This window comes from Chondromyces apiculatus DSM 436 (assembly GCF_000601485.1).
Classification (GTDB): Bacteria; Myxococcota_A; Polyangia; order Polyangiales; family Polyangiaceae; genus Chondromyces; species Chondromyces apiculatus.
Window position 1 is genome coordinate 57,506 of the sequence record NZ_ASRX01000003.1, and the last position, 57,267, is coordinate 114,772.

Below are 57,267 nucleotides of genomic sequence, written 5' to 3' on the forward strand. Positions count from 1 at the left end.
GCTCGCTGCAGGTGGTGCTGGAGGAGATCGGGGAGGCGACGCTGGCGCCGCGATAGACATGGAAGGACGTTGCCTTGGCGCGACGCTGGCGCAGCCGTGAATGCGGAAGCACGTCGTGACGCAGCGATGCTGGCGCGTCCGTGACCGCGGAGGGGCTCAGCCCGCGGTGCTGGGGGTGTCGTCGAACACGCCGAGGTACACTTCGTCGAGAGAGAGGGAGCAGCCTGGGGAGGCGAGGTCGATGCTACCTTGCTCGGCTGCGTCGAAGATCCAGCGGCCGTCCTCGGTGCGGCGGAAGAACTCGACCCGGCGTCTGCTCTGGGAGACGAGCACGTATTCGTGCAGGGAGGGGATGCGTCGGTAGTGAGCGAACTTGTCGCCCCGGTCGTAGGCCTCGCTGCTCGGGGAGAGCACTTCGACCAGCACGAGGGGATTCACGAGGGTGTTCGCATCGGCGGGCTCGCGCTCGATCTTGCCGCAGAAGACGCTGATGTCGGGGTAGGTGGCGAGGCCGGTGGCCTGGACACGGATGCGCATGTCGGAGTTGAAGACGCGGCAAGGGCGTCCGCGAAGGGCGCTGCGAAGCTCGGCGCTGACGTTGTCGGCGATGAGGCTGTGCGCGGGCGTGCCGCCAGACATCGCATAGACCTCACCGTCCAGGTGCTCGTGCTTGATGTCGCTATCGCGCTCCAGGGCGAGGTAGTCGGCGAAAGAGAGGGAGCGGTTCTGCACCGGTTCCGTCATGGCCAGGTCTCGACGCGGAGACTAGCACGGTGCCGCCAGAAGCTCCCGCGGCGCGCTCCTCACGCACCTCACACACGCGCGCACTGCAGGACGCATGAAGGTGCAATGCGCGCTCGGTCGTTTGCGGAAGCGCGGGTCGCGGGGCGCGTGCGCAGCAGCGTTGCCGGGCGGCGGATCAGCCGGCGGGGGTGGGCTTGCGGGTGTAGCGGTGCTTCACGCCGACGGGGAAGTAGGTGGGGTCGCCGGTGGGGAGGAGGAGGACGCGGGGGAGGTGGCGGCCTTCGGGGACGTAGGTTTTGTACTCGCTGTTGAGGCGGAGCAGCTCGGCCTGGATGGCCTGGGCGAGGGTGTTCTGGAGGAGGTCGGAGGGCTCCTCGCCTGGGGCCAGCTCGATGCGGATGACGAGGATGGGGTTGTGGTCGTCTTCCTCGCGGACCTCCATCACGAACTTGCCGGTGACGTGGGCGCTCACGGTGGGCTGTTCGAGGCCGACGGAGACGTTCTCGGGGTACACGTTGGCGCCGAAGTAGGAGACGGTGAAGTCGGAGCGGCCGAAGACGTAGACGAAGGGCATGTCGCGCATGCCGCGGCCGTCGCTGAGGGTGACCAGGGGGTGGAAGCTCCGGCGGGCGAGGAAGGAGAGCATGGTGTCGTGGGGGATGACGCCGCCTTGGTCGAGGATGGCGTAGCGGACGAGGGGGGTGCCGCCGTCGCCGGTGAAGACGAGCATGCCGTCGATGGCCTCGAAGTAGCGGGCGCAAGGGTCGTACTGGAGCAAGGTGGGGAGGCGCTCCTGGCCGAACAGCTCGCGGGCGACGTCGGGGTAGCGGGCGAGGTGGCGGCGGATGGCGATGCTGAGCGGGGTCTCGACGGCGAGGACGCCAGCGTCGGCGGTGCCGTACATGGAGGCGGAGTCGCGGTAAGGGTCCTTCGAGCCCGCGCGCTCCAGGACGAGGGTGCGCCACTCCTCGCTGAAGACCTCGCCGGCGAAGACGAGCTTGATGTTCAGGGGGGACCAGTCGATGCCGCGGACGAGGCCCGCGTCGATGACGTCCTTGAGGAACGGGGGGTAGCCGAGGAGGACCACCTGGTCGAAGGCGGGGCCGAGCTCCTCGATGGCGCGGAAGATCTCGTCCTTGTTGTTGCCAGGGGTGATGACGGTGATGGGGTAGCCGCGGGCGGCGAGGTGGCGGCAGGCGGCAGTGGTGTACATGCCGCCGACCCAGGTGCCCATGGCGAAGCAGATGACGGCGAGGGTGCGGCGGCGGTCGGCCTCGAAGCTGTCGTGGAAGATCTGCTCGAACCTGCGGGTGACGGGGAGCTCGTCGGTGACGAAGCGGGGCCAGAAGGTGGGGCGGCCCGTGGAGCCGGAGGAGACGGCGACCATGTCGCAGTCTTCGAGGCGGCCGCCGCGGCAGAGATCGGCGATGGGGTTGGCGAGGACGTAGGTCTGCTTGGTGAGGACGGGCAGGACGCGGAAGGCCTCGTGGCTCTGCACGGCGGCGGCGTCGAGGCCGCGCTCGGCGAGGAAGCGGCCGTAGGCCGGGACGGAGGCGGCGACCTCCTGAAAGAGGGCGAGGGCGAGGGTCGCAGGGTCGACGTCGTGGTGGCGGGAGAGGGTCTCGTCGAGGGAGGTGGCGAAGTGATGGTTGATGGCGGCAAGGAAGCGCTGACGCTGGGCTTTGTTCACGAGGTGGCTCCTGCATGGCGCGTGGCGAGGGCAATCTCGTCGGCGCGTCGCTCTCGTCCGGGCACAGGGTCGGACGGGGGGTGGGCAAGGAGGTTGGTGGTGAGGATGTCGAGGGTGTGGGCGAGGGGGCGGTGCTTGAAGCCAAGGGCGGAGACGGCGCGGTCAGGGTCGATGCAGGACATCCAGCGGCTGCTGAAGGGCGAGACGAGCCTGGGATCGAGGCCGGCCGCGGTGAGGGCGGAGGCGGGTACGGGGACGAGGGGAGGGGGGGGCGCGCCGATGGAGGCAGCGAGGAGGGTGAGGTACTCGGGGAGGGTGGGCATCTCCTGCTGGCAGAGGTTGTAGACCTGGCCGGTGGTGATGCCGGGGCTCCGGAGGACGGTGAGGACGGTGTCGGCGATGTCGACCACGTAGACGTGGCGCACGTGGGGAGACGCGCCCTCGAAGGTGGGCAGGAGGAGGGGGCCGCCGTCGAGGATGCGCGCGAGGTAGGCCTCGACGCGGCGCTGGGGGTCGCGGGGGCCCTCGACCATGGGGATGCGCAGGCGGGTGACGGGGAAGCGCTCGGCCTCCCAGGCGGCGGCGAGGGTGTCCTCGCAGGCGCGCTTGTGGACGCCGTAGTCGTAGCTCGCCTTGTGGACGAGGGCCTCGGCGGAGGCACCGGAGGGCGCGCCAGAGGAGGCGCTGGAGGCGGGTCCGGCGCTGGGAGCAGGGAGGGCGTCTGCAGCGGCGGGCGCGGTGGTGTGCTCGGCAGGATCGGGGAGCAGGGGGCCGTCGTAGTCGGCCTCGGTGGCAGGGACAGGGCAGTCCTGGCGCACGAGGTAGACCTGGCCGGTGCTGATCATGACGTAGTGGCCGACGCGGTTGCGGAGGGCCTGGATGGCGCCGCGGGCGTCGGACTCGGTGTAGGCGAGCAGGTCGACGGCGGCGTCGAACTCACGGCCGCCGAGGCGGTGGGCGAGGCCGTCGCCGTGGCGGTCGCCGTGGAGGCGGTGGACGCGGGGGCCGAAGGGATCGGGGGAGATGCCGCGGTTGAAGAGGGTGACGTCGTGGCCCGCCGCGAGGAGGCGCTGGACGATGAAGAAGCCGATGAAGTGGGTGCCGCCGAGGACGAGGACACGCATCGGGGAGACCTTAGCGCGCGTTCGGGAAGGCGGGTACGGGGGGCGCCCGAATCCACGGAGGACCCGACACCGACTCCGGGAGGATCACGGATTGTCGCCGTGAGCGTAGGGCTGGAAGGCGCCCATCACGGGTGGCCGGGGCGCGCCGCGGGGCCACTGGGAGATAAATTTGTACGTGTCGTCTTCCGACCAGGTGAAGGCCGCTTCGACGTCCGTCCCGGGGACGAAGCGGAAGAGGAGGTTGGTGACGCCGGGAGCGACCGTCCTGTAGACCTCGGCGCCACCCTTGCGGAGGATGATGTCGCTGGGTTTGCTGTCGCTCTCGCCGGATGGCGTGCAGCGGACGCGGAGCCACTCGCGGACCATCCTGGTCTCGCAGTGGCGGGCGGTGGAGCCGGTGACGGTCACCTCGGGGGCGTCCTTGAACTCGTCCGCAGCAGGCATGGGGGTGCGGGCGTCCGGGGACGACGCCGCGGAGCCGCTCGCGGAAGCCGCGGCGCTCGCAGGCGCAGAGGGCGGGGAGGGCGCGGCGCTGTCGGCGGCGGGTGCAGCCGTCGGGGGGCTCGCAGGGGTGGCCGCGGTGGGAGGCGCGGTGCCGTCGGCGGGTCTGGTGACGGCGCCAGGGTCGTCGCCGGAGGTGGACTTGCCGCAGGCGGTGAGGCTCCACGAGAGGATCGCAAGGAGGCAGAGGTGACGGTTCAAGCGTAAGGCCCTCCAGCGTGGAGGGTCGCAGGTCGATGGAAGGGGTTCAACGGCGTTCGGGTCGGCTGCATGCCGGAGCCGGCAGGCCCCTGCTCCAGGGTGCGCGGTACCTATGGTAGGGGTTGGCGGTGCCGTTCACGCATATTCTCGGTCAGGACATGGCGATCTCCACGCTCACCCGGGCGCTCACGTCGGGGCGCGTGCACCATGCGTACCGGTTCGAGGGGCCGCCGGGGGTGGGCAAGGAGATGACGGCGACGGCGCTCGCACAGGCGCTGGTCTGCGTGGGGGACGATCCGCTGGGGTGCGGGGCGTGCAGCGCTTGCCAGAGGGCGGCTGGGCGATCGCCGGGGAGGCCGGCGTCGCCGCTGCACCCGGACGTGGCGATCGTGGCGCGGAACTTCTATCCGGCGGCGACGATCGGGCGGAAGACGGACGAGTCGTCGGAGATCTCGGTGGACCAGGTGCGCACCATCGTGCTGCAGCACGCGAGCTATCCGGCGCACGAGGGGCGAGCGCGGGTGTTCCTCGTGCGGGACGCCGACGAGCTGAGCACGGGGGCGGCGAACGCGCTGCTGAAGACGCTGGAAGAGCCGCGGCAAGGGACGTACTTCGTGCTGCTGACGTCGCGCCCGGACGCGCTGCTGAACACGATCCGCTCGCGGACGATGCCGGTGCGGTTCGGGCCGCTGCCGGAGGCGGTGGTGCGGGATGCGCTGGAGGCGGCGGAGATCCCGGCAGAGCGGCAGGAGCTGGCGCTGGAGATGGCCGGGGGGAGCGTGTCGGCCGCGCTGGAGCTGTGCGACGAGGAGGCGACGGAGGCGCGGGAGGCCTTCGTGCGCCGGGTGTTCGAGGCGGTGGACGCGCGGGATCTGGGGATGGCGGTGACGCTGGCGGAGTCGCTGGAGAAGGACAAGGACCGGCTGAAGGCGGACCTGCGCGCGCTCGGGGCAGCCCTGGCGCGGCGGGCGCGCGGAGAGGTGGACGAGGCGCCCGCGTCGGCCGAGGTGCTGGCGCGGCGGTACGAGGCGGTGGGGAGGGCCGTGGTGAGGCTGGAGAGGAACGCATCGCCACAACTCGCGATGGTGTCGCTGGTGGCCGACCTGCGCGAGGCGGGGCGGTACTGCGTACCCTGAATCAGGGGCCTGCGGCCCCTACGCTCCCGATGGTCGCTACCCCCGTTTGCTTGCAGATCGTCACACCAAGGACCAGGCGCGAATCAGGAGAGGGGAAATGCGAGGGGTGATGATGCGGGTGTGGATGGTGCTCGCGGCGGGGGTGCTCGCGGGGTGCACGCCGGGGGGCGGCAAGGGGGGCGTGGGCGATGGGGGGGTGAGCGATGGGGGGGTGAGCGATGCGGCGCCGGGCGGGGCGGGGTTGCCGCGGGAGGCAGGCGCGGGGAGCGCTACGCCCGGGGGGAGCGCGCAGGCGCAGGCGCAAGCCAAGGCAGAGGCGGAGGGGGCCGGGCAGATCGAGCTGCTGAAGATGACGCTGACATCGGAGGTGAAGGACAAGGAGCCCGCGGACAAGCTCGATGCGGCGAAGGAGGGGGAGCGGGTGTACGCGCACCTGGCGCTGCGCAACCGGACGGGGGAGGAGCGCGAGGTGCGGGTGACGTTCGACGTTGGGGGGAAGACGCGGACGGAGCTGACGCTGAAGGTGGGGGCGGCGTGGCAGTGGCGGACGTGGGGCTACGCGACGATGAAGGAAGGGGACGCGGGGAAAGAGCTGACGGTGGTGGTGAGCGAGGTGGATGGGGCGGAGCTGCGCCAGATGACGCTGCCGATCCGGAAGGGGTCGAAGTAGGGGCGGTCAGGGAGACGGGGGGAGCGACCCGAGGCACGCGGGGTAGCGGGAGAGGGCCTCGCGCCAAGGTTTCTCGACGAGGGGGTAGCTGTCGAGGTGGAAGGCGCGGAGCTGGGTCGAGGGGTAGATGCGCTCAGAATCTTGTGGGTTGAAGGTTCTGTCCTGGTCCACCAGATCGAGGTCGGCCTTCTCGTAGATGTATTCGACAAACTGCGAGCAGGTTCCTGCCATGAGAACCTGCTCGCCATGAAGGTCGTCCATCTGCCGTTTTGATCGCCACTTTACGCGCCTCAGCCTGTCCCACTCGGGCGTGGATGGCTCCGCGGCGGGCCGCAGGCGAGTCACATCGACGTAGAGGCGCTCGATCAGGAACACGAGGTCCCTCAGTACCGACATAGATGCCCGCGTGAAGTGGGTATTCGGGATCGTCAGGATCCCAGTCGAAGACCACGTCGCCCGGATACAAGAGCCCGCCAACTTCCTCATCCACGGAGATGCAGACCATCAGAGACGGCCTCGCATGGTCAAAAGCAGCGTCATGTAGCGCGCCTGCACGTCCGGAGTTGCCGCGAACGCGCTGAGCAGCGCGCGCGTAGCGTCCTTCTTCAGGCGCTCCGTGAGCACACGACCAGCGTGCACAGCCGCAGCGTCTTCAAGACCTCGGGGCGCGGCAAAGCTCCGTGCAAGGAGGGCGGCAGTGCGATCGAGGAGCGTCCCCGGAGTCACCAGACCAGCAAGACGGACCAGCATCGCCACGAGGTCGGGCCGTTCGGCGCGTCGCCCCGACGTGACCTCACGTTCGATCCGCTTGAGAACCACGTCGGTGAGACGCGTGGCAGCATCCGGGGGTAGCACCACCTTGGGTGCACGAAGCCAGTCGACGAGACCGAGAGCGCTGGCCCAGGCAATGACGGGGATGCTGTTCTGAATACGGTCTGTGAGCCCATCCAGAGACTGCATGCCGAGCAGCCATGGGACCGAAGGCAGGGCGAGAGTCGCGTTGCCCTGCGTCGCTTCAACCGACTCCCAGCGCTCGATCCACCGCAGCAGGGCGTGACCCAGGGCGGTACGATGGCTGTCCTGAGCAAGGGGAACCAGACGCACCCGTTGTGCCGCCACGGAGGCGACGGTCGGGTCACTCTCTGCGTCCTCCAGGATGGCTGCGACGAGACGCTCCGTGGCTGGCAGAGAAAGGCTGACTGCGGCCTCGACCACGGCTGCCAGCGCAGGTCGATGCTCACGACGCCACCTCTCCCCTTCGGACTTGATCCAGACATCGAGCGCGGTCCGCTCCGCGGCACTGGCGGTAGCAAGCCTCACCAGCTCGTCCACGAGTTCGCTGAGGTCAACCTCACGCCGTGCACCAGCCACCCTGTCCAGCAGAGCCCGGATCTCGCTGCGGGGTACGGGGTTCCGGCTGACGAGCGCAATGGGGCTGGAGGCCGGGATGACCTCGGCGGCTTCAACCGCGATCGCGTTCTCGGTGGCAGTACTGGTCACTACCTGAAGCACGGTGCGATTGCCTTTCTTGCTTCTTCGCTCGCTCCGCTCACGGCGTGTTCCACGCGCTGGCGTGTTGCCAGGCCAGTCGAGCGCAACTTGCGAAGACTCCTCGTCGTCCGTGCTGGGTTCAGGGCGAGGAGAGATCAACGCGCACCTCTGCTGGAGGAAAGATCGGCACGATCAGGAGGTAGAGGTTTCGTGCCGGCACTACCCGACGCGGCTGCATGAGGCTGGAAGGACATGGCTGAAAGCTGCTCGAGCGTGCCCGCAGCGACTTCGAGGCGCTTGATCAAACGTCTCAGTCCTTCGATGCCACACTGGAACACCGGGACGTCTTCTTCATCGAGCTCGATGCGGATGATGGCAACCGGCGTTGTCGCGATCTCGGCGCCTCCTGTCCCCAGGGCAATGCATCGCAGGTCGCAGTTGACTGTGACGTCACGCAACATCGGCATGGCGCGCGCGATATCCTGGAGACGCTCGAACCGCTGCACCATGGTTGCAGCAGCGGGCTCGAACACGTCGAACAGCGTGTCCAGCGACTCCGATGATTGCACTTGCGAAAGTACGTCCTTGAGAGCTTGACGGCCTTCAGCTCCGCTCTGACCCAGGTAGCCGAGCAGCGGGATTGCAGAGGCAACGATGTGCGCGTCCACGCCTGCGGCAGCCGCGATCTCTGCGGCTTCATCTTCTGCGATTCCGGCTGGCGAGCTGGGAACGAACGCCCGCAGCGCAGCGCTGAGTGCTTTGCGCGGATCGTCGCTCAACGCGAGCAAATCCAGGGTCTGGCTCTGGAGTTACCTGGATGGTGCCGTGTTGCGCTGCACTTTACCCGCAGGGGCCATGCATCCAGCGTAGCGCGCGATTTTCGGGCGTGGCCAGCGGAACGTGGGCTGAAGGATGCCAGAACGGACATGGGTGGTAGGCACAATGCGGAGCTGCGATGTGTCTGCTTTCCGTATTACCGGCGCAGGATCGCGAGCAGGTCAGAGAATTCGTCGGTCCAGATGGCGACGCCGGGGCGGGGCTTGAGGGTGATGGCTTCGGGGTCGGCTGGCAGCTCTTCGAGGTCGTCGCGGTGGCGCGCGACCATGGCCCACTGCGAGGGGGTCTTGCCGGCGAGTTCTTCCTCGGTGGAGGGGAAGTCCTGGAAGGCGCAGGCGGTGAGGCCGGCGTCGGGGACGAGGGCGGCGAGGACGGCGAAGAGGTCGAGGAAGCGGTTGGAGAGGTGGAAGGCGATGACGCCGTGGGGGGCGAGCTTTCGTTGGTAGAGGGCGAGGGCTTCGCGGGTGAGGAGGTGGACAGGGATGGCGTCGGAGCTGAAGGCGTCGAGGACGAGGAGGTCGAAGTGGCCGTCAGGGGCCTCGGCGAGGCGGAGGCGGGCGTCGCCGAGGACGGTGTGGAGGCCGTGGCCGCCAGGGAAGGCGTCGCTCAGGAAGGTGAAGTAGCGGTCGTCGCGGGCGATGCGGACCATGGCAGGGTCGAGCTCGTAGAAGGTCCACTGCTGGCCAGGGCGGGCGTAGGCGGCGAGGGCGCCAGAGCCGAGGCCGACGACGCCGATGGTGGCGTCGAGGGCGGCGGCGCGATCGAGGTGGGTGAAGGCGCGGCCGATGGGGCTTGAGCGGGTGTAATACGCGAGCGGCTCGGTGCGGCGGGCAGGGTTCTGGATGCCGTGCATGGTGCGGCCATGCACGAGGCGGTGGAAGCCGCGGGTGTCCTGGGTGACGCGGACGATGCCGAAGAAGGTGCGCTCTCGGTAGAGGTCGGTGCCGTGGCCGCCAGGGTGGAAGGCGCTGGCGAGGGCGATGCCGGCGAGGGAGAGGGCGAAGCGGCGCGGCTGGTGGAGGGTGCGGTACACGAGGAGGAGGGGGAGGCAGTAGACGATGGCGACGGTGACGCGATCGTGAGGTCTGCCGAGGTAACGGACGCCGAGGATGAGGGCGACGGTGAGGAGGAAGGCGCGCGCGGCGAAGCGGAGGTCGGGGCGCCAGTCGTGGAGGGCGGAGGGTTTTGGGGACGCGGCGGCGGAGATATCTGGGGGGGCGGAGGGGCGGGGTGAGGTCTCGGGCGAGAGGGTCGATGAGGCTGTCTCGGCGGGCGCGCGCGGAGGGGCGGGGCGGCAGAGGCAGGCGAGGAGGATGGCGAGCGGGTACTCGACGAGGCTCGTGAAGAAGAGGGGGGCGAAGACGGCGTTGAAGAGGCCACCGAGGGCGCCGCCGACGCTGAGGCACAGGTAGAAGGCGGTGAGGTGGCGGCGCTCGGGGCGGTCGCGCGCAAGCTCGCCGTGGCAGACCATCGCGCCCGCGAAGAACGTGATGAGGTGCATCGGAAGCAGGAGCGCGGCGGGGTTGGAGGCCTCGGCGAGGAGCGTGAGGAGGGAGGCCGCGGCGCCGAGGGGGAGAAGGCGGACCATCCAGGCGTGAGGGAGGAGGGGGCGGCGCGCGAAGACGAGGATGAACGAGACGAGGTAGAGCGCGAGGGGGAGGACCCAGAGGAGCGGGACGGGCGCGATGTCTGCGGTGAGGTAGGCGGTGACGCCGAGCAGGTGGCTCGAAGGGACGAAGGCGAGCGCGATCCAGCGGAGGTAGCGGCGGGAGGTGATCAGGGTGGGCGCAGGAGAGAGCGGCGCGGTCAGAGAAGAAGCGGCAGGGGCTGCGGGCGGTGCATCGGCAGGGGCGTCGGTGGGGGCTGCGGGGGCCAGCGCTTCCGGAGCAGGGACGAGGGACGCGGCGCTGCGTCGGCGGGCAGCGAGGAGGGCGCAGGCGGCGAGGAGGGCGACGAAGAGGGCGTAACCCCAGGCCCAGCCGCGGGACTGGGCGGCGAGGCCGAGGCGGGGTTCGAGGAGGAGGGGGTAGCCGAGGAGGGCAGCGAGGCTGCCGAGGTTGCTGGCGCTGTAGAGAAAGTAGGGGTCGCGGGCGGCGGGGTCGTCGGTGCCGGAGAACCAGCGCTGGAGGAGGGGACTGGTGGCGCCGACGATGAAGAAGGGGAGGCCAGCGGTGGTGGCGAGGAGGAGGAGCACGCCGAGGGTGGGGTCGCCTTCGGGGGCTCGATCGAGGGGGAGGGAGAAGGGGAGGCCGAGGCGGGAGCCAGGGGCGACGAGGATGAAGGGGAGGAGCGCGAGGACGAGGTGCAGGGGGGCGTGGCGGCGGATGTCGAGGCGGGCCGTGGCGAGGTGGGCGTAGGCGTAGCCGGCGAGGAGGGCCGCCTGGAAGAAGAGCATGCAGGTGACCCACACCTGGGCCGCACCTCCAAGGAGCGGGAGGAGGGCCTTGCCCAGCATCGGCTGCACGCAGAAGAGCAGCGCGGCCCCGAGGGCGATGGCCGCGGTGAAGAGGATTCGCACGGCACCTCCGTGTGCTGGCCCGGGGCCGGCACGTCCGCGCGCCGGTCGACGGCCTCGGCGCTGGCGCGACGATACACGGGTTCGCAGGGGGGCGTGTCCGGGAGAGGGGCGTGGAGGGTGAAGGGGCGCGGAGCGAGGAGGGGCGGAGGGCGTGGTAGGGTGGGGGCATGGCGGATGTGGCTCCCTCCCCCACGCGGCGCGCCGGCACGAAGGACACGGAGAAGGTGCAGGGCAAGGCCGTGCCGCGCGCGCGACGCGTGCCGGCGAGTGATGGGGTGCGGGCGGAGTGGGGGCGGCGGATCGAGGCGGAGTACAGGTCGGCGGCGATCACGCAGCACCTGACGCTGTGGTTGATCCAGATCGGGGCGTCGCCGGATCTGATCGATGACGGGCTGCGGATCGTGAAGGACGAGCTGACGCACGCGCAGTTGAGCCACCGGACGTTCGTGGCGGCGGGGGGGCAGGTGCCGCCACCGCTGGCGCGGGAGACGCTGGGGCTGCGGGCGCCAGCAGGTGAGGCGCTGGAGCTGTCGGTGGCGCGGACGGGGGTGGAGGTGTTCTGCCTGGGGGAGACGGTGGCGGTGCCGCTGTTCAAGGTGCTGCGCGAGGGGTGCACGGTGCCGGTGGCGCGGCGGGCGCTCGACAGGGTGCTGCGGGACGAGGTGCGGCACCGGGACTTCGGCTGGGCGCTCTTGCGGTACATGCTGGAGTCGCCGAGCGGGGGCGCGGTGCGCGCGCTGGTGGTGCGAGAGCTGCCGCGGATGCTGGCGCGGGTGCGGCGGGGGTACATGCCGCCAGGCGCGGAGGCGAAGGCGACGCTGCCGGAGGAGGATCGGGCGTGGGGGCTGATGCCGTGGGCACGCTACGGGCAGATCCTGGAGCGGACGATCACGCGGGATTACGTGCCGCGCTTCGGGGAGCACGGGATCGATGCAGGGGCGGCGTGGGCGGAGGCGACGGGGCGCTGAAGCCGAGACGAAGAAGAGCGCGGGGCGGCGAGAGGGAGCGCGCGGGGCGCAGAGGTCAGTGGCCGTCGCCGCCGTGGCCGAGTCGATCGTAGGAGCCGGGCTCCAGGCGGTGGCCGGTCCACGCGAGTGACCGGCCCCCGGTCCCGAGCACGAGGGCGACGTTGCCGGCGCCTCCGTCGTAGAGGGCGAGGATGCCCTCGGAGGCGAGATCGAGCACGCCCTGGCCCCTGCCTTCGAGGGCGACGGGGACACGGCTGCGGCGCTGCATGGCGACGCGGCCGATCTCCAGGGTGGCGGGGGGTTCGAAGGGGATGTCCACGGTGACAGGCGTCATCCAGTAGAGGTCCTTGCTTGGGGGCGCGAAGGCGGCGACGGCATGCAGGGCGGTGCCCTCGGGGGCGATGAAGATGGCCGCAATGACGTCGCGGCGGTCGCGGGCGAGGATCACGCCGGCGAGCCAGCGCTCCTCGCGGTCGGCTTGCACGACGTCGCCGAGGCGCAGGGGGAGGCCCTCGAAGGGGTCAGGATTGAGCACAAGCTCGGGCTCCGGGGGGTCGTCGAGGCCGTACGGGTCCTCCGAGAGGCGGCGGCGCGCGGCGGCGTAGCCCGCAGAGGCTGCGACGGCTGCGGTGAGGGCCGCGATGAGGAGGAGGCTCACCCGGGGGCCTTGGCCTGGAGGAGGGCCGTGTGCAGGGCGAGGGCCCTGGCCGTCACGGCGGCGAGGGCGTCGGGGCCGTTGGGATCCGAGGAGGAGGCGCCTTCGGGGGGCAGGAGGGCGCCGATGACGGCCGCGCAAACGCCGAGGGCGCCGAGGTGAGGGGCGGTCTCCAGGGTGATGCCGCCGATGGCCACGATGGGGAGGCCAGGGCGCACGGCGGCGACGCGGGCGACGAGGTCGGTGAGCGCAGGAAGGCCAATGGCGGGGTCGGCTTGCTCCTTGTTCACGGTGGGGAAGATGGGGCCGATGGCGACGTAGTCGATGGGCTCGGCGAGTGCCGGGTCGAGCTGGGTGAGGTCGTGGGTGGAGAGGCCGATGCGGACGCGGGCGCCGGCGCGCTCGGCGAGGGCGCGGACGGCGGTGACGGGGAGATCGTCCTGGCCGACGTGGATGCCCTCGCAGCCGGCGAGGAGGGCGAGATCAGGGCGGTCGTTGGCGAAGAGGGGGACGTTGGCGGCCGCGGCGCGGGGGACGAGGGCGCGCAGGAGGTCGAGCATGCGGCGCGCGCTGCCGTGCTTGTCGCGGAGCTGGATGGCGGCCGGGCGCGCCAAGAGCACGGCGTCGGCGAAGAGGATGGGGTCGATGCCACGGCGCGCGAGCGCGTCCGTGTCGATGATGGCGTAGAGGCCTCGCATGACGGGAACCTGGCATTTCGAGGGCGCGCGCGCCTGAATGTGGAGGATGTGGAGGATGCGCGGCGGCCGTGGCAAGGCCGCGGGGGCGGAGGGGCACATCCCCAGGAGCTGCCGCCCCGGCCGCTGTCAAGGCGCAAAGCTACGGTTGACTCCCCCGGAAAGAAAGCGGAAGCGTGGGCAGAAGCGTTCGAAAACCTTCGGAAACCTCCGGAAACGTCGGCTGAAGAGCAAGGTATCCATGCACATGCGCTTCCTTCCGTGGTGTCTCGGGCTGGCAGGGATCGGCCTGTCGTCAGGGGCTGCTTTTGCGCAGACGGCGGCCGCGGCGTCGACGGGCAGCGCGACGGCTGGCGCGACGGGTGCGGGCAAGGCGGGGGCGGCGGCAAAGGAGAAGGCTCCCGAGCTGCCCGAGGCGCCCGCGCGGCTCTGGATCGTGGCGCCATCGGCGAGCGGTCCCTGGACGTTGCGGGTGGACAACGAGGGGGAGCGGCCGATGCGCATCGCCGCCGACGAGCGCGCGCTGGAGCTGGAGATCGAGCTGACGGACGTGGACGCGCGCGGCCGGGTGAAGAAGAAGAAGGTGCGCTGCGCGGCGCCAGCGGCGATGCGGCCAGCGTCGTTCCCGGAGCGGCAGGCGCTGCTGCTGCCGCCGGGGCACTCGTACATCGAGCACATCGATCCGTACCTCTACTGCTTCGGCAAGGACGCGGAGGCGCTGACGGGCGGGGCGGTGGTGCGCGGGTGGATGGGCTGGAGCGCGCCGAAGGCCGGGGCGCGCACCAGGCCGGAGCCGCCGTTCATGGTGGAGTCGACCGACGATCCGTACGGGTTCGCGCCGGCACGGGGGCTGCGCGCGCCGACGATGCTCCTCGGGTACAACGCGCCCCCGGCGCAGGAGAAAGAGCCTGCGGAGGGCGACGAGGCAGAGGGCGGGGCGGCGTCGGCGGCAGGTGGGGCTGCCGCGGCTGGCCAGGCCGGGGCGGGCGAGGGCAGGCCCGCGGACAAGCCCGCGACGGCCACCGAGCTTGCGGTGGCCATCCCTCCGGCCAATGCGGGGGATGTGGCGCCGAGCAAGCCCACGACGGCCGACAAGCCCGCGACGGCCGACAAGCCTGCGGCGCTGCAGAGGCCCGCGGCGGGCACGGACAAGGCGGGGGCCGGGAGCAAGGCGGCGATCACGGAGAAGCCGGCGGGCGCGGACAAGGCAGCCGCAGACAAGGCTGGCGCGGACAAGGCAGCCGCAGACAAGGCAGGGGCCGGGGGCAGCGCCGCCGAGGGTGGGGCGACGGGTGCTGGGAAGCCGGTCCCTCCGGCCAAGCCAGAGCCGCCGCCGATCGTGGACGCAAACGCGCCACGGCTGGAGCTCACGGCGGATGCGTGGGCGGATGCGAGCGCGCCGAACCGGGTGGCGATCTCGGTGACCGCGAAGAACGCTGGCAAGCGGGCGATGACCGTGGCGCTGCTCCCGCGCATGCTGGAGTTCCGGGTGGAGGGGCCCGATGGGCTGGCGATCTGCCCGGCGTCGCCGGCGACCGGCGGGGTGCCGCGGGACATGTTCCGGCAGCTCAAGGCGGGCGGGACGCAGACCTTCCGGGTGCTGCTCGGGGAGATGTGTCCGAAGGGCGCGTTCAACCGCCAGGGGATGTACAAGGTGACGGCGGTGCTCCACGCGCAGGAGGACGGGCGACGCGTGGACGTGACCGCGTACACGGGTGACGTGACGGCGACGAGCCCGACCCGGGTGCGGTTGCAGAGCGCGCCGGAGCCCTTTCACATGCGTACGCCCCGGGCCGTGCCCACGCCGCAGCCCGACGCCGAGCCGCCCCCGTGAGCCTCCGGCTGACCTTCCTGGGGACCTCGGCCGCCGCCCCCACGGCGCGCCGCAACCTGTCGGGGCTCTTCGTGCGGCGCGAGGGGGCCTCGATGCTGTTCGACTGCGGCGAAGGTACGCAGCGGCAGATGATCCGGTACGGGACGGGGTTCGCGCTGGATGCGGTGTTCTTCACGCACTTCCACGCCGATCACTACCTGGGGATCATCGGGTTCCTGCGGACGCTCTCCATGATGGGGCGCACGGAGCCGCTGCGGCTTTACGGGCCGCCGCCCGCGGCGTCGTTCCTGCCGCAGGTGATCCACCTCGGCGTGGAGGAGCTGGGGCTCGCGGTGGAGGTCGTCGAGATCAGCTCGGGCACGGCGTTCGCCGGCGATGGGTACCGGGTGGAGGCGTTCCCGACCGATCACCGGGTGCGCTCGATCGGCTATGCGCTGGTGGAGGATCCGCGGCCTGGGCACTTCGACGTGAACGCGGCGCGGGCGCAGGGGGTCCCCCAGGGGCCGCTCTTCGGCAAGCTGCAGCGCGGCGATGCGGTCACCCTGGCCGACGGGCGGGTGGTGCACCCGGCGCAGGTGGTCGGGCCGGCGCGGGCCGGGCGCAGGGTGGTGATCTCCGGCGATACGCGGCCGTGCGGGGCGACCATCGCCGCGGCGCAAGGGGCGGATCTGCTGGTGCACGAGGCGACGTTCGGGGACGCGGAGCAGGAGCGCGCGGAGTACACGAAGCACACGACGGCGCGGGAGGCGGCGCGGGTCGCGCGGGAGGCGGGCGTCGGGCGGCTGATGCTCACCCACCTGTCGACCCGCTACGATCACGAGCCGGAGGTGCTGCTGCGTCAGGCGCGCGAGGAGATCGACGCCTGCGAGGTGGCCGAGGACGGGCTCGTCGTCGACCTGCCCTTCAAGGAGTGACGCGCGGGGGGGTGGCGTCGGGGAGGCCCCCGGAGAGCTCCTCGGAGGCGGTGAGGAACGTGCCCCGATCCGCGTCGTAGACCTGGATCTCCGCGGAGAACAGGTCGTAGATCCAGCCGTGGAGCTGCAGCTCCCCGCGTTCGAGGGCCTTCGCCACCACGGGGTAGGTCGTCATGCGTTCGAGCTGCACGAGGACGTTCTCCTCGACCGCCCTGCGCCACCACACGTCAGGCGTCGCGGCGTGCTCGCGGGTGGCGTCGACCGCGTCGCGTGCCTCTTCCAGCCACCGCGCGAGCGAGGCACCTGCGCTCGCGTCGATGCTGTCCATCACCGCGCGCACGCCGCCGCAGCCGTAGTGGCCGCACACGATGGCGTGCGGTACGTGCAGGTGCCCCACGGCGTACTCCAGGGCGGCACCCACGCTGACGTGCGGGTGCTCGTGAGGGGGGATGAGGTTGGCGATGTTGCGCACCACGAAGAGCTGCCCGGGCATGCAGGTGGTGAGCAGCTCCGGGATCACCCGGGAGTCGGAGCAGCCGATGAAGATGGCATCGGGGCTCTGCTTCTCCTCGGCGAGTCGCTCCAGGAACGAGCGCTCATCGTGCACGTACCGGCGCAGGAACTGAGCGTGTCCCTCCAGCAGGGCGTCGACCATGTGCCGAGCAGACCCGAGGGTTGGAGGCAGCGTCAAGCGCCCAGGCAGCGGGAGGGAGGCCCGTCGGCAGCGCCTCTACCTGAACACGTGTGCAAGCCGAAGGGGTGGGCGCTAAGCTCGGGGTGTGCCCCGCCCGGTGTCGAACCCGCCCAATCCCTGGTCCTCGACCCACGTGACCTACCTGGAGGAGCCACCGCCCGCTGCCACGCTGCAGGTCTTCGAGGAGGAGGCACGCTCGCTGATCAGCGAGAACGACAGCCCCGATCTGCCCTTTCGCTACAGCGTGAACCCCTACCGCGGCTGCCTCCACGCCTGCGCGTACTGCTACGCGCGGCCGAGCCACCAGTACCTCGGCTGGGGCGCAGGGACCGACTTCGACCGGAAGATCGTGGTGAAGACGAACGCGGCCGCGGTGCTCCGGCGCGAGCTGGCCCGGCCGAGCTGGGGCGGTGACACCCTGGTCCTCTCGGGGAGCGTCGATTGCTACCAGCCACTGGAGGCGAGCTACCGCATCACCCGCGGGCTGCTGGAGGTTTGCCTGGAGCACCGGAACCCGGTCGGGATCATCACCAAGGGCGCGCTGGTGCGGCGTGACGTCGACGTGCTCGCCGAGCTGGCACGCAAGGCGCGCGCGAAGGTGGTGCTCAGCGTGACGTTCGCGGACGACGAGATGGCCCGCAAGATCGAGCCTTATGCGAGCCGTCCCTCGCTCCGCTTCGAGGCCATGCGCGCGCTGTCGGAGGCCGGGGTGTCCACGGGGATCTCCATCTCGCCGGTGATCCCCGGGCTGAACGATCCCGACATCCCGGAGCTGCTCGGCCGGGCCCGCGAGGCAGGCGCCACGTCGGCGTTCATGCAGGCGCTGCGGCTCCCGCGCGAGGTGCTCCCGGTGTTCGACGAGCGGCTCGAAGCGGCGCTGCCAGGGCAGGCCGAGAAGGTGCGGCGGGCCATCCGCGAGATGCGGGGGGGCAAGATGAACGAGTCCGCCTTCGGGGCGCGCATGACGGGGGAAGGGAGGCGCTGGGAGGCGATCCAGCAGCTCTTCACCATCCACTGCCGCAAGCTCGGGCTCGACGAGTCGCGCATGGCCGAGGAGGAGAAGACGACCTTCGTGCGACGCGGGCAGCAGGCGCTGCCGCTCGATCTGGGGCCGCGGGCGGGAAGCTCGGGTGGGCGGTCTGGGGCGCGCTCGGGTCAGTGAGGGCGCGCGCTTGGGGGCGCGCTTGGGGGCGCGCTTGGGGGCGCGCTCGGGGGCGCGCTCGGGGGCGCGCTCGGGTTAGTAAGGGCGCACGGCGCGGGTGAAGCCCTTGAGGGGCTGGATCTTCACCACGTCGCCGGGCTTGGTGGCGTTGATGACCTTGCCGCCGCCGAGGTAGAGCGCGACATGGCCAGGCTTCCAGACGATGTCGCCGGGCTCAAGGCGGTCCATGGCCACGGGCGGCAACCCCGAGACCTGCTGCGTCGAGGTGCGGGGGATGGTGCGGCCAGCGGCGCGCCAGGCGGCGAGGGTGAAGCCGGAGCAGTCGTAGCAGTTCGGGCCTGTACCGCCGCGGCAGTAAGGGACGCCGAGGCGAGCGCGCGCGAAGGCAAGGGCGTGGGCGGCCGGGTTGTTTCCCTGAGGTGAGGTGGGCATCGGTGACCAGGGAAGCGCGGGTGGTGCGCCCGGTCCGGAGGCGTCACCGGTCGAGGAGGGCACCGGCGAGAGGGCGTGCATGGCGAAGCCGGGCTCCGGGGACCACGGTTGTGCGGCACAGCCAGAGGAAGCCAGCGGGGCGAGCATCATCAGGACCCGGAGGCAGTACATGCGGGGAGGATGGCCAGAGGCGACGCCGACGGCCAAGAAATCCCGCGATGGGCACCGGTGCAGAGGGGCCGGGGCGCGAGGCGTGGCGAGAGGGGGACGGCGGGTGGGTGAAGAAGGGCTGAAGTGGATCGAGGGCACGCTGGGAGCCGGCCTTCAGAACTTGATGTCCTTCGGTGCAGGCGGCGCGGTGCGCTTGCGACGCTTCACGGGCGTCTGGATGCGGGGAGGTGCGGTGGGCGGCGGCGCGCTGGTGACCTGCGCTGCGGGCGCCAGGGCCGCGGCGCTCGGTGCAGCGTCGCCAGGAGGGGTGGTCGCACTGGGCGCCCCAGGGGCCGTGAGGGCTGCCGCGCCGGCGGCGAGATCCGTGCCCGGAGCAGGGAGCGCAGGGGCAGAGGTTGGGTTCGCAGCGAGGTCGGCCCCGGAGGCTGGAGGCGCGGTCGAAGCGCCTGCCGAGTCCGTGGACTCGGTCCGGGGGCCGACCAGGAGGAAGGCCACGACGCCGATCACCGCGAGGGCGGCGAACGCTGCCACCACGCCCCAGCGACGGCGGTTGGGCACGAAGGGCGGCCGGGTCACGGTCTCCACGGCGACCATGGGCATGCGCAGCGGCGGGAGTGAGACAGGGCTCACGGCACCAGGCGCGGGCGCTCCCGAGGTACGCGCGGGGCCCACGGGGTAGACGGACAGGGTGCGGGGGCGGGCGCCTGCGAGCCAGTGGCTCGCGACCGAGGTCCCCGCCACGTCCTCCTGAACGCCGTGCTCGATGGCCCACGCCCCGAGGGCCGCGCCCAGGTCGCGCATCGTCTGCCACCTGTCAGCCGCCCGCTTGCGGAGCCCTCGCTGCAGGATGCCCCACAGCTCGGTGTCGCCCGCCGCGAGATCGGTCACTGGCAATGGCTCCTGGGTGATGATCGCCAGGATGAGCGCGTTGTAGTTCGGTCCCTGGAACGGCCTTCGGCCCGTGAGCACCTCGTAGAGGACCACGGTGAATGCCCAGATGTCCGTCGCCTCGCCGACGTCGTCCTCTCCCTTGGCTTGCTCGGGTGACATGTAGTCAGGGCTGCCGAGCACCTCGCCGGAGAGGGTGAAGCGGCGCTCCTGATCGGCGGAGAGGAGCCGCGCGATGCCGAAGTCGAGCAGCTTGGGGACCAGCGCCCCGGCCTCGTTGTTGACGAGGAGGATGTTGTCGGGCTTGAGGTCGCGGTGGACGATCCCCTTGCCATGCGCTGCCACGAGGGCGCTGGCGAGCGGCAGCAAGGTCGAGACGGCGAGGGCTGGCGCGAGGCGCTGCCGTCGCGCGAGCACGCTGCTCAGCGACTCGCCGTGCAGGAGCTCCATCACGATGAAGGGGTCGCCCCCCGCCGTCTCGCCGAAGTCGAACACCCGCACGATCGAGGGGTGACCGATGCGCGCCGCCGCCCGCGCTTCCTGGAGCAGGCGTACCCGGGCCTCGGGGGTGGTGCGGTCGCGTCGGATGAGCTTCAGGGCGACGTCGATGTCGAGCGTCGTGTCCCGGGCGAGCCACACCGCCCCCATGCCGCCGCGCCCGATGACCTGCTCCAGCCGGTAGCGCCCGGAGATGATGCTCCCGGGTCCTGGCTCCTCGACGGCAGGCGCAGGGGCAGGGTTCGAGAGCCGCTCGACCACCGCATTTCCCAGCGGAGGTACGCTCGTGGGAGCAGGCGGCTGCGAGAAGCGCTCAGGAGCTTCGGCGGGGTCCAGCGCGGCGATCTGCGCGGCCTGAACGAGGGGCGCCGACGGTCTGGAGGGCCTCTCTGCTCTGTGCACCGGCAGCGCGGGCGCGTCTGCCATCGCGCCTGCGAGAGGTTGCGAGGGCTTCGAGGGCCGCTCCACCACGCCCGCGAGTACGCCCGCGAGCGGCGCCGAGGGTTGAGAGGGCCTCTCCAGCGCACTCGCCAGCGGCGCCGAGGGTCTCGATGGCCGCTCCACCGCGTGCGCGAACGGCGTCGAGGGCTTCGACGGCCGCTCCACCGCGCCCGCAGGCGGCGCTGAGGACTTGGATGGCCTCTCGGCTGCCCTGGGCGGGGACGCCGACGTCGGAGGTGGCTTCGGTGGGCTCCCCACCGTGAGCACAGGACGCGGCAGCACCGACGGCGAGGGCGTCGGGGGACCTTTCGGGAGCGGAGGAGCGGAAAGCGCGTTCAGGGGTGGCGCTGCCGCGCTGCGCAAGGGCGCGGCAGGCGGATCGTCGCTTCCGAACAGCGCGTCGATGTCGACCGGCTCCTCGGTCGGTTCCTCGATGTCGATGTCGATGTCGAGCAGCGACGGCTCTGGCGCCCGCGGAGGCGCCGGGACGATGGGCTCCTCTGCGGCTCCAGGGCGCAGCGCCACCCGCCGCGTCCGAGATTCGCTCGTGCTGGGCGGCAGACCCACCCCCGCCAGTTCCGGCGCAGGCTGGGCAGTTCTCAAGGGAGACGGGGGAGCTGCCATTCCTCGGATCGGGGACGCGGTGGTCGCCAAGCGTACACGGGTCGAGGGCTCTGTGACCAGATCACAGAGCAGCCGCTGCCACTTCGTTCGCGTCGCGCAAGTCGACGCGCTTCGACGTGCTCCCAGGCGCTCTGGCGGCGGGTCGGGCGGAGCTTTCGCAGCCGTGAAGTCCGTTGCGCAGGCGCAGCGCGTCGTTCGAGGCAACCGTCGCCCGCGCCGCGGTCAGCCTCCAGCCTTCGCGTCAGAAGTATACCGAGCAGCAGCTTTCCTTGAGATCACAGGCATTCCCGGTTCCCTGACAGGTGGCGATCACCGAGCCATCGATGATGCAGACGCAGTCGTAGACCCCGGACGAACTCGACATCGAGCACTGCGTCGCCACCTCGGTCCCACTGCAGACGCCCGAGCAGCCGCAGTCGCCGTTCTCACCGGCGAAGCATCCCTCTCCGTCGCATCCAGCGCCGCTGGACATGCAGGCGTCGTAGTCGTTGATGAGTTCGATGCACGGATCCGCCAGCGCGCACCCTGGCCCGAGGCTGTCGGACACGCAGGCGAGGAACGCACCCAGCTCGGTGGCGCAGTTGCCTGCCGCCACGTAGGCCTCGCGGCATCCACTCATGCAGTTCACGTCGCTGCACCCGTAGGCGTCCGAGAGCGCGCAGAACCGCGCGCACTCCGCCTCGGGATCGGTGCCGCCGCTCGTGGAGCTCGAGGTCACTGGACCGACCGTCGTGGATCCCCCCGCTCCAGCGCCCCCCTCCCCGAGCGGGTCGACGACCACGTTTCCGCCACACGAAGCCCCCCATCCGAGCGCGGTCACGAGGGCAACTCCAAGCAAGCCCAGCTTCATCACCAGAGCCTACCTCAACCCGCCCCACGCCGCCGCAACCCCTTGGAGATCGCAGGCGAGGCGTGCCATACCGCGCCACGCGCCGATGCCCCTCGACCTGCTGGCCCAGCTCCTCGCGCCCTTGCCGACGCCCTCCGGCCCGCCCTCGGCGCCTCACGGCACCTGCCCCGCGGACATGGTGCTGGTCCAGGGGACCCACCACGAGCAGGTGCAGCGCCTGTGCACCGTGTTCCGCCAGGATCACTGCTGGGACTACTACCCCGGCGCCGTGGCGCTGGAGATGCGCGAGACCCCTGTTCACGCGTGCATGGACCGCTACGAGTGGCCCAACAGGAAGGGGGAGCTGCCCGTGGTCATGGCCCGCTTCATCGAGGCGGAGGCGCTCTGTGCCGGCGTCGGCAAGCGGCTCTGCACCGAGTTCGAGTGGGAACTCGCCTGCGAAGGTCCGACCGCCCTACCCTTCCCCTACGGCCACCGGCAAGACCCCGCGGCGTGCAACGTCTCCAAGCCCTGGAAGGCGGTGAGTGAGCGCAAGCTCGCCAGCAACGATCCCGCCGTGCGCAACGCCGAGACTGCGCGGTTGTGGCAAGGCGAGCCCCTGGGCAGTTTCCCCGGGTGCGTCAGCGCCTTCGGCGTCCACGATCTGGTGGGCAACGTGGAGGAGTGGGTCGCCACCTCGCGCGCCGAGTGGCCCTACCGCTCGTCCCTGAAGGGCGGCTACTGGTCGAAGCCCTGGGCCGGGTGCCGCGGGACCAACGAGTCCCACGGTCCACTCTTCCGCTTCTACGAGGTCGGCTTCCGCTGCTGTCAGGAGCCGACCTGAGCGCGCGTCTCGCGCCTGCCCGCGTACGCCCACCGCAGTTCTGGTCCTACTTGCGTGAGAGTTCGCTCTGGAACTTTTGCTCGGCAGGCAGGAGGCGGATTGCCTCCTCGAATGCGCGGCGCGCCTCTCCCTCCGGCGCGCCCAGCCAGCGCAATACCTTCCCGAGGTCGAACCAGGCCCATGCATGCCGAGTGGGCGGCGCATTCATCTGGAGCACACGGCGCAGGAGCGCTTCCGCTTCCTGGAGCAACCGCCGCCGTGCTTCGTGATCGAGCCCTCGACGTGACTTTCGGAGCTGTCCTGCAAGCCGGAACTTCGTCTGCGCGAACTCGTGCGCCGCACGTGGATCTCCCAGCACGATGTCGCCAGCATCCACAAAGAGCTGGTGAGCACGTTGCTCGCTGCCGGCACGACGCGCCAGAACGGCAAGCTCGACCGCATCCTGTCCATGCTTGGCGGGCGCGCTGCCCCCCAGGATCTTCGCCGCTTCTTCGGGCCGCTCGGCGTCCAGGTATCCGCTCGCCAGCGCAGCGACGACGCGAGCCACAAGGCGCTTCCCAGGCTGTCCTTGGAAATCTCGGTAGACCAAGGCTGCCGTGTCGACATCTCCTTCGCGACACAGCTCGGTGATGAGCTGGGCCGCGACCGCTCCAGAGGCCGGTACCGCCTTCCGGGCCGCCGTGAGCCTCCGGATGGCGCCCTGCCGATCTCCTTTGGCAGTCGCAAGCGCTGCTTCCCGCAGTGCATTCAGTGCCACGTATTCTGGGTGTGCCGGCAGGGTCACCGCAAAGTAGGTGCGCTCCGCATCGAACTCGAACACGGGTTCTGGCGAGCCATTCTCGGCCATCTTCCGGAAAACCGTCGGCACTCCTGTGCTGCGTGCCTCTGCGAGCCTCAGTTCCTTCAGAAACTCGCCTATACGCCGGTTGCGCGCGGGCACCTGGGGCATGCGCTTACCCGACCGGAAGTGCTCGAGGGTGAGCCCTGGCATGGGACCCGGGTAGCTCGTGATCTCCATCCGGTCCGGGTACAGATAGACCTTCGTCGGTTCCGGCATACCTTCGTAGCTCCGGTGGTAGACCGCGTTGACGATGGTCTCCTCCAGCGCCTCGTAAGGGAAGCTTACCCAACCCGACGCCTCGGCGCGATCGGGGTGCTTCTCCACCTGACTCACCAGCAAGTTGCGCAGGTAGGTGAGGCAATCAATGATCTGCCGGTTCAGTGGGCCACGGAAGATTCGCTCCTCCAGAACGCTCCCCCCGGCGTCGTCGGCAAAGTGAACGACCTCGATGCGCGCGCCACGGAACCCTTTCTCCTCAGGGTCATCAGTGAAGAACAGGAGCGCCACATTCCTGGGCGCCTCGTGGCCGTTGACGCGCGCGATGAGCTGCATGCTGCGGTAGATCTCGGCCTCGTCCTGCCCGTCGAGCAGTCTGCTACGCACGTCCCGGAGATACTCCCGAACCAGCGTGAAGCGCAGATCGTCCACCGTGAACGACCTTGCGAGTCGCACGTCGAAGGGCACCTTGGCCGCCATCTGGATGAGATCCGTGCGCACCTGGCCCTCGGCCTTCTTCGTCTCCGGGCCCAGACGAACGAAGTAGGCCCGCTCGCTGGGCTGGCGCCACGAAGGCCCCTGGTGCGGACGCGTGTCGCTCGCATGCGCCCAGATCACCAGGATGTACTTTCCATCCACCACCTCGGGAGAGAGCACCGGCTGATATGGAGGCGCCAATCTCTGACAGTTGCCCTGGATGGTCTTCTGGATCCTGTCGAGCTGCTCCGGGTTCAGGCCCTTCGGCGGAAGGAGCGCGACGCCATCTCGCTCCTCCACGCCGAGGACGATGTACCCGCCGTTGACGTTGTAGAAATCATTGGCGAAGGCGCAGATCGTCTCCAGCATCTGGCCGAGGGTGTGGTCCTCGTTCCATGATGCCTTGAACTCGACGCGGGCCGACTCGACACCGCGGAAGTGAAGCAGGTCGTCGATGTTGATCGGCAGGCACGACAGCATGTGGGGCGTTGGGAGCCTAGATCAGGCTCGGTTTGAAAAGGCAAGCCGTTTCAACCGAGCCGATGCAGGGGCGTGCCTCGCGCGGGATCACAGCGCGACGGCGTCGCTCGACGCTTCCCGCGCCGCCGCCATGTCCTCCACACCCTTCGCGTGCTCCGGGAGCGGCGGTAGCTCCGACAGATCGTAGCCGGGCGCCACCCAGTACACCTCGGGCGCCGGGCGGTAGCCGCTGAAGTAGTGCCGCTCGTCCACGCGGCCGTCGTTGTAGCGGATGCGCACGAACGAGGTCACCTCGTAGCCGCGCGTCCCCTTCTGGTGGCGGAGGCGCTTGCCGGGCGGGAAGTGCTCCTTCACGTAGATCCTCCGCATGAAGTCCTCGGAGTTGGCGACCCCGTAGGTGTACTCCACCGTGGCCGCGGGGGCGCCGCCGAGCAGCTCCACCCGGACCACCGTCGGCTTCGGCAGGAAGGCGTGGATCATCACCGGGAACGGGAGGCTGTTCCTGATCTTCAGATCCACGCGGGGGTAGACCACGGTCGCGTCGAGCCCGAGCTTCGTGTACGCGCTCGGCCGCGAGTGGCTCTGCCGGTCGAGGATGTCGAGCGCCCCGAAGAGCGCCGCTGCGTGCAGGGTGCTCGCGAGCTGGCACGTCCCTCCGCCGTAGCCGGTGACCGTCTCGTCCGCGAGGATCTCGGGCGCCACGAAGAACCCGTTCTCGGGCGTCCTCGGCCCCACCCGCTCGTTGAAGGAGACGGCCTCGCCCGGGGCGAGCACCATCCCGTCGAGGAGCGACGCCGCGCGGGCGATGTTCTTGGCCCGCCCCGCCCCGCTTCCCCACAGAGAGAACGACGTCTCGAAGGTCGAGAGGGTCTGGCTCACGTCGACGCGGGTCAAGTCCGTGAGCGTCACCCTCGCCGACACGTGGCGGACGAGGACGTCCACCGTCTCCTCGTCCTGGTGCGCAATGGCGCGGAGCACCCCGAGCGTGCGGTCGACGTCCAGCTCCTCGCCTGGCGCGTCCGGCACCTTCACCCGGTGCACCATGTCGAGCCGCGCGTCGGTGGGCGCGCGGTGGACGGCAGGCGCCACCTCCGCCTCCAGGAACGCCCGCGCCTTCTGCTCGTCCATCGCCCACACGAGCGGCACGTCGAGCGCCCCGCGCCGCGCCCGTGCGGCCTGCTTCACCCGCCGCAGGAGCGGCCCCTCGTGTCCCACCTGCCGCGCGCTCTCCAGCGTGGCCTCCACGTCGATGCCGATCCCGAGCGCGCCGAGCGTGGTTCCGAACCAGCGCCCCTCGCGGCGTAGCCACACCTTCCGCCCGAGCGCCCCTTCCCGCCGTCCCTGCAGCCAGGCCGCAGCCGAGGCACCGCTCGGTACCACGCGCTCTCCGATGGAGAGGCCCTGCACCAGAGACGAACGCGGGAGCACGTGGTGCAGCCCGGCGCCGATGCCGACACCCAGCCCTGCACACAGACCCACCACGAGAGCGACAGTCCGAGTTCTCACGACGCGCCAGATCGTAGCCGGACCGCCCGCAGACCGGAAGTTTTGACAGGCACCCCGCCCCCTCCGCCGTACACTCCCGCGCAATGGCGAGGACGAGGACGATGCCTTTGGCGACCGGGGACACACGAGCGCGGATCCTCCTCCGCGGCGCAGCGCTCGCAACATGGCTCGTCTCAGCCTGCGGGGGCGCGGAGCCGGCCTCCTCCACGCATGCGCCCGATGACCGTTCCCCCTCCGCCGCAAGCGCCGCCTTCCCTTCCTCGGCATCGTCCTCTTCCTCCAGTCCGGGCAGTCCGGGCGCGCACCTCGCGGCACCCGACGAGAACAACGCCTCCGGAGCGGCGCCCCCTTCCAGCCCGCAGCGCGCGTCCAGCGCGTCAGGCGCTCCGGATGGCGCAACCGCTCCATCCACGCGCGCCGCGATGGGCGCCACCCCCGCACCGGGCGGTGTGCAGGGAGGTCCGGCGGCCTCGTCCCCAGGCACAGCGACCTCGTCTCCAGGCGCTGGAAGCAGTGTCAAGGCCTTCCCTCCCCCCTCCTTCGCCGCGGTCCACGCCCGCACCGCCAAGCCGGAGGACGGCACGTGGACCCCGCTGCCCGAGGGTGCAGCCGGTGGCCCCCCTGTCCTCGCCAGGACCACCGTGCACCCCCACACCATCAAGCCCCACGTCTACGTGCACGTGATCGCCGTCGACCTGCGCCGCGTCGGCCTCCACCTCGTCGCCGGAACCCTCGAACCCGAGGCCAAGGAGATCCCCGCCGAGCGCCGGCCCGGCCTCGTTCCCGCCGCCGACCAGACCGACCTCATCGCGGTGTTCAACGGCGGGTTCATGGCCCGTCACGGCAAGTACGGGATGCGCGTCGGCGCCGACGTCTTCCTGCCGCCCCGCCCCGACGCCTGCACGGTGGCGCTCTACCAGGACGGCGCGCAGGACGGCGCGGTGCGCATCGGCGTGTGGAGCGAGATCGAGGCGAGTGCGCCGCGGATGACCGCCTTCCGGCAGACCCCGCCTTGTCTCGTCAGCGATGGCGCGCTGCACCCGAACATCGAGGACGCCACGCGCCCGCGGCGCTGGAGCGCGGCCGAGAATGGCGAGGTGGAGATCCGGCGCTCGGCCCTGGGCATCGACGCGAGCGGGCAGGTGCTCTTCTACGGCAGCGGCGAGTGGATCACTGCGAAGGATCTCGCCACCGCGATGAAGGCTGCCGGCGCCGTGGACGCAGCGCAGCTCGACATCAACTACTCGTACACGAAGTTCCTGTTCTACGGTCGCCCCGCGCCGGGCGACCCGCTGCAGGTGGTCTCGACGCTGATCCAGGACACGAAGCACACGAAGCGCGGGTACGTGGCCAGCGCTGCCGAGCGTGATTTCTTCTACCTGAAGCGCCGGGCTACCGCGGGGACCGGGGCGTCGAAGTAGCGGCGACACCTGCGCACCCCCTGCCCTCGATGTTCAGGCGCGCCGGTGCACGCACCTGCGCTGGAGCCGGTCCTTCGCGCTACTGGCAGCCACCGTCGACGGGGATGTCGGTCGCGGAGAGCGGGAGGGTGGTGGGGTGCCAGAGGTTGTCCGACGGAGGGAAGTGCGCCACGGCGCTCACGTCGATGGTGCAGGGGATGACGGTGTTCGGCTCCAGCTCCCAGGAGACGGTGCCGCGACCGCCAGTGGACGCGCGGCTCGGGGCGGAGTCGGGCTGGCTCTGCGCGCAGTCGGTGTAGTCGCCCGTCATCTCGACGCGCGAGACGCCCCAGCCCTGTTGCAGCGTGAAATCGAACCCGGCAGCGTTCTCCGCGGGGTGTTGCAGGAACACCTTCACGCAGAAGTTCCTGAATCCGTCGGCTGCGAGCAGGACGATGTTGTCGTGCCCGCCACCCGCGTACTGGGCGCTGTAAGTGATGGGATCGTCGCAGAGGACGGTGGACGAGACGTCATTGCCCGCCATGCGGGCGTAGCACTCGTTGCAGTAGAACTGCGCGTCACAGCCGCAGACACCGGGGCAGTCCAGCTCGCAGTCCGTGGGGCGCGGCGTGCAAAGGCCCCCGCTGTCGTTGCTGCCACAGCTCCCGTCCGCGTGGACGCAGGTCTCGCCGTCGCCACACCCGGGGTCCGAGAACAAGTCGCAGGAAGACGGCGTGCCGCCGCCCGCGCCGCCGCCCGCGCCCCTGCCTCCATCGCCCCCGGAAGTGCTGTTGGGGTTCGGGTCCTCGACGGTGGAGCCGCAGGCCACCGCGAGCACTGCGATCAACAAGCCATGCGCGAAGTGCTTCATGGGCCCATCTTCTCACCGCAGGCCACCGCTCGGCAGGGGTTCTGGGGTGGTCAACGCACCGAGGCGTGGCACGCCGACGGCAGGGCGCCGAAGCAGGAGGGGGACTCCATGGAGTCGGAGGATGCTACTGGCAGCCGCCGTCGACCGGGATGGCGGTCGCGGAGAGCTGGAACGAGCCGGGGATCCAGGGCTCCGACGCCGTGAACGTCAGCACGGCGTTCACGTTGACGTCGCAGGGCGCGACCATGCTCGGGCCCGTGTCCCACGAGAACGTGCCGGTGCCTCCGGTGGATGACACGGTCGTGGTGGTGTCGGGCAGCGGCAGATCGCAGTCGGCGGCGCGGTTCGTCACCTCGGCGTACGACACGCCCCAGCCGTCCGGCGCCGTGATGTCGAACCCCGGCGCGTTCTCCTTCGGCGCATCGAGGTAGACCTTCACGCAAAGGTCCCGCGTCTCATCGGCGGCGAGCACGATGAGGTGATCGAGACCGCCAGCCCAGTACTGGGCGCTGTAACGGGTGGCGTCGTCGCAGCTCGTGTTGGCAGCGACGTCGACGCCTGCCGCGCGGGCCATGCAGGCGTTGCAGTAGAACTGCCCGTCACAGCCGCAGACGCCGGGGCAGTCCTGGTCGCAGACCGTGGGGCGCGGCTCGCAGAGGCCCCCGCCGTCGTCGCCGCCGCAGAATCCGCCCTCGTAGATGCAGACCTCGTCCTCGCCGCAGGCGATGCCGCCGAAACCGCCGCAGAAAGCCGGCTCGCCGCCTCCTGCGCCTCCACCAGCACCGCCAGCACCACCGCCGCCGACGCTGCCCGTGGTGGAGGTGGTGTTGTCCGGTGGCTCCTCCACGGTTTCTCCGCAGGCGACCACCAGCATCAGGATCGACAAGCTTACCAGAAAGCGCTTCATGGACCCATCGTTGCACCATCGGCCACCGGCGGCGAGGGCTCGGAGCAGGGAGCGCGACAGTGGCGCGATCGGGCAGCACCGGGGTGGCGCGCGCGTGCCCGTGCCGTAAGCTCCCGGCCACCTCGACACAAGGAGCACACCGTGTCCAACCCGATCCCTGTCCGCGCCCTTGGCCGCCAAGGCCTGCAGGTCCCCGCCATCGGCCTCGGCTGCATGGGGATGTCCGACTTCTACGGGAGCAGCAGCGAGCGCGACGAGTCCGAGTCCATTGCCACGATCCACCGGGCCCTGGAACTCGGGGTGACCTTCCTCGACACGGCGGACATGTACGGCCCGTACACGAACGAGGAGCTGGTGGGGCGGGCCATCCGCGACCGCCGCGACAAGGTCGTGCTCGCGACCAAGTTCGGCATCGTGCGCACGGGCGATCCGGCAGCGCGCGGCGTGAACGGCCGCCCGGAGTACGTACGCATGTCGTGCGAAGGCTCGCTGCGCAGGCTCGGGGTGGACGTGATCGACCTCTATTACCAGCACCGGGTGGACGCCAGCGTGCCCATCGAGGACACCGTAGGGGCGATGGCCGAACTCGTGAAGGAGGGCAAGATCCGCTACCTGGGCCTCTCCGAAGCAGGGACGGAGACGCTGCGCCGGGCGGTGGCGGTGCACCCGGTGAGCGCCCTGCAGACGGAATACTCGCTGTGGAGCCGCGATCCGGAGGACGGCCTGCTCGCGGCCTGCCGGGAGCTCGGGGTGGGGTTCGTGGCCTACAGCCCGCTCGGGCGAGGCTTCCTGACGGGGCAGATCAAGCGCTTCGAGGACCTGGCGGCGGACGACTACCGGAGGACGTCGCCCAGGTTCATGGGGGACAACTTCGCGAAGAACCTGGAGCTCGTCGCGCGGGTGGAGGAGATCGCGCGGGAGAAGGGTGTCACGGCGGGGCAGCTCGCGCTTTCGTGGGTGCTGGCCCAGGGGGAGGACATCGTGGCCATCCCGGGGACCCGGCGGCGCACCTACCTGGAGGAGAACACGAAGGCGGTGGAGGTGATGCTGAAGCCCGAGGACGTCGCGCGCATCAACGCGGTGGCTCCCCGCGGTGCCGCGGCGGGAGAGCGCTACGCCGCGGTCATGATGAACCTTCTCAACCGCTGAGGCCTCCTGCGCCAGGAGCCGGTGCGCTACCCGGAGATCACTGCGGGACGGGGGTGGTCCCGACGGTGATCCCGGGCTTGGCGATCCACTGGAACTGATCGATGAGCGTGGTCGAGTCGAGGGAGCCGTCGCCGGAGTCGTAGACCGCGAAGCGAAGCGAGATCTCGCTCCCGGGCGCGACCGGGGCGGTCGTCCGGAGCCAGCTCGTGGCGCCGTGATCGCTCCCCGCCGTGTCACTGTCGAAGCCAAACCCGGTGCCGATGAGATCACCATTGCCGAGCGGGCAGGTGAATAGCTTTCCCCCCGCCTCGCACGGGGAAGGTGGATTGCCGGGGCAGCCGCAGACCTCGAGGAAAGCGTTGTTCACGCTGACCGGATTGCCCTGGCTGTCGTAGCTGATGTTGCCGTCGGTCTGGCCCGGGGGGTAGGGCGAGAGGAGCGCCACGAAGAAATCGTTGAACATACTGCACACGAACTGGGGCCATTCGTGGGTATAGAAGTTGAAATCGAACGAGAAGCCACGGGCATTGGTGGGCGCCCGGAGGGTGACCTCCAGCGCGGCGCTGTCGTGGGGCTCGCCGGTGAACGTCCCCGGGCAAGCGGGAGATTCCTTGGGGAACCCGTCGGGGTGGTCGCCCTGGTACAGCTTGTCGAAGCCCTCGGGGCTGATGTAGCCCGCGTCGCTGGGTTGCCGGGCAGCGCCGCTGGAGAGGGCGAGGAGGCGCTCGCCGCGGCGGGTGCCGACGTTCGGCCCGAAGCCATCGAGGAGGCCGTGGCCGAAGTGAAACACGACGAGGTGGTCCGGGGGCGGAGGAGCGCCATCCGCCTGCACCCAGGCCGCGGACGTGAGGCCCCAATCTCCAGGCCCCGTCGAATCCTTGCACAGCTCGATGGCGCGCGCGGCGAGCAGCGGGTCCTGACTGTCGATGGCGAGTCCGCTGTCGCAGAGGACGCTGTCGTCCTCGTCGATCTCCATGTCGCAGTCCTCGTCGTACGCCTCTTCGCCGTCGGGCGTGGGCACCTCGAGGGAGTTGGGGCTGACGTTCGGGTCGCAGTCGTTGCAGTCGCCCTGGGCCGGCGTGAAGCCATCCTGGTCGACGTCGTCATCCTCGCCGCCAGGGATGCAGGTCGGCGGCGCCCCGCCACTCCCAGGATCGCCCCCGCCGAGGTTGACACCACCCACGCCGCCAGGACCGGGCTCGCCTCCAGCCCCCCCCTGACCGCCGCCACTGCTGGACGAGGCGCCGGGGCTGTCGGGACCGGTGAAGCCATCCTCTCTGCTGGACGCGGAGCACGCCACGAAGAGCGCGAGGGTCGTCATCGCCGCGATGGAACCGAGCACCTGGAGTCGTCGCATGTCGCCCCTCAGTAGAAGCACACGTTGGAGGAGAGCCCGATGTCCCCGCAGGCGTACCCCGGGCGACAGTCGTTCTGGCTCGTGCAGCGGTCCAGGCAGAGCCCGAGCCCGTTCCCGAAGCCGTAGTCGTAGCAAGCACCGAGCAGGCCACAGTCGTTCTGGACGAGGTCGCAGAACTGCGAGCAGTACCCGCCCGGAAGGCCCCAGTAAGCCTCGTCGAGGCAGAGGGGGTCGTTCCCGATGGCGTAACACTCGTTGTGCACGGAGCAGGGCTGCCCGGTCGGCGTCGGGCCGGAGGTGCACGCGGCCGAGGACTGGCAGCCCGTCGCGTCGGCGCAGTCAAAGTAACCGTTGCCGTCGTTGTCCTGGTTGTCGTCGCACTCCGACTCGGGGCCCGGAATGCAGACCAGCGCGGAGACGCCGACGTCGAGGCACTCGTAGCCGGGTCGGCAGTCGGCGCTGGTGGTGCACCCGTCGAGGCAAACGCCATTCACCGAGTGGCCGGAATCGACGCACACCGCGTCGCCGCTGCAATCAGGCATGGCGAGGTCGCAGAACTCCGAGCAGTACCCCCCGGGATAGCCGTAGAACTCGGGGAGGCAGGCAGGGTCGCTCCCGGTCGCTGCGCAGTCGCTGTGGTACGAGCACGGGGCGCCCGTGGGCTCGGTGCCGGGCTGGCACGCGAAGTCTCCCTGACAGTCCGCCGCATCGTCGCAGTCCAGGAAGCCATCGGAGTCGTCGTCGAAGAAATCGTCACAGTACAGCTCGGGCTGCGCACCCATCATCTGCAGGTTGAAGTAACCGCCATCGTGGGGCGGGACGCCGTCGACCACCACGAAGTACTGGGCACCGGCGGTGACGCTGACCGTGAGGGCCCCCGAGCCGGATCCGGAGCTGTCGACGCAGATGATCTCGGTGGCGGGATCGGCGCACCCCGTGCGCACGGAGAGTGTGAAGTCCATGTCCGAGAGGGAGAACACGTCGATCATCACCGGATCGCTGCTCGGCGCGATGAAGGTGAAGATCGCCTCCCTGCCGCTCTGCGAGGAGCACGAGGCAGCCTGCGTCGAGGGTCTGCCCGTGGTGTCGCCGTCCCCGAACGTCGGCAGGGCCGTGAACATCGGCTGCGCGCAGGAATCGACGCAGGCGGCCGCCCCCGCGCAGTCCTCGTCCAGGCAATCGGCGTCGCCATCGAAGTCGTTGTCGACGAAGTCAGCGCAGTTCTCCGGGACGGAGCAGGACGAGACGACGACACCACAGTGCGTATTGCAGGTCAGCGTCCCACCGCCGAGGCCGAAATCCGCACACGTCTTGCCGCCGAAATCATTCCCCTCGCACGCCTCACCGGGGTCGAGGACGCCATTGCCGCAGAGGCTCGACGTCCCCCCTCCCTCCCCTGCCCCGCCCTGACCCCCCGCGCCGCCCTCGCCGCCCGCGCCCCCCTCGTTCCCGCCCCCCTCGCCTTCGCCCGCGCCCTGACCACCGCCGCCTTGGTGGCCTCCCGTCGCCAGGGGGTCGGAGTCATTGCCGGTCGCACACGACGTGACGATGGCAACAGCAGCGATGAGGATCCCGCAAGGCCGGATCCAGCTCCGGTGACGATGCATGAGCAGCTCGCGTGGTCGAAGGGTGCGTCGAAGGTCGAGAAGCGCGTGAGGAAGTCCGCGGAGGCTATCCACGTGCCGGCGCGCCTGCAATGGGGCCCGGATCACCTGCTCAGGTCGTCGGGTACATCACGAAGGCGCGCTGCGATCGCCACGATGTCCACGTTCCCGCCGCTGAGGATGACGCCAACACGGCGTCCAGCCACGTCGATTTTCCCTTGCAGCGCCGCGGCGAGCCCGAGGACCGCCGTCGGCTCCACCACGAGCTTCAGCCGCTCCCACACGAAGCGCAGCGCGTGGAGCAGCGCCTCGTCCGAGACCGTCACCATATCGTCCACGTGGCGGCGCACGAGCGGGAAGGTGAGCTTGCCGAGCGACGGCGTGCGCGCGCCATCCGCGATCGTGACCGGGTTGTCGACCGCGCAGAGCACCCCGGTTCGGAACGATCGGGTCGCATCGTCGCCCGCCTCCGGCTCGACGCCGATCACCCGGCACCCAGGACTCAGCGCCCGGGCCGCCAGCGCCGAGCCGGAGAGCAGCCCTCCGCCGCCGCAGGGCACGAGCAAGAGGTCGAGGGGCCCCACCTCGTCGAAGAGCTCCTTGGCGGCCGTCCCCTGCCCCGCGATCACGTGCGGGTGGTCGAAGGGAGGAATCAACGCGGGCCCGCGGTCCCCCGCGATGCGACGGGCCACGTCCTCGCGCCGCTCGGTGCGGGGATCGTAGATCACCACCCGGGCGCCGTATCCCTCGGTGGCCCGCCGCTTCACCGCGGGGGCGTCGCTGGGCATCACGATGGTGGTGGCCAGGCCCAGCAAGCGCCCCGCGAGGGCCACGGCCTGGGCGTGGTTGCCCGACGAGTAGGCGATGACCCCCCGCGCCCGCGCCACGTCGTCGAGGCGGCTCAGCGCATTGTAGGCGCCGCGAAACTTGAAGGCGCCCATGCGCTGCAGGTTCTCGCATTTGAGCCGTACCGTGGCGCCGAGCCGGGCGTCGAGCGTGCGCGACGTGACCACCGGCGTCCGGTGCGCGACGCCCTCGATCTGGCGCGCCGCGCTGACGATATCGTCGTAAGTCACCTCAAGAATCCGCCCCTCATTGGTCATGAATCCTGGTTACGACGGTGCTGTCGCGCACGCAATGAGGGCGCGACTGGCCACGTTCACGTTGACGCCGGCCCGGGGCTCTGCATGATTGCTCCTCATACCAGCGCTGGTTCCCGACGGGTGATTCCCGTCACGGAGGAGAAATGAGCATGGACCCCATCACCGCCTGGGCGGTGGCTCTCATGGTTTCGTGGTCCCCGCCAGGGCGAAGCCACATCGCAGACGCCGTGGAGACGCCCGAGGAAGGGCGCGCACGTTACGAGGAAATCGCGCGGGCCGCGGCGCGCGTGGCCTACGATCCGACGGTCGAACCTGCTTTCCGGGGGCCCCGAGGCCGCGCCGCGACCCTGGCGCTCCTCCTGGCGATCGCCCACCACGAGAGTGGCTTCCGGCGCGACGTGGATCTCGGCCTGGGAAAGCTGGCCCGCGGCTCCGGGATGGATTCGTGCCTCCTCCAGATCCGGGTGGGCAAAGGCAAGACCTCCGAGGGCTGGACCCACGCCGACCTCGTGGGTGACCGGGAGAAATGCTTCAGGGCCGGACACGCCCTCGTGAAGCGCTCGTTCGGAGCATGCCGGAAATTCGAGCAGCTCGACTGGCTCGGCGCCTACACCCGCGGCCGCTGCGTCGCTGACGAGAAGGCCTCACGCTCCCGGATGGGCCTCGCCCAGCGGGCCCCCCAGGCGCCCCTCGACGACGCCGCAGCCCTCGCCGCGCGTGCAAAGGCCACCTCGGGCCCTTGAGTCTCCACGAGGTCCGCCAGGAAATTCGCGCTTCCTCGCCCCCCGTCGGGCGTGAATCCTGACAGGGCCCCACTCCCCGCCGCGCCCAGAAAAGCGTTGCGCCGCCCGCAGCGTGTCCCCTAAAGGTGACCATGCTCGGGCCGGCTTAACCGTCAGGCTTGCCCGGACAGAGAAACGATTCACCATTCTCTCCAAGGAGACGCAACCAATGGCCCTCGAGGTCGGACAGCCTTTCCCGAGCTTTTCACTTGCGAACCAGGACGGGAAACCCGTCTCGCTCGGCGATTTCGCCGGAAAGTGGCTGGTGCTGTACGTCTACCCCAAGGACGACACGCCGGGCTGCACCATTCAGGGCAAGTCGTTCACGGCCACCAAAGCCGATTTCGACGAGGCCAATATCGCGGTGCTGGGCGTGAGCGAGGACGACGTGAACTCGCACAAGAGCTTCTGCAACAAGTTCGGCTTCACCATCGACCTCCTCGCCGACCCGAAGCACGAGCTGCTCCGGGCCGCAAGCGTCGGGCAGAGCGAGTGGAAAGGCACCCTGTACTGGGACCGGACCACGTTCGTGATCGACCCCCAGGGCGCGCTCCGCAAGATCTACCTGAAGGTGAGCCCCGAGGGACACGAGCAGGTCCTCCTCCAGGACATCAAGGCCCTCCAGGCCTGAGGTCCTGCGTACCCTGGCTCAGGGGCCCTGCGGCCCCTGCGCTCCCGATGGTCGCTACCCCGCTATCGGCGAGATCGCTGACCCGGAAACCTGAAACGATAGGGGGGAACGCATGCCCCGAAGGCACATTCGGGGCAGCGCCGCGGGCAGAGGTGCGGGGTAGAGGGCAGGCGCGAGCACAGGGGCGAGAAGCCCCTGAGCTGCGAGGCAGTGTGCTCAGGGGATGTAGCGGTAGAACGCGTCGGGCCTCTTGCCGCCGAAAGAGCCGTTCCAGTAGCCGTTCTTGTAGTTCGCCACGGCGACGCCGGTGCTCGTCTGCGAGCCGATGAAGTCGCCCTTGTCGGGGTCGAGCACGATGCCAATGTGGCCAGGCCAGTGCACCAGGTCACCGGCCTGCGGCAGGTCGACCTTCATGAACTTCGGCGAGTGCGCAAAGTCATCCGCGCGGATCATCGGGAACGACGGTTCGACCGTCTTGCGCAGGACCGCGATCACGAACTGGTTACAGACCATCTCGCTGTACAGGATCTCGTGGCCGGCGTTCCGCTCGAAATCTCGTGCAGTCTGGGCGATGTCGAAGCTCATGAATCCTCCTCGTGAACGACAGTGAACGAGGGAGGCTACCATGTCTGGAGACCTGCGGAACAGTCGCGAAAGCGGGAGGTGCAACGAATTCGGGTAACTTGCGCGCGACTACCGCAATCTCAGGATCCGGACATCGAGCGCCTCGCGCCCTTCCAGATCGAGGCTCGTTGGCACTTTGCAATGTGCCAGCACCTCGTAACCATCCGCGGGGCAATAAGCGCGCCCCGGATCTCCGAGGAGCACCACGGCCCCGGCATCCGCGCGCGCGCGGAGCCATGGAAGCACGCAAGCTGCCATTTCACGGTCGTAGCAGACGTCTCCCGCCAGGATCACGTCCCAGTCGTCGGGCGTCGCGCTCTCGCTCGGCGTTGATGCAGCGCCTGTGGTGCGCGCAGCGGGCTTGGCTAGCGCAGCAGGCGTGGCGGTGAGGTCGTCGGCGCGCACGGTGATCTCCTCCCCGTTGAGGCGCGCATTCAGCGCGATGGCGACAACCGCGAAGGGATCGACGTCCGCCGCCGTCACCGCCGCGGCTCCGGCCTTCGCCGCCGCGAGGGCGCCGATACCGCTGCCAGAAGCAAAATCGAGGACACGCCGGCCTGCGACGAGCGCAGGGTGATCGAGGACGTGGCGCGCGAGCGCGTGCCCGCCCGCCCAGACGAACGCCCAGTAAGGCGGCGGGACGACGCCGGAGGACGAGGGATCGATCTCACGCCCGCCCGCGTCCCCCCACAGCCCGAGGCGACGCATCTCCTCCTCCGTGATCCGCCAGAGAGGCGTGACCTCCGTGGCCAGGTGGAGGCGCACCTCCGGCACGAGGGGCGGCGCCGTGACCGCCGTCTGCTCGACGATGAACGCCGCTGCGCGGGCACGGATGCCCACCTCCTCACCGCGCATGGCCGGACGCCTCGCGCGCCTCCTGCGCACCGGGCGTCTGCGCCCCGGATGCCTGCACCGCCTCCTGCGCACCGGATGCCTGCGCCGCCTCCTGCGCCTCCTGCGCCCCGGATGCCTGCGCCGCCTCCTGCGCCTCCTGCGCCGCGAGGATCTCCCGGAAGCGGCGCGCGTTCTCCACGTAGTGCGCGGCGCCATCCCGGCCGAGATCCGCCTGGTTGGCCCTGACCTCTCCCACCACCTTCGCCGGGTTCCCCCGCACCAGGGAGCGGGGCGGCACCACCATCCGGGGCGGCACCACGGCGCCTGCCGCCACCACCGACCCCGCACCGATCTCCGCGTTGTCCAGCAGGATGCTCCCCATGCCGATGAGGCATCCATCCCCCACGATGCAGCCGTGCAGGATGGCGCCGTGCCCCACCGTCACGTCCTCCCCGACGCGCGTCCACGACACCCCATCGGTCACGTGCACGCACGCCAGGTCCTGGATGTTGGTGCGCGCGCCGATCTGGATCTTCCCCACGTCCCCGCGCAGCACCGCGCCGAACCAGATGCTCGCCCCGTCGCCGATCTCCACGTCGCCGATGACCGTGGCGTTCGGCGCCACGAACACCTCACGCCCGAAGCGCGGCGTCGCCTCGCCGTACGGAAGGATCAGCGCCACTCAGCCCTCCGCCCGCGGCCCCTCGTTCACCACCGGGAGCGCGCGCCTCGCCTGGGACCCCTGCGCACGCGCCCTGGGCTGCCGCGCCGCGGCCCTCGCGGCCTCGGTCAGCGCGCCGTGGAGCGAGTGCTTGTTCGCCCGGAGGATGTGCGCCGTCACCACCTCGCCCGTGAGATCCAGCTCCGAGGCCCCCTCGATGTGCACGATCTCGTTGCGGCCCGTGCGCCCCGACCAGAGGTCCCCCGCCTTCGCGGGCCCCTCGACGAGCACCTCCTGGACGGAGCCGGTGAGCCCCTCCAGGTGCTTCCCGAGCAGCGCCTCGCTCAGCGCGAAGAGCCGCGTCAGCCGCGCGCTCTTCACCTGCTCGGTCACGTCATCCGGGAGCTTCAGGGCCGGCGTGTAGGGGCGCCTCGAGTACTTGAAGCCGAACAGGCCCCGGAAGCCCACCTCCTCCACCAGCGAGAGCGTGGCCTCGAAGTCCTCCTCGGTCTCTCCGGGGAACCCCACGATGATGTCCGTCGACAGGGTCATCCCCGGCGCCTCCGCGCAGAGGGCGCGCGTCCGGGCCAGGTACTCCTCGCGCGTGTAGCGCCGGATCATCCGCTTCAGCATCCGGTTCGCGCCCGACTGCACCGGCAGGTGCACGTGCCGGGGCAGGAGCGGAAGCTCCGCGTGGGCACGGATCAGCGAGGGCGTCAGGTGCCGCGGGTGGGGGCTCGTGTAGCGGAGCCTCCGCAGCGCCGGCACCTCGGCGGCAATGCGCCGGAGCAGCGCCGCGAACTCGCTCTCGTCAGGATCCTCGGGATCCGCGCCTGGCGCCTGGGAGAGCGCGCGCAGCGGATCGCGGTAGCTGTTCACCGTCTGCCCGAGCAGGGTGACCTCCCGCGTCCCCGACGCGCAGAGGGCGGCGATCTCGGCGACGATCTCGTCGCTCGCGCGGTACCGCTCCGGGCCCCGGGTGTAGGGGACGATGCAGAACGAGCAGCGCTCGTTGCAGCCCTTCATCACCGTCACGAAGGCCGTGGGCCCGCTCCCCCCGCGCGGCGGCGGCAGGAAACGCGGCGCATCGAGGTCGAACACCGTACGGACCGCGGGCAGGCCACCCGTGGAGAGATCCCCGAGGAGGCGCGGCAGCTCCGCGATGTTGTCCGGACCGATCACCCCGTCGATGGCGGGCATGCGCCGGAGGAGCTGCTCCCCCTCCTGTTGCGCCACGCACCCTGCCACGATCAGCACCCGCTCCGGCTGCTCTCGCTTCCAGCGGGCGAGGCGGCCCACCTCGCTGCGGAGCTTCTGCTCCGCCTTTTCCCTCACGCTGCACGTATTGAGTACCAGCACGTCCGCAGAGGCAGAATCTTCGGCCTCCGCGTAGCCTGCCCCCCGGAGCACCTCGCGCATGCGCTCCGAGTCGTGCACGTTCATTTGGCAGCCAAACGTTGTGATGGCGTAGCGAGGCATCCGGCGGGCATGGTACACCAAAGGCTGCGATTCAGCCCGACAAGCAACGACAACCGGCGACCGACAACGGATGACGACGACCACACGGCGGCGAACGATGGCGGACGACGACGGACGAACGCGAGGCGAGGCTGGACACCGCACCTGGACTGCACGCGCCGAACTGCAGGGGCTGGACTGCAGGGACTGAACTTGAAGAGGAGAGGGTGATGGCGAAGTTCGAGAACCTGGTCGAGCTGTTCGAGCGTTCGGTCAAGCTGTACGGACCCAGGGATCTGTTCGGCACCAAGAAGGATGGCCAGTGGACCTGGCTGACCTACGCGGAGATGGGGCGCCTGGTCGACCAGTTCCGCGGCGGGCTCGCCTCGATCGGCATCCAGCGCGGTGACCGCGTGGCGATCATCTCGAACAACCGCGTCGAGTGGGCGGTCGCCGCGTACGCCTGCTACGGCCTCGGCGCCTCCCTCGTGCCCATGTACGAGGCCCAGCTCGCCAAGGAGTGGGAGTTCATCATCAACGACTGCGAGGCGGTGGCCGTCATCGCCGCGACGCCCGAGATCTACAAGAAGTGTCAGGAGATCCCGGCGCGCGCGCCCTCGCTCAAGCACATCATCGGCCTCGCGCTCCCGAAGAGCGATCCGCTCTCCTACGAGGCCCTCCTCGAGGCCGGCGGCAAGAACCCCGCCCCGGCGATCAAGCCCACCCCCGAGGACACCGCGTGCCTGATCTACACCTCGGGCACCACCGGCAACCCCAAGGGCGTCATCCTCTCGCACGGCAACATCGCCTCCAACATCACCGCCGTCCACGGGGGCTTCCCGCTCTCCGCGGACGACCGGAGCCTCTCCTTCCTGCCCTGGGCGCACTCCTTCGGGCACACCTGCGAGCTCCACGCCTTCCTCTCGCTCGGCGCGTCCATGGCCCTCGCCGAGGCCGTCGACAAGATCGTGCCGAACCTCGCCGAGGTGAAGCCCACGGTGCTGATCAGCGTCCCCCGCATCTTCAACCGCATCTACGACGGGGTGAACAAGCAGATGACGGAGAAGCCCGCCGTCGTGCGCAACCTCTTCAAGTCGGGCCTCGCGGCCGCGAACAAGCAGCGCAAGGGCGAGCCGCTCTCCCTCGGCGAGAAGCTCGGCCTGGCCCTCGCGAACAAGGTGGTCTTCGCCAAGATCCGCCAGAAGTTCGGCGGCCGCCTCAAGTACGCCATGAGCGGCGGCGCCGCCCTCTCCCGCGAGGTCGCGGAGTTCATCGACAGCCTCGGCATCAAGGTCTTCGAGGGCTACGGCCTCACCGAGACCTCGCCCATCGTCACCGCCAACCGCCCCGGCGCCCACCGCCTCGGCAGCGTCGGCAAGCTCCTCGACGGCGTGACGGTGATCATCGACAAGACCGAGACGAACGACCCCCGCCAGGGCGAGATCATCGTCCGCGGCCCCAACGTGATGCAGGGCTACCACAACCGGCCCGACGAGAACGCCGCGGTGTTCACCGAGGACAAGAGCTTCCGCACCGGAGATCTCGGCTACCTCGACGACGAGGGCTTCCTCTACATCACCGGCCGCATCAAGGAGCAGTACAAGCTCGAGAACGGCAAGTACGTCGCCCCGGCGCCCCTCGAAGAGCAGCTCAAGCTCTCGCCCTTCATCCTCAACACCATGGTCTACGGCGACAACCGCCTCCACAACGTGGCCCTCGTCGTCCCCGATCTCGACGCGGTGAAGGCCTGGGCCAAGACCGAGGGCGTGAGCTACCAGGCGAACGCCGATCTCCTCACCAACTCCCGGGTGGTCGCCCTGATCCAGGCCGAGGTCGACAAGTACTCCACCGGCTGGAAGGGCTTCGAGCGGGTGCGGCAGGTGACCCTCACCGACGAGGACTTCACCACCGACAACGGCATGCTCACCCCCTCGCTCAAGCTCAAGCGCCGCGTCGCCTGGCAGCGCTACCAGAAGCAGATCGAGAGCCTCTACGACGAGCCCTCCAGGTCCAAGTCGGACGCGACCGCCGCCGCCTGAGGCGCCACCTCCCCGAAGCGACGGGCGGCGGCTCCGCGTCAGCGGCTCCCCTCCGCCCCCATCTCGCGCTACGCTCGGCGCGCCCATGACAGCCGGCGCATCCTCCCCCCAGAACCCTGCCGCCCGCGGCGATCAGCCCACGCGGCGCACCCTCTACCCCGAGATCGAGCCCAACCGCGTCGGCCGGCTCCGCGTCTCCGACCTGCACGAGATCTATTACGAGGAGTCGGGCAACCCCAAAGGCAAGCCTGTGATCTTCGTGCACGGCGGCCCTGGCGGCGGCACCGAGCCCAAGCAGCGCCGCTTCTTCGACCCCCGGGCGTACCGCATCATCCTCTTCGATCAGCGCGGCTGCGGCCGCAGCACCCCCCACGCCTCCCTCGAAGAGAACACCACCTGGCACCTCGTCGCCGACATGGAGACCCTGCGCGAGCACCTCGGCGTCGAACGCTGGCAGGTCTTCGGCGGCTCCTGGGGCAGCACCCTCGCCCTCGCCTACGCCGAGAAGCACCCCGCCCGCGTCACCGAGCTGGTGCTCCGCGGCATCTTCCTCCTCCGCCGCCAGGAGCTCGAATGGTTCTACCAGCGCGGCGCGAGCTTCATCTTCCCCGACGCCTGGCAGGAGTACCTCGCCCCTATCCCCGAGGCCGAGCGCGGCAACCTCCTCATGGCCTACCACCGCCGCCTGCTCAGCACCGACCACGCCGTCCAGCGCGCCGCCGCCCGCGCCTGGAGCGTCTGGGAAGGCTCGACGAGCTGCCTCCGCCCGAACCCCGAGCTCATCGCCCGCGTCCAGGGCGAGGTCTTCTCCCTCGCCTTCGCGCGCATCGAGTGCCACTACTTCGCGAACGGCGGCTTCCTCGACCGCGAGACCCAGCTCCTCGACGAGGTGGACCGCATCCGCCACATCCCCACCGTGATCGTGCACGGCCGCTACGACGTCGTCTGCCCCGTCGAGAACGCCTGGGACCTGCACCGCGCCTTCCCCGAGGCCGACCTCCACATCATCCCCGACGCCGGCCACTCCGCCCTCGAACCCGGCACCACCCACGCACTGATCGAGGCCACCGACCGCTTCAAGGCCCTCTAGCCAGGGACTAGAGCGCCTCGAGCGTGTACGTGGCCCCGAGCCCGATCACGTTCGCCGACGCGCTGTACTCCCCCCCGTTCACGTAGTTCGGGTACTCCGGCGGGTTGGCCCGGAGCGGGTTCACCTGCGTCACCCGCGCCTCCTCCGGCGTCACGTCGACGCCGATCCCGAACACCCGCGCGAACGTCGCGTCGAACCGGAAGCGCCCGAGGTGCACCCCGAGCCCGAGCGCCGCCGTCACCTTCGGCGTGTCCAGGGTCAGCACCGACAGGTACGCCGCCGGGATCGCGCTCGTCTCGAAGCTCACCCCCCCGCGCGCCTCCCACCGCTTCCCCAGCCAGTCGAACCCGTACTCGCCGCCTGCCCGCACCGACACCGCGTCCCGGAAGTTCCGCGCGATGGTCACCTCCGGCACGTAGAACGGATCCGGGAACCCGGGCAGCCCCCGCACCGCCACCCCGTCCGGCGTCACCCGGATGGTGTCGTGCATGCCCCAGTGCTCCCACGCGACGCCCAGCTCCACCCGCAGGTTCTCCACCACCCGCGACTCCACCCCGAACCGCAGCACCCACGGCAGCTCGAAGGCGACGTCCACATCTTCCCCCTCCACCCGCGCGTTCTCGAACACCGGCGACGAGGGCAGCCGCGCCCGCACCGTCCCCCCGGCCCGGATCCACATCGGAAGCTGGAAGCTCAGCCCCAGGTGCCACGCCGGCACCGGCGCCCACTGCACCCCGAGCTGACCCGTCGGCGCCACGATGGGCCCCGCGCTCAGCTCCGCCACCCCGTCCCAGTCCGGATCCTCCGGCGCGCACAGCAGCCGCTCCGGGATGCACCCCGAGAACGCCACCTGGTTCGTGAAGGTCCCCGTCAGCACCGACAGCACGGCCCCGAACCGCAGCTCCGGCGTCGGCGCGTACGCCACCCCGCCCCCCACCAGCGCCAGCAGCGACCCATCGAGGTTGTAGAGCCCGTACCGCTGCGGCGCCGGCTCCCCGTTCACCTCCTCCGGGTAGCTCGCCAGCGCCGCGTACGGCGCCCACACCCCGAACCCCACCGCCCAGGTGGGCGACAGCCGGAGCGACGCCGCCAGCGTCGGGATCGGCAGGACCGGCGTCGACCCTTCCACCGCCGCGAACGACCGCGCGTACGTCGCCACCGGCTCCCCCGTCACCGGATCGAGCTGCTGCGTCCGCGCCTGCCGCGTGTACTCGCTCGACCAGTTCACCCAGCTCCCGTCCACCAGGAACTGCGTCCCCGCGTCGAACAGCCCCGCCGGGTTGTACGCGATCGCCCCCGGATCATCGGCCCCCGCCACGAACGCCCCTGCCCGCGCCAGGGGCCGCACCCCCCGGTCGGCGACGTACAGCCCACCCGCGCGGGCCGGAGCCGCCCCCGCCATCACCGCGCCCCCCAGCGCCGCTGTCAGGACCGCCTTCCGCACCGCCTTCCGCGCCGCCGCCCCCGTCGCTGACGGCACGCACGGCACGCACGGCACGCACGGCACGCACGGCACGCACCCCACGCACCCCACGCACGGCACGCACGGCACGCACCCCACGCACCCCACGCACCCCACGCACCCCACGCACCCCACGCACCCCACGCCCACCCGGCTCACCGCTGCGCCCGGTTCTGCACGATCGTGTAGAGCTGCTCGACCCCGCGCGTCGTGTCGGTCAGGAAGTCGCCCACCGACCCGAACACCTCCGCGTAGTCCCCGGGCGCGAGCGGCCTGTCGTCTGCCGCGTCGAGCCGGTTCACCTCCGCGATCACGTCGAGCACCACCTCGATCGGCGCCGGCCCCTGCCCCCCGTCCATGGGCGTCACCAGCGCGGGCAGCACCCGGTCCATCACGTGGTAGCGATCGTACCTCTCATCGGCCATCGCCCGCAGCACCGGCAATGCCGCGAACACCGCCCCTGCCCCTTCCGCGTCTCCCCCGGGGCTCGCCACCCCCGCCACCGCCTTCAGGATCGGCGAGAGCACATCGTCGCTCGCCACCACCTGGCAGAGGTCGGTCAGGGACGCGAGCGTCGCCGAGAGCGCCGCGTCGTCGCCCGTCGCCCCGAGCAGGTACTGCAGCATCTTCCCGAGCTCCCGGCGCGCCGGCTCGTTCGCGCGCAGCGCCTCGTTCACGTCCATGATCGCCGCGAAGAGCGGCCCGCTCATCGTCTCCGCCATCTTCTGCCCCAGCGTCACCTTCGCCCAGGGACACCCCCCGCCTGCCTCCCGGTCCGGGCAGTTGGCGTTGAGCTGCTCCCGGAGCAGATCGATCCCGGCCACGAGGAGCCTTGGTGTCGCCGCGTTCTTGAAACGCGCCTCCGTCCCCTCCCCCTCCACCTCGAACAGCGCGTCCACGATCTGCGAACGCGCCCGCTTCCACTGCCCCTTCCTCGCTTGTGCGTCCCCCGCCGCGTCCCCCGCCGCGCTCTCCGCGAAGCGCGCGTCGAACCCGTGCAGCGCGTCCGCGAAGAGCGAGAACAGCGTCACCTGCGCCTGCGGCGTGCCGTCCACCCAGGTCGTCGACGGGCTCCCCTTCCGGTCCACCATCCCCACCTGGGCCGCGTACTCCTGGCTGAACGTCACCCGCGTCATCCGCTCCAGCACCTCGGCCCCTGTCCACACCTCGCCGGCCGCGGGCCCCCGCTGCACCGTGATCGACGACAGCTCGCTCACTGCCCGCGAGAACTCCACCAGCGCCGGCACGAGATCGGTCTCCATCGTATCGGCGAGGAGCGGCTCGTAGCTCGCCACCCCGGCCTCCGAGCAGTACTTCGGGTTCGTCGCTGGCGTCCCCGACTTCGCGCACTCAGGCCCGTGCTCCGCCCCCGGCCAGTGCCGGTTCAGGACCCGGACGATGTCCGCGAACATCTCCTCCCCGCACGCCTTCGGCTCCCCCGCCGCGCACGGCTCGTCCGCGAACGCCGTGATCACCGGCCTGAGGTAGTCCACGAACCCGAGCCGCTCCCAGACGAAGATCGTCTCCCTGTCGCGGAGCCGCATCACGTCCGTGGGCGGCCCGCACTGGCTCGCCCCTGCCGGGTTCTTCGGGCACACCGAACTCGACGCCGGCTCGATCAGCCCCGACACGAACAGGTTGGTGTCCTCGTTCGACGACCCCCGGTACGGATCGAGATCCGGCAGGTTCGAGTACCGCGTCGAGTCCGCCCCGAAGAACACCAGCCGGTTCAGCGCCGGCGTCGTCGGCGTCAAGGTCAGCCCCGTGATCCCGCTGCCGTCCTCGAAGAGCGAGTTCACGTCGATGTTGAAGAAGTCGGCGAAGTTGAGCAGCCCCGAGAGGAACCCGTTCTTGATCTCGATCTTCGACTTTTTCGGGTGCCCCGCGGGCAGCAGCGAGTCCACGTAGAACGTGGCCACGTTGTCGAACTGGAACAGCGAGCACTCGCCGTAGTCCCCGAACGGGATCCCGAACACGCGGATCTCGGCGTGCTCCTTGTTGCACGCCGTCGCCCCGTGCGCGTCGTGGATCAGCTCGAAGGACCTCTGCATGACCGACTTGTTCTCCCCGATGCGGGGCGCCTTCCAGTCGACCGGCGTGGTGGGGTCCACGTATGACGGTGACCCCGTCGCCGCGGTCACCGTCAGGTTCAGCGCGGCCCCGTTGATCCGCGAGGTCCCGCTGGTGCCTGGGTCGTAGCTCATCCGGTCCCGGTTCCGGAAGAACCGCGCCATCGTCTCGCCCACGTGGCTCACGCCCGGCCCCCACGCACTCTCCGTCGGCTTGAGCAGGATCGGCGTCCCCTGCGCGTCCCGGCTCGCCAGCGCCGCGAAGAGCCGCGTGGTCAGCCCCGGCCTGTCGGCGATCCGCCCCAGCACCACCGCCATCTCGTCCCAGATCGGCGCCTCGTACGGCAGCTCGGCCCGCGGCTCCTCTCCCTGCGCCGCCTTCTTGTCGTGCTCCGCGGCGATCTCCCGCGCCCGCAGCGCTGCCCCGATCAGCCGCGCCACCACCTGCTCGTGGTTCGCCAGCAGATCCCGGAGCCCGAGCAGCAGCGCGTCCGACTCCGGATCGGCGAGGAGCTGCCCCGTCGCGTGCGTCAGGTCCGCGAGCGGCGAGGCCTCCCCGCGGAACCGCTGGTACGGCGTGCAGTGCGCGCACGTGCTCCCCGCCGGCAGGATCTTCTCCGCCTGGTGATCGTACGTCGCGGCCTCCCGGTCCCCGTAGAGCAGGTACGCGCCCGACATCGCGTACATCAGCGACTCGTGCTCCCGCGCCCAGGGCTCCGGCGTCCCCTCCGTCGCGTACTGCACCGGATCGAGCAGCGGCACCATCGTCCGCGCCAGCGCCGCCCCCGCCGTGCGCGAGGTATCGATGTACCGGTACACCAGCGGCTCCGGCCTCCCGAACGCATCGAGCGCCCCCTGCGACGCCATCCCGGGGATCACGAACGGCGGATCCACCGCGACCGGCGCGCCCGCCGCCACGAACCGCCCCGAGGCGTCCACGTCGGCCAGCCCGTCCCCGTTCGCGTCCGCGAACGGCCCCCCGGGCAGCGGCAGCGCCATCCCCCGCCTGTCGCGCGCCACGATGTACGTCGGCGCCTTCGCGATCCCCGGCGCGAACGCCTCGTCCTCCAGCGCGAGCAGCGACCCCAGGATCTCCATGCTGCTCCGCGGCCGGCTCGGCTCTCCTGTCGCCGCGTCCACCGCCACCGGCGGCAGGGCCGCCACGTTGCTCCGCGCCGTCAAAAGCTCCTGCTTCACCACCGCGAGGAGCTGATCGAACGCGGGCGCCGCCACCCCTCCGGGCCCGATCACCTCCGTGCTCGTCGTGCTCAGCGCGCGCATCCCCGGGTAGGCCAGCGCCGCCCGGATCGCCCCGAGGATCGCGCTCGTCGGCCGGTAGCCTTGCCGCCCCCACATCTGCGCGAACGACCCCCGCGCCGCCTCGCTCTCCGCGAGCGCCGCGAACAGCCTCCCGAGCGACCGCGTCGACCCTGGCAGCAGCGCCTCTCCCCCGGGCGCGTACGGGTGCGTATCGTAGAGCTTCGCCAGCTCCTGCGAGTACGCGAGCAGCGCGTCGTGGAGCCCGATCGTGTCGCCCCCTTGCTCCGTGACGGGGTTGTCGATCTCCTCGTCCGGGAACGCCGTGTTCACCGCCCGGATCAGCTCCGCGCGCCGCCGCACCATCGCCTCCAGCCGCGAGAGCCCCAGCCGCCGCGCCTCCTCGGCCTTCGCGCCCGAAGGCACCGGCAGCACCGCGGCGTTCACTTCATCCGCGTAGTTCCCTTCCCCGTCCGGGTGGCACACGCCCTGGTACGACGCGCCCGTCAGATCTTCGGCGAGGGCCGAAGCGCCCACCCGATCGCAGAGCACCCCGTACAGATCATCGCCGAGCGTCGCCGTGAACGGCGCGCGCCGCGTCGTGTCCAGCCCCTCGTGGCACGACGCCGCGACCCCTGCCAGCAAGGTGACCGCGAGCGGCTTGCACGCGCGCGCCCACCACCCCGAAGCAGCCCCCCACGAACGTCGGCGCATGACCCTCCTCCCACTCCTGCCCGAGCTGCATCGCCCCCCGCGCTCAGACGCCTCCACGATAGCCCAACCCACCTGCCTCCGGCGCCGCCCTTCGTACGGCGCAGCGCGCGTCGCGGTGATAGCCTCGCGCGTCATATGACCGCTGACCACGCTGCCCCGCTCACTGCTGTCATCCTCGCTGCCGGCCAGGGCACCCGCATGAAGAGCCCTCTGCCCAAGGTGCTCCACCAGCTCTGCGGCCGCCCCATGGTCCATCACGTCGTCGACGCTGCGCTGCGCGCCGGGGCGGCCGACGTGGTCGTCGTGGTCGGCCACGGACGCGACGAGGTCACGTCCCAGCTCACCGCCGCCTTCGGTGACCGTGTCCGCACCGCCGTGCAGGAGACGCAGCGCGGCACGGGTGACGCCGTGCGTTGCGCGCTCCCCCAGCTCCGCGCGGACGCCCACGCCGTCCTCCTCCTCTGCGGCGACACCCCGCTCCTCCACCCCGACGAGCTTTCACACCTCTGGACTGCGCTCGACGCCGCGCGCGGCCCCCTCGCCATGCTCACCATGAACGTCGCCGATCCCACCGGCTATGGCCGCATCCTCCGCGACGCCGAGGGCCAGGTCATCGGCATCCGCGAGCACAAGGACGCCTCCCCGGCCGAGCGCGCCATCACCGAGGTCAACCCGGGCGTCTACGTCGCCCGCACCGACTTCCTCCGCGAGGCCCTCACCCGGATCACCACCGACAATGCCCAGGGCGAGCTGTACCTCACCGACATCGTCGCCCAGGCCGCCACGGCGGGCGGCACCGCCTCGCTCGCCTCGCGCGATCCCGGCTCGCTCGCGGGCATCAACGACCGCGCCCAGCTCGCCGCCGCCGAGGACATCCTCTACGCCCGCATCGCCGACGGCTTCCGCCGCAAGGGCGCCACCATCCGCGCGAGCGCCCGCATCGACGCTGGCGTCGACATCGAGCCCGACGCCGTCATCGAGCACCACGTCGTCCTCCGCGGCGCCACCCGCATCGGCGCGGGCGCCCTCGTCGACGTCGGCTCGGTCCTCACCGACGTCACGGTCGCAGCCGGCGCCGCCCTCAAGCCGTACACCGTCGGCCAGCGCTCCACCATCGGCGAGGCCGCCCAGATCGGCCCCTTCTCGCACCTCCGCCCCGACAGCGAGATCCACGCCGAGGCCCACATCGGCAACTTCGTCGAGACCAAGAAGACCGTCGTCCGCCGCGGCGCCAAGGCCAACCACCTCGCCTACCTCGGCGACGGCGACATCGGCGAGGGCGCCAACGTCGGCGCCGGGACCATCTTCTGCAACTACGACGGCTTCAAGAAGCACCGCACCGAGATCGGCCCGGGCGCCTTCATCGGCAGCGACTCCCAGCTCATCGCCCCGGTGCGCATCGGCGCTGGCGCCTACGTCGGCACGGGCACCACCGTCACCCGCGACGTCCCTGACGACGCCCTCGCCATCGGCCGCGCCAAGCAGGAGAACAAGGAAGGCTACGCCTCCCGCCTCAAGGCCCGCCTCAAGGCCGGCAAGTAACCCCGGCCTCCCTGGGCGCGTTGTCCGGCGCCACAACTGAACGTAACATCAGGTGGGTGCTCCCCTTCCGCACCATCCAGCTCGACGAGGCCCACCACCTCCAGGTCGGCGCCCTCCCGGAGGCCCTGGTCCCCGACGCCGCCGCCTTCGACGCGCTCTGGGCGCTGCACCCGCCCGAGTTCCACGAGATCAAGATGCATGGACGCCTCGTGCGCACGCCCCGCTGGCAGCAGGCGTATGGCACGGACTACCGCTACACGGGCAACGTCAACCGCGCGCTCCCCCTCACGCCGCCCATGGATGCCTGGCTCGCCTGGGCGCGCGACGCCTTCGACCCCCGGCTCAACGGCCTGCTCTTCAACTGGTACGACGGCGTGGCGGGCCACTACATGGGCAAGCACCGCGACAGCGACATCAACCGCATCGAGGGCACCCCCATCGTGACCCTCTCCTTCGGCGAGGAGCGCATGTTCCGCATGCGCCCCTGGCGGGGCCAGGGGTTCCTGGACGTCCCGGCGCTCCATGCGGGGATCATCGTCATCCCCTGGGCCACGAACCGGGCCTGGACCCACGAGATCCCCGCCACGAAGGGTGCCCGCGGGCGCCGGATCTCCGTCACCATCCGCGGGTTCCACGCCTGAGACGCGACGCGCGCTCTCGCCATGATCACTCGGCGTCGCCGATGGCTTCGCCGAGGGCGCTCTCGGTGAGGTCTTCGGAGGGCAGCGCGTGGCCCATGCGCCGCCGCTTGGCGTCCAGGTAGGGTGCGGAGAACGGGTTTGGCTGGATGATGGACGGCGCCCGCGAGACGATCTGCACCCCGAGCTTGCTCAGCGCCTCGATCTTCTCCGGGTTGTTGGTGAGCAGCCGGATCGACGCGATGCCCAGGTGCGCGATCATGGCTGCGGCGGCCTCGTACATGCGCGCGTCGTCGGGCAGACCGAGCAGCCGGTTCGCGTCCACCGTATCGTGCCCGCGGGCTTGCAGCCCGTACGCGCGGATCTTGTTGGCGAGCCCGATGCCTCGCCCCTCTTGCCGCAGGTAGAGCACCACCCCCTGCCCTCGCCGCGCGATCTCCTCCTGCGCGGCCTCGAGCTGCTCGCGGCAGTCGCACTTCAGCGACCCGAACACCTCGCTGGTGAGGCACTCCGAGTGCACCCGCACCGTCACCCCCCGCTGCCCGCGCACGTCGCCCTTGATCAGGGCCACGTGGTCTGGTGACAGACCGGTCTCGGGGTCCGGAGCGTCTCCCCACCGGAACACCACCATCTCGAACATCCCGTACCGCGTGGGCACGGGCGCCTGGGCACCAATCACGAGCTGAGGCCGGATCACCGCTGTGGGGACGTGCATCTCACTCCTTGAACCATGGAAGGTCGGGACCTCCCCTATATAGCTCAGGGTTTCCGCACCCGGGCGAGGAAGTAATCTTCCGGGTGCTCGGGCTCGGGCATACCGAGGGCTGTGATCGCTGCCCCGAAGAAGCCTCCCAGGTAGAGCTCGACGCCCGCGCCATGCACGGGTGCGGCGGCCCGCACGCCGTCGTTTCCCAGCGAGCCCACCGAGAACACGCTCTCCGGCGCTCCCGTCGCCGCGTCGGTCCAGAGCAGGAAGCCGTCCGACGCTCCCTTGAAGCCGCTCACCACCTCGCCCACCGTGAATGCTTGCTCTGCGTAGCCGGCCACGCCGATCCAGCCGGAGACCGCCGCGAGCCCCAGGCCCTCGTCGTTGTAGTTGGTCCCGACCTCGAAGGAGCTCACGCACGTCCCCGAGGTCGGATCGAGCTGCGCGAAGAACCCGTCCCGGTTCACGGCGGCCAGCGGGGGCGTGCACCCTGCGATCTGCATGGGGTTGCTGCTGAAGAACCCCGTCGCGTGCACCACGTCGCCCTCCCACGCGAGTTGCAGCACCCGATCGGCGCCGAAGCCACCGACCCTGGTCACCTCCGCGGAGAGGCTCCCGTCGTCGCCGAGCACCAGGAAGAAACCGTCGTCGTTGCTGTTGTCGGCGCTGTCGAACGTGAAGGGCGGCATCACCGCCACGGTGATCGCGTCGCGGAAGTACCCGCCCACTGCCACCCCGCCCGTGGGCCCCGTCGAGAGCGTCAGCGCCACGTCCTCGCCGGGACCGTAGAGCCGCCGCCCCCACGCGCAGCCGAGCACGCCGCCCGACGCCACGTCGAGCCTCATCACGAACGCGTCGGTGCTCGTCGTCGTCCCCGACAGCGCGCAGTCGAGGGTCGCGTCTTGCATCCCGGCCGCGTCCTTCACCACCACCGCGGACCGGTAATCACCGCCCACGTAGAGGTTCCCGGCCGCGTCGAAGGCCACCGCGTTCACCCGCTGGTTCGCGCTCGTCGTGGCCCCCGCCGCGTCCTGGAAGAACCGCGCGGATTGCAGCGTCCCCCCCGGGTTGAACAGCAAGAGGAAGCCATCGACGGACCTTGCCGCCACCGTCATCTCCTCGGCGACCAGGTTCCCGTTGTCGAACGAGCCCACCACCGCGATGGTCCCGTCCACCGGCGAGATCGCCACGTCGCTCACCGTCTTGTTCGCGGTGCCTTCCAGCGCGAGGCTCCATCCTGGCGTGCCATCCGGCTCGAACACGCCGAGGAAGCCGGAGCGCGCCGCGGAGCTGTCGCTCCCCAGCAGCCCGCCCCCGAGGTCGAGCGACCCTGCCGTGCTGGCGGCGAGCACCACCCCGTCCTCCGAGCTGGCCAGCCGGATGCGCGTGGTCCCGAGATCCTGGCGCTGCTGGTTCCGGAAGCGGCACATCCACGCCACGGGCGTGCCCTCCAACCCTACCTCGCACTGCCCATCGGCCCACGTCACGGGCGGGGACGCGCCGCCTCCGCCTCCCTCACCCCCACCGGCGATGACCCCCCCGCTCCCTCCCGAGCCGGTCGCCCCGCCGCTCCCTCCTGCGCCGGGATCACCCCCGCTGCCTCCCCCGCCCTCTCCTTCCTCCCCGTTCCGGAGGTAGTCGAGAGAGCAAGCCGCGAGCACCCCGGCGAGACCGATCAGCGCAACCCAGCGAGCCATGTCCTCTCCTCCACCTTCCTCCGCGAGCTTTCGTCCGCGAGCTTTCGTCCGTTCTCCTCTTCGACCCCGTTCCTGGTTCTCGCCGAAACGCCTCTCATGAACCAGGGGTAGCGACCATCGGGAGCGTAGGGGCCGACAGGCCCCTGATCCAGGGTACGCAGTACACGCAGTACACGCAGTACACGCAGTACACGCAGTACACGCAGTACACGCAGTACTCAGAAGTGGCCGAGAAGGCCCAGGCCTGCCGAGCCTGGGAGCACGTGCACCACGGGCTGGATTGCCGTCGTCTTCTGCTCACCCCCGTGCGCGAGGACCAGCCCCACGCCCACCCCGAGCAAGAGTGCCCCCGCGCCCGCGGTGATCCCGCCTGCGAGCCAGAGCCGCTCCACCCCGGCCACGTCCTTGTCCGAGCAGAGTGGCGCGCACTCGTCCTCGAGGGACGACCGCTCCAGGTGCCCGAACAATGCCAGCGCCCCGCCCACGCCGAGACCCACCAGGCCCACGCCCCCGAGCGTCAGGCCCAGCACTGGCGTCGAGCGCTCCACCACCACGGGCGGCGGCGCCACCACCTCTGGAGCGCGCGCCTCGCGGAGGAGCGTCAAGGTCACCGCCACCTGACCGGCGGCCTTGACCTCCACCGCCTCCTCCACCGCTGGCGCGTCGCTCGCTTCGGCGCGGATCACCCGCTTGCCCGGGTTCACCTCGATCTCGCCCTTCTCGTCGGCGCGCGCCGGCACCCCGTCGACGCTCAGCGTCGCCCCCGCGAACGTCGCCCCCTCCGCGTCCACCACGCGCACGGAGACCCGCGCGATCTGCTTCTCCGTCTCCTTCAGCCACTTCTCGCAGTCGCGGGCGAGGGCGCGCGGACATGCCCCCAGACAGAGCCGCAGCTCTCCCTTCGCGCGCACCATGTCGCTGCTGCGCCGGAGCTGCTGCGAACGCTCGTAGGAACTCACGCACGCATCGTTGTCGTCGCCCTCCTCGGCCGCGCTCACCGCGGGGCCCGTCACCAGCGCGGCGCCCACCCCGAGCGCGGCCATCCACCGCGTCCACCGCGTCCACCGCGCCCGCGACGCCCCCGACGCCCACCCTGCCCACGGCCTCGGCGCAGCGCGCCCCGTCTCGGAGGACGATCCCGGGGAAGAGCGCGCGCGACGCCTCAGCGAGGGAAGCAGGCCTTCTTCACGCGCTGGATGCCGTCCTTGTCCACGTAGTACGGAGGGTCGCATGGGTTCTTGAGGCGCGCTCCTCCCGACGAGCCGCGCGTTGCACCGCCGTCCAGCGTACCTGCGTCGGGCGCCGATGTATCCTGTCCCGCGCGCGCCGCCTGTGCTCCTGCAGATTCGTCGGGATCGCGCGGATCTGACCCCACCCCGCGCGTGGTTGCCGTTGCGCCCATCGCGCCCGTCGCGGGCGACGCCCCGTGTTGCCCCGCCTCCGAGCCCACGGGCGTGCCGCGCCCGGCGCCGTCGCCTTCCAGAGACGCCGCCTGCCCCGAGCTGCCGTCGCGCGCACCGCCCCGGCCGATGCCGAGTGCGAACGCCCCGAGCGCCACCACCAGCAGGCCTCCGACGAGGAGCGCGATCCACGATCGCGAGCGCTTCCTCGCGCGGTTGCGCCACCCCGGAACGGCTCCGGCGCCAGCTCCCCCGAGCGTCGGCGGCCCCCCGTTCACGAGCGGATCGGACCACGGCGCCACCGAGAAAGGCGTCGCCGCATCGAGCGCGCCTGGAGCCCCCCCGGTCCGGTGCGCGCGCGTCCCTTCCTCGATGTCTGCCGGCAGCGGCGCCCGCTCCACCCGCGCCACCACCGCGGCCCGCGCCGCGAGCACCTCGGGCACCACCTCCTGCACCCAGGCCGCGACCCGCCCGGGCGACGCTGGCGGGACCGCCTTCTCCAGCGCGTTCGCCATCTCCAGCGCCGTCGCGAAGCGATCCTCGGGGGCCCGCGCGATCGCCCGGTCCACGATGTTCCTCGCCGCCGGATCCACCCAGGGCGCCACCTCTGCGAGCGACGGCACTTCCCCGTCGAGGATGCTCAGCATCACCGCGCCCTGGTTGTCCCCCATGAAGAGCCGCCGCCCGGCCAGCATCTCCCACAGCACCACCCCCACCGCGTAGATGTCGGCGGCCCGGCTCACCTCCGTCGACGCCTGGAGCTGCTCCGGCGCCACGTACCCGATCTTGCCCTTGAGCTGCCCCCGCTGCGTCGTCTGTTGCAGCCTCCCGGCGCCCTTGGCCACCCCGAAGTCGAGCACCCGGGTGATCCCGTCGATCCCCACCAGGATGTTCTGCGGCGAGACGTCCCGGTGCACGAGGCCGAGCGGCGTCCCCTCCTCGCTCAGCGCCTCGTGCGCCGCGTGCAGCCCGTAGAGCGCGCTGGTGGCGATGCTCGACGCCACCTCGACGGGAAGCTTCAGGCTGTGCTTCTGCAGCCCTTTTTGCAGGGCGAAGAGCGACTCCCCGGCCACGTACTCCATGACCAGGAACAGCTCCGACCCATCGGAGACCACGTCGAGGATGGACACCACGTTCGGGTGACGGATGCGCGCCGCGAGCCGCGCCTCGTCGATGAACATGGTGACGAGCCGCTGCTCCTCCACGAGGTGGGGCAGCATGCGCTTGATCGCCACCGTCCGCGCGAATCCCGCCGCCCCGAGCTGCCTCCCCAGGTACACCCGCGCCATGCCGCCCGCCGCGATCGGTTCGTAGATCGCGTACCGACCCAGCACGGAGATCGGAGCGGAGGCCTCGCGCACGGCCGGGAGGTTACCAGACCCGGACGCCCACGGGTCCATGGATGCCACGCCCCGCGCTCCTTGCGCTCCCCGGGGCTGCGGGCCATACGGATCCCCGATCGCGCCCGTCGCGCGCAGCGCGGACATCCGGGCGTGAGGAAGGCGCGTGGAGACATGATGGCAGACCAGATCGGCGTGGGCATCATCGGCGCGAACCCTGACCGCGGCTGGGCCGTGAGCGCGCACATCCCGGCCCTGAAATCCCTCCCCCGCTACGCGCTGCGCGCGGTCAGCACCACCCGCAAGGAGACCGCCGACGCCACCGCCCAGCGCTTCGGCGTCCCCCTCGCCTTCGACGACCACCACGCCCTCGTCACGCACCCCGCCGTCGATCTCGTCGTCGTCTCCGTCAAGGTCCCCCTGCACCACGCGCTGGTCACCTCCGCCCTCCGCGCCGGCAAGCACGTCTTCTGCGAGTGGCCCCTCGGCAACGGCCTCGACGAGGCCCTCTCCCTGCGCGACCTCGCCGTCGAGAAGGGCGTCCAGCACGTGGTCGGCCTCCAGGCCCGCGCCTCCCTCGTCATCAACCAGGTCCGCGATCTCGTGGCCCAGGGCTACGTCGGCGAGGTCCTCTCCGTGAGCGTCCTCGGCTCCGGCAGCGCCTGGGGCCCCATCGTCGACACCGCCAACGCCTACCTCTACGACCGCGCGAACGGCGCCACCCTGCTCTCCATCCCTGGCGGCCACTTCATGGACGCCCTCTGCTACGCCCTCGGCGAGCTGGGTGAGATCGGCGCGAGCTTCGCCACCCGCCGCACCCGGGTCACCCTCGCCGACACCGGCGAGACCCGCCCCGTCACCTCCCCCGACCAGGTGCTCGTGAGCGGCACCCTCCCGAACGGCGCCCCTGTCTCCCTGCACCTCCGCGGAGGCCAGACGAACGGCACCAACCTGCACTGGGAGATCAACGGCACCGAGGGCACCCTCCTGGTCACCGGCCCCTCCGCCCACGTGCAGCTCGCCGACCTGAAGCTCCTAGGCGCCCGCGGCGACGCCCCCCTCGCCGAGCTTCCCGCTTCTAACGCCGACACGCACGCGCACCGCCACGCCCCCGCCGCCCCTCCCGGCCCCGCCTTCAACGTCGCCCAGCTCTACGCCCTCCTCGCCGACGACATCGCGCACGGCACCCGCAAGGCCCCGAGCTTCGACACCGCCGTCACCCGCCACCGCATGCTCGCCGCCATCGAGCGCGCCGCCGCCACGGGCAACCGAGAGCGTTACGCGCCAGCCCCCTGAACGAGCGCCACCGGCGTCACCTGCGCCGCCCGCGCCGCCTGCGCCGCCTGCGCCGCCTGCGCCGCCTGCTCCGCTTGCGTCGCCTGCGTCGCCTGCGCCGCTTCGGCTTCCGCTGCTTCTCCCTTGGCCGCTGCTTCGGCTTCCGCGGCGGCTTCTGCGGCTTCTGCCTCCGCAGCCGCTTCGGCCTCCGCGGCGGCCAGGTTCCGGCGGCGGGTCTTCGCCGCGCGCAGCCCATTCTGTGCGTTGTAGGCGACGGTCTTCTCGAAGGGCGCGAGGAGCGACTCGTCCTTCCGCCGCGCTGCCGATCGCACCCCGTCGGCCACCTGGGCGATCAGCACCTCGCGCTCGTGCACGTACATGGCCCGGCTTTCCCGGACCACCTCGGCCAGCTTCTCGATGACGTGGCCCACGCCGTCGAGCATCTCCACCCGCGCGGTGCAGTCCCGGATCTGCTGGTCCAGCTCCGGTGCGAGGCTCACGGCCGCCGCGTATCCCGGCAAGCTCGTCGCCAGTTCCACGAGCACGGGCCCGAGCCCCTCCTGCTCATGGCGGAGC

General features: G+C 70.8%; 49 protein-coding genes (2 of these 49 only partly in view). 17 read left to right on the plus strand and 32 right to left on the minus strand.

The features are described 5' to 3' along the window. A protein-coding gene (locus tag CAP_RS01955) for a pyroglutamyl-peptidase I (RefSeq protein WP_156040409.1) crosses the window boundary here: on the plus strand, positions 1-56 show its 3' end. Its footprint begins 703 nt before the window's first position; 56 of the gene's 759 nt are visible here — the last part of the coding sequence; its start codon lies beyond the left edge, outside the window; it ends in the stop codon at positions 54-56. A gap of 100 nt (positions 57-156) precedes the next feature. Here CAP_RS01955 and CAP_RS01960 read toward each other — a convergent pair whose 3' ends face one another. From CAP_RS01960 to CAP_RS49690, 4 genes are all read right to left on the minus strand, one after another. Further along, entirely contained in the window at positions 157-744 is a 588-nt protein-coding gene (locus CAP_RS01960; protein WP_044235434.1) for a Uma2 family endonuclease, read from the minus strand. Positions 745-919: 175 nt separating this feature from the next. Further along, complete coding sequence (locus tag CAP_RS01965) at positions 920-2,434, minus strand: phenylacetate--CoA ligase family protein (protein ID WP_044235436.1); 1,515 nt, start codon at positions 2,432-2,434, stop codon at positions 920-922. Next, positions 2,431-3,558, minus strand: coding sequence for an NAD-dependent epimerase/dehydratase family protein (locus CAP_RS01970; protein ID WP_044235438.1), 1,128 nt, complete (start codon positions 3,556-3,558; stop codon positions 2,431-2,433). The genes CAP_RS01965 and CAP_RS01970 overlap by 4 nt, the downstream gene beginning before the upstream one ends. Positions 3,559-3,642: 84 nt before the next feature. Beyond that, positions 3,643-4,260 (minus strand): hypothetical protein, encoded by a 618-nt coding sequence (locus CAP_RS49690; protein ID WP_156040410.1) that lies wholly within the window; start codon positions 4,258-4,260, stop codon positions 3,643-3,645. A 128-nt stretch (positions 4,261-4,388) separates the two neighbouring features. Here CAP_RS49690 and CAP_RS01985 point away from each other — a divergent pair, with 128 nt between their 5' ends. Then, on the plus strand, positions 4,389-5,396 hold the full coding sequence (locus CAP_RS01985; RefSeq protein ID WP_044235692.1) for a DNA polymerase III subunit: 1,008 nt from the start codon (positions 4,389-4,391) through the stop codon (positions 5,394-5,396). 97 nt (positions 5,397-5,493) lie between these two features. Further along, on the plus strand, positions 5,494-6,066 hold the full coding sequence (locus tag CAP_RS01990; RefSeq protein ID WP_044235443.1) for a hypothetical protein: 573 nt from the start codon (positions 5,494-5,496) through the stop codon (positions 6,064-6,066). Positions 6,067-6,072: 6 nt separating this feature from the next. On the opposite strand, the gene CAP_RS53240 is transcribed toward CAP_RS01990, so the two are convergent. From CAP_RS53240 to CAP_RS02010, 4 genes are all read right to left on the minus strand, one after another. Continuing rightward, positions 6,073-6,297 (minus strand): hypothetical protein, encoded by a 225-nt coding sequence (locus tag CAP_RS53240; protein ID WP_156040411.1) that lies wholly within the window; start codon positions 6,295-6,297, stop codon positions 6,073-6,075. Positions 6,298-6,570: 273 nt separating this feature from the next. Next, the gene (locus CAP_RS02000; protein ID WP_044235448.1) at positions 6,571-7,578 is read right to left on the minus strand and encodes a hypothetical protein; all 1,008 of its coding nucleotides are present in this window, start codon (positions 7,576-7,578) and stop codon (positions 6,571-6,573) included. Between the two features lie 134 nt (positions 7,579-7,712). Further along, positions 7,713-8,336 (minus strand): hypothetical protein, encoded by a 624-nt coding sequence (locus CAP_RS02005; RefSeq protein ID WP_044235450.1) that lies wholly within the window; start codon positions 8,334-8,336, stop codon positions 7,713-7,715. A gap of 194 nt (positions 8,337-8,530) precedes the next feature. Next, entirely contained in the window at positions 8,531-10,912 is a 2,382-nt protein-coding gene (locus tag CAP_RS02010; RefSeq protein ID WP_044235452.1) for a fused MFS/spermidine synthase, read from the minus strand. A gap of 167 nt (positions 10,913-11,079) precedes the next feature. Between CAP_RS02010 and CAP_RS02015 the strand changes: the two genes are divergently transcribed. Then, a complete protein-coding gene (locus CAP_RS02015; RefSeq protein WP_231511029.1) occupies positions 11,080-11,880 on the plus strand; it encodes a ferritin-like domain-containing protein in 801 nt (266 codons plus the stop codon). 55 nt (positions 11,881-11,935) lie between these two features. Here CAP_RS02015 and CAP_RS02020 read toward each other — a convergent pair whose 3' ends face one another. Beyond that, positions 11,936-12,538, minus strand: coding sequence for a hypothetical protein (locus CAP_RS02020; protein WP_044235454.1), 603 nt, complete (start codon positions 12,536-12,538; stop codon positions 11,936-11,938). Continuing rightward, positions 12,535-13,233, minus strand: coding sequence for a thiamine phosphate synthase (locus tag CAP_RS02025; RefSeq protein WP_044235456.1), 699 nt, complete (start codon positions 13,231-13,233; stop codon positions 12,535-12,537). The genes CAP_RS02020 and CAP_RS02025 overlap by 4 nt, the downstream gene beginning before the upstream one ends. A 238-nt stretch (positions 13,234-13,471) precedes the next feature. Here CAP_RS02025 and CAP_RS43525 point away from each other — a divergent pair, with 238 nt between their 5' ends. Together CAP_RS43525 and rnz are read left to right on the plus strand one after the other, a co-directional pair. Continuing rightward, on the plus strand, positions 13,472-15,064 hold the full coding sequence (locus CAP_RS43525; protein WP_052373963.1) for a hypothetical protein: 1,593 nt from the start codon (positions 13,472-13,474) through the stop codon (positions 15,062-15,064). Continuing rightward, positions 15,061-15,978 carry a ribonuclease Z gene (gene rnz, locus CAP_RS02035; protein WP_044235458.1) on the plus strand — a complete coding sequence of 306 codons (918 nt, stop codon included), beginning with the start codon at positions 15,061-15,063 and terminating at the stop codon, positions 15,976-15,978. The genes CAP_RS43525 and rnz overlap by 4 nt, the downstream gene beginning before the upstream one ends. On the opposite strand, the gene CAP_RS02040 is transcribed toward rnz, so the two are convergent. Beyond that, positions 15,968-16,633 carry a carbonic anhydrase gene (locus CAP_RS02040; RefSeq protein WP_044235460.1) on the minus strand — a complete coding sequence of 222 codons (666 nt, stop codon included), beginning with the start codon at positions 16,631-16,633 and terminating at the stop codon, positions 15,968-15,970. The genes rnz and CAP_RS02040 overlap by 11 nt on opposite strands. Positions 16,634-16,757: 124 nt before the next feature. Here CAP_RS02040 and CAP_RS02045 point away from each other — a divergent pair, with 124 nt between their 5' ends. Beyond that, positions 16,758-17,834 carry a PA0069 family radical SAM protein gene (locus CAP_RS02045; protein ID WP_044235461.1) on the plus strand — a complete coding sequence of 359 codons (1,077 nt, stop codon included), beginning with the start codon at positions 16,758-16,760 and terminating at the stop codon, positions 17,832-17,834. A 75-nt stretch (positions 17,835-17,909) separates the two neighbouring features. On the opposite strand, the gene CAP_RS02050 is transcribed toward CAP_RS02045, so the two are convergent. The 3 genes from CAP_RS02050 to CAP_RS02060 all read right to left on the minus strand — a co-directional run bounded on the left by CAP_RS02050 (position 17,910) and on the right by CAP_RS02060 (position 21,738). Then, complete coding sequence (locus tag CAP_RS02050) at positions 17,910-18,266, minus strand: C40 family peptidase (protein WP_052373964.1); 357 nt, start codon at positions 18,264-18,266, stop codon at positions 17,910-17,912. A 324-nt stretch (positions 18,267-18,590) separates the two neighbouring features. Continuing rightward, positions 18,591-20,831 carry a serine/threonine-protein kinase gene (locus CAP_RS43530; protein ID WP_197040957.1) on the minus strand — a complete coding sequence of 747 codons (2,241 nt, stop codon included), beginning with the start codon at positions 20,829-20,831 and terminating at the stop codon, positions 18,591-18,593. A gap of 298 nt (positions 20,832-21,129) precedes the next feature. Beyond that, positions 21,130-21,738, minus strand: a complete 609-nt coding sequence (locus CAP_RS02060) for a hypothetical protein (protein ID WP_156040415.1) — start codon at positions 21,736-21,738, stop codon at positions 21,130-21,132. 85 nt (positions 21,739-21,823) lie between these two features. Between CAP_RS02060 and CAP_RS02065 the strand changes: the two genes are divergently transcribed. Continuing rightward, a complete protein-coding gene (locus CAP_RS02065) occupies positions 21,824-22,561 on the plus strand; it encodes a formylglycine-generating enzyme family protein (RefSeq protein WP_044235464.1) in 738 nt (245 codons plus the stop codon). 46 nt (positions 22,562-22,607) lie between these two features. Here CAP_RS02065 and CAP_RS43535 read toward each other — a convergent pair whose 3' ends face one another. Both CAP_RS43535 and CAP_RS02075 read right to left on the minus strand, forming a co-directional pair. Next, positions 22,608-24,575, minus strand: coding sequence for an RNA-binding domain-containing protein (locus tag CAP_RS43535; protein ID WP_052373966.1), 1,968 nt, complete (start codon positions 24,573-24,575; stop codon positions 22,608-22,610). A gap of 87 nt (positions 24,576-24,662) precedes the next feature. After that, positions 24,663-26,081: a VanW family protein gene (locus tag CAP_RS02075; RefSeq protein WP_197040959.1), complete on the minus strand. Its 1,419-nt coding sequence runs from the start codon at positions 26,079-26,081 to the stop codon at positions 24,663-24,665. Between the two features lie 422 nt (positions 26,082-26,503). Here CAP_RS02075 and CAP_RS02080 point away from each other — a divergent pair, with 422 nt between their 5' ends. Continuing rightward, positions 26,504-27,502, plus strand: coding sequence for a phosphodiester glycosidase family protein (locus CAP_RS02080; protein WP_052373967.1), 999 nt, complete (start codon positions 26,504-26,506; stop codon positions 27,500-27,502). Between the two features lie 79 nt (positions 27,503-27,581). Here the strand turns inward: CAP_RS02080 and CAP_RS02085 are convergent, their stop codons facing one another. Next, the gene (locus CAP_RS02085; RefSeq protein WP_052373968.1) at positions 27,582-28,352 is read right to left on the minus strand and encodes a hypothetical protein; all 771 of its coding nucleotides are present in this window, start codon (positions 28,350-28,352) and stop codon (positions 27,582-27,584) included. A 124-nt stretch (positions 28,353-28,476) separates the two neighbouring features. Continuing rightward, positions 28,477-29,259, minus strand: coding sequence for a hypothetical protein (locus CAP_RS49700; protein ID WP_044235466.1), 783 nt, complete (start codon positions 29,257-29,259; stop codon positions 28,477-28,479). A gap of 153 nt (positions 29,260-29,412) precedes the next feature. On the opposite strand from CAP_RS49700, the gene CAP_RS02095 reads away from it, so the two are divergent. Then, the gene (locus tag CAP_RS02095) at positions 29,413-30,408 is read left to right on the plus strand and encodes an aldo/keto reductase (RefSeq protein ID WP_044235711.1); all 996 of its coding nucleotides are present in this window, start codon (positions 29,413-29,415) and stop codon (positions 30,406-30,408) included. 37 nt (positions 30,409-30,445) lie between these two features. Here the strand turns inward: CAP_RS02095 and CAP_RS02100 are convergent, their stop codons facing one another. The 3 genes from CAP_RS02100 to CAP_RS02110 all read right to left on the minus strand — a co-directional run bounded on the left by CAP_RS02100 (position 30,446) and on the right by CAP_RS02110 (position 34,472). After that, entirely contained in the window at positions 30,446-31,765 is a 1,320-nt protein-coding gene (locus CAP_RS02100; protein WP_081864463.1) for a choice-of-anchor L domain-containing protein, read from the minus strand. An 8-nt stretch (positions 31,766-31,773) separates the two neighbouring features. Then, positions 31,774-33,372, minus strand: coding sequence for a hypothetical protein (locus CAP_RS02105; RefSeq protein ID WP_044235468.1), 1,599 nt, complete (start codon positions 33,370-33,372; stop codon positions 31,774-31,776). Between the two features lie 101 nt (positions 33,373-33,473). Continuing rightward, positions 33,474-34,472, minus strand: coding sequence for a threo-3-hydroxy-L-aspartate ammonia-lyase (locus CAP_RS02110; protein WP_156040418.1), 999 nt, complete (start codon positions 34,470-34,472; stop codon positions 33,474-33,476). Positions 34,473-34,621: 149 nt separating this feature from the next. Between CAP_RS02110 and CAP_RS02115 the strand changes: the two genes are divergently transcribed. Further along, complete coding sequence (locus tag CAP_RS02115) at positions 34,622-35,215, plus strand: hypothetical protein (protein WP_231511030.1); 594 nt, start codon at positions 34,622-34,624, stop codon at positions 35,213-35,215. A gap of 208 nt (positions 35,216-35,423) precedes the next feature. Next, a complete protein-coding gene (locus CAP_RS02120; protein ID WP_044235470.1) occupies positions 35,424-35,885 on the plus strand; it encodes a peroxiredoxin in 462 nt (153 codons plus the stop codon). Between the two features lie 216 nt (positions 35,886-36,101). On the opposite strand, the gene CAP_RS02125 is transcribed toward CAP_RS02120, so the two are convergent. The 4 genes from CAP_RS02125 to miaB all read right to left on the minus strand — a co-directional run bounded on the left by CAP_RS02125 (position 36,102) and on the right by miaB (position 39,483). Further along, the gene (locus CAP_RS02125; protein WP_044235472.1) at positions 36,102-36,470 is read right to left on the minus strand and encodes an NlpC/P60 family protein; all 369 of its coding nucleotides are present in this window, start codon (positions 36,468-36,470) and stop codon (positions 36,102-36,104) included. 108 nt (positions 36,471-36,578) lie between these two features. Then, positions 36,579-37,364, minus strand: a complete 786-nt coding sequence (locus tag CAP_RS02130) for a class I SAM-dependent methyltransferase (RefSeq protein WP_044235474.1) — start codon at positions 37,362-37,364, stop codon at positions 36,579-36,581. Further along, positions 37,354-38,025 (minus strand): gamma carbonic anhydrase family protein, encoded by a 672-nt coding sequence (locus tag CAP_RS02135; RefSeq protein ID WP_081864464.1) that lies wholly within the window; start codon positions 38,023-38,025, stop codon positions 37,354-37,356. The genes CAP_RS02130 and CAP_RS02135 overlap by 11 nt, the downstream gene beginning before the upstream one ends. Then, a complete protein-coding gene (miaB, locus tag CAP_RS02140; protein WP_044235476.1) occupies positions 38,026-39,483 on the minus strand; it encodes a tRNA (N6-isopentenyl adenosine(37)-C2)-methylthiotransferase MiaB in 1,458 nt (485 codons plus the stop codon). It lies immediately after the preceding gene. Between the two features lie 209 nt (positions 39,484-39,692). On the opposite strand from miaB, the gene CAP_RS02145 reads away from it, so the two are divergent. Both CAP_RS02145 and pip read left to right on the plus strand, forming a co-directional pair. Continuing rightward, positions 39,693-41,501 (plus strand): AMP-dependent synthetase/ligase, encoded by a 1,809-nt coding sequence (locus CAP_RS02145; protein ID WP_044235478.1) that lies wholly within the window; start codon positions 39,693-39,695, stop codon positions 41,499-41,501. Between the two features lie 85 nt (positions 41,502-41,586). Next, entirely contained in the window at positions 41,587-42,591 is a 1,005-nt protein-coding gene (gene pip / locus CAP_RS02150) for a prolyl aminopeptidase (RefSeq protein WP_044235479.1), read from the plus strand. Positions 42,592-42,598: 7 nt separating this feature from the next. On the opposite strand, the gene CAP_RS02155 is transcribed toward pip, so the two are convergent. After that, positions 42,599-44,212, minus strand: coding sequence for an OmpP1/FadL family transporter (locus tag CAP_RS02155; RefSeq protein ID WP_269324127.1), 1,614 nt, complete (start codon positions 44,210-44,212; stop codon positions 42,599-42,601). Next, positions 44,209-48,093 (minus strand): hypothetical protein, encoded by a 3,885-nt coding sequence (locus tag CAP_RS02160; protein ID WP_044235483.1) that lies wholly within the window; start codon positions 48,091-48,093, stop codon positions 44,209-44,211. The genes CAP_RS02155 and CAP_RS02160 overlap by 4 nt, the downstream gene beginning before the upstream one ends. Positions 48,094-48,228: 135 nt before the next feature. Here CAP_RS02160 and glmU point away from each other — a divergent pair, with 135 nt between their 5' ends. Continuing rightward, complete coding sequence (gene glmU / locus CAP_RS02165) at positions 48,229-49,635, plus strand: bifunctional UDP-N-acetylglucosamine diphosphorylase/glucosamine-1-phosphate N-acetyltransferase GlmU (RefSeq protein WP_044235485.1); 1,407 nt, start codon at positions 48,229-48,231, stop codon at positions 49,633-49,635. Between the two features lie 56 nt (positions 49,636-49,691). Then, on the plus strand, positions 49,692-50,276 hold the full coding sequence (locus CAP_RS02170; protein WP_081864465.1) for an alpha-ketoglutarate-dependent dioxygenase AlkB: 585 nt from the start codon (positions 49,692-49,694) through the stop codon (positions 50,274-50,276). Between the two features lie 25 nt (positions 50,277-50,301). On the opposite strand, the gene ribA is transcribed toward CAP_RS02170, so the two are convergent. The 4 genes from ribA to CAP_RS02190 all read right to left on the minus strand — a co-directional run bounded on the left by ribA (position 50,302) and on the right by CAP_RS02190 (position 55,437). Next, on the minus strand, positions 50,302-50,988 hold the full coding sequence (gene ribA, locus CAP_RS02175; RefSeq protein WP_044235487.1) for a GTP cyclohydrolase II: 687 nt from the start codon (positions 50,986-50,988) through the stop codon (positions 50,302-50,304). Between the two features lie 44 nt (positions 50,989-51,032). Further along, positions 51,033-52,676, minus strand: coding sequence for a hypothetical protein (locus CAP_RS02180; RefSeq protein WP_044235489.1), 1,644 nt, complete (start codon positions 52,674-52,676; stop codon positions 51,033-51,035). Between the two features lie 218 nt (positions 52,677-52,894). Further along, positions 52,895-53,719, minus strand: a complete 825-nt coding sequence (locus CAP_RS02185; RefSeq protein WP_044235491.1) for a carboxypeptidase-like regulatory domain-containing protein — start codon at positions 53,717-53,719, stop codon at positions 52,895-52,897. 119 nt (positions 53,720-53,838) lie between these two features. Next, positions 53,839-55,437, minus strand: coding sequence for a serine/threonine-protein kinase (locus CAP_RS02190; RefSeq protein WP_044235723.1), 1,599 nt, complete (start codon positions 55,435-55,437; stop codon positions 53,839-53,841). Between the two features lie 153 nt (positions 55,438-55,590). Here CAP_RS02190 and CAP_RS02195 point away from each other — a divergent pair, with 153 nt between their 5' ends. Continuing rightward, positions 55,591-56,712 (plus strand): Gfo/Idh/MocA family protein, encoded by a 1,122-nt coding sequence (locus tag CAP_RS02195; protein WP_044235493.1) that lies wholly within the window; start codon positions 55,591-55,593, stop codon positions 56,710-56,712. Here the strand turns inward: CAP_RS02195 and CAP_RS43540 are convergent. Further along, positions 56,694-57,267, minus strand: the 3' portion of a protein-coding gene (locus CAP_RS43540; RefSeq protein WP_156040419.1) for a hypothetical protein. 101 nt of this gene lie beyond the right edge of the window; only the last 574 of its 675 coding nucleotides appear in the window; the start codon falls outside the window, past its right edge; the stop codon is at positions 56,694-56,696. The two genes, CAP_RS02195 and CAP_RS43540, sit on opposite strands and share 19 nt — an antisense overlap.

What these genes read in the sequence shown, in the direction of transcription:
- CAP_RS01960 (WP_044235434.1), bottom strand. Translation starts at nt 744, where the DNA reads ATGACGGAACCGGTGCAGAACCGCTCCCTCTCTTTCGCCGACTACCTC.
- CAP_RS01970 (WP_044235438.1), bottom strand. Translation starts at nt 3,558, where the DNA reads ATGCGTGTCCTCGTCCTCGGCGGCACCCACTTCATCGGCTTCTTCATC.
- CAP_RS01990 (WP_044235443.1), top strand. Translation starts at nt 5,494, where the DNA reads ATGCGAGGGGTGATGATGCGGGTGTGGATGGTGCTCGCGGCGGGGGTG.
- CAP_RS53240 (WP_156040411.1), bottom strand. Translation starts at nt 6,297, where the DNA reads ATGGCAGGAACCTGCTCGCAGTTTGTCGAATACATCTACGAGAAGGCC.
- CAP_RS02015 (WP_231511029.1), top strand. Translation starts at nt 11,080, where the DNA reads ATGGCGGATGTGGCTCCCTCCCCCACGCGGCGCGCCGGCACGAAGGAC.
- CAP_RS02025 (WP_044235456.1), bottom strand. Translation starts at nt 13,233, where the DNA reads ATGCGAGGCCTCTACGCCATCATCGACACGGACGCGCTCGCGCGCCGT.
- CAP_RS43525 (WP_052373963.1), top strand. Translation starts at nt 13,472, where the DNA reads ATGCACATGCGCTTCCTTCCGTGGTGTCTCGGGCTGGCAGGGATCGGC.
- CAP_RS02040 (WP_044235460.1), bottom strand. Translation starts at nt 16,633, where the DNA reads ATGGTCGACGCCCTGCTGGAGGGACACGCTCAGTTCCTGCGCCGGTAC.
- CAP_RS02050 (WP_052373964.1), bottom strand. Translation starts at nt 18,266, where the DNA reads ATGCCCACCTCACCTCAGGGAAACAACCCGGCCGCCCACGCCCTTGCC.
- CAP_RS02060 (WP_156040415.1), bottom strand. Translation starts at nt 21,738, where the DNA reads ATGAAGCTGGGCTTGCTTGGAGTTGCCCTCGTGACCGCGCTCGGATGG.
- CAP_RS02065 (WP_044235464.1), top strand. Translation starts at nt 21,824, where the DNA reads ATGCCCCTCGACCTGCTGGCCCAGCTCCTCGCGCCCTTGCCGACGCCC.
- CAP_RS43535 (WP_052373966.1), bottom strand. Translation starts at nt 24,575, where the DNA reads ATGCTGTCGTGCCTGCCGATCAACATCGACGACCTGCTTCACTTCCGC.
- CAP_RS02080 (WP_052373967.1), top strand. Translation starts at nt 26,504, where the DNA reads ATGGGCGCCACCCCCGCACCGGGCGGTGTGCAGGGAGGTCCGGCGGCC.
- CAP_RS02085 (WP_052373968.1), bottom strand. Translation starts at nt 28,352, where the DNA reads ATGAAGCACTTCGCGCATGGCTTGTTGATCGCAGTGCTCGCGGTGGCC.
- CAP_RS49700 (WP_044235466.1), bottom strand. Translation starts at nt 29,259, where the DNA reads ATGAAGCGCTTTCTGGTAAGCTTGTCGATCCTGATGCTGGTGGTCGCC.
- CAP_RS02100 (WP_081864463.1), bottom strand. Translation starts at nt 31,765, where the DNA reads ATGCGACGACTCCAGGTGCTCGGTTCCATCGCGGCGATGACGACCCTC.
- CAP_RS02105 (WP_044235468.1), bottom strand. Translation starts at nt 33,372, where the DNA reads ATGCATCGTCACCGGAGCTGGATCCGGCCTTGCGGGATCCTCATCGCT.
- CAP_RS02110 (WP_156040418.1), bottom strand. Translation starts at nt 34,472, where the DNA reads ATGACCAATGAGGGGCGGATTCTTGAGGTGACTTACGACGATATCGTC.
- CAP_RS02115 (WP_231511030.1), top strand. Translation starts at nt 34,622, where the DNA reads ATGGACCCCATCACCGCCTGGGCGGTGGCTCTCATGGTTTCGTGGTCC.
- CAP_RS02120 (WP_044235470.1), top strand. Translation starts at nt 35,424, where the DNA reads ATGGCCCTCGAGGTCGGACAGCCTTTCCCGAGCTTTTCACTTGCGAAC.
- CAP_RS02125 (WP_044235472.1), bottom strand. Translation starts at nt 36,470, where the DNA reads ATGAGCTTCGACATCGCCCAGACTGCACGAGATTTCGAGCGGAACGCC.
- CAP_RS02130 (WP_044235474.1), bottom strand. Translation starts at nt 37,364, where the DNA reads ATGCGCGGTGAGGAGGTGGGCATCCGTGCCCGCGCAGCGGCGTTCATC.
- miaB (WP_044235476.1), bottom strand. Translation starts at nt 39,483, where the DNA reads ATGCCTCGCTACGCCATCACAACGTTTGGCTGCCAAATGAACGTGCAC.
- CAP_RS02145 (WP_044235478.1), top strand. Translation starts at nt 39,693, where the DNA reads ATGGCGAAGTTCGAGAACCTGGTCGAGCTGTTCGAGCGTTCGGTCAAG.
- pip (WP_044235479.1), top strand. Translation starts at nt 41,587, where the DNA reads ATGACAGCCGGCGCATCCTCCCCCCAGAACCCTGCCGCCCGCGGCGAT.
- CAP_RS02160 (WP_044235483.1), bottom strand. Translation starts at nt 48,093, where the DNA reads ATGCGCCGACGTTCGTGGGGGGCTGCTTCGGGGTGGTGGGCGCGCGCG.
- glmU (WP_044235485.1), top strand. Translation starts at nt 48,229, where the DNA reads ATGACCGCTGACCACGCTGCCCCGCTCACTGCTGTCATCCTCGCTGCC.
- ribA (WP_044235487.1), bottom strand. Translation starts at nt 50,988, where the DNA reads ATGCACGTCCCCACAGCGGTGATCCGGCCTCAGCTCGTGATTGGTGCC.
- CAP_RS02180 (WP_044235489.1), bottom strand. Translation starts at nt 52,676, where the DNA reads ATGGCTCGCTGGGTTGCGCTGATCGGTCTCGCCGGGGTGCTCGCGGCT.
- CAP_RS02185 (WP_044235491.1), bottom strand. Translation starts at nt 53,719, where the DNA reads ATGGCCGCGCTCGGGGTGGGCGCCGCGCTGGTGACGGGCCCCGCGGTG.
- CAP_RS02195 (WP_044235493.1), top strand. Translation starts at nt 55,591, where the DNA reads ATGATGGCAGACCAGATCGGCGTGGGCATCATCGGCGCGAACCCTGAC.